General features: G+C 71.0%; 55 protein-coding genes (2 of these 55 only partly in view). 25 read left to right on the top strand and 30 right to left on the bottom strand.

Annotated features, from left to right (window positions below):
• The 3 genes from I8D64_RS11670 to I8D64_RS11660 form a co-directional block, all read right to left on the bottom strand.
• A protein-coding gene (locus I8D64_RS11670; RefSeq protein ID WP_200502932.1) for a hypothetical protein crosses the window boundary here: on the bottom strand, positions 1-357 show its 5' portion. The gene continues 156 nt to the left of window position 1, outside the view; 357 of the gene's 513 nt are visible here — the first part of the coding sequence; it begins with the start codon at positions 355-357; its stop codon lies beyond the left edge, outside the window.
• A gap of 359 nt (positions 358-716) precedes the next feature.
• The gene (locus I8D64_RS11665) at positions 717-1,196 is read right to left on the bottom strand and encodes a hypothetical protein (protein ID WP_200502931.1); all 480 of its coding nucleotides are present in this window, start codon (positions 1,194-1,196) and stop codon (positions 717-719) included.
• A gap of 138 nt (positions 1,197-1,334) precedes the next feature.
• Positions 1,335-1,943, bottom strand: a complete 609-nt coding sequence (locus I8D64_RS11660; RefSeq protein ID WP_200502930.1) for a recombinase family protein — start codon at positions 1,941-1,943, stop codon at positions 1,335-1,337.
• A 608-nt stretch (positions 1,944-2,551) separates the two neighbouring features.
• On the opposite strand from I8D64_RS11660, the gene I8D64_RS11655 reads away from it, so the two are divergent.
• Positions 2,552-3,178, top strand: a complete 627-nt coding sequence (locus tag I8D64_RS11655) for a hypothetical protein (protein WP_200502929.1) — start codon at positions 2,552-2,554, stop codon at positions 3,176-3,178.
• Here I8D64_RS11655 and I8D64_RS11650 read toward each other — a convergent pair.
• The 15 genes from I8D64_RS11650 to I8D64_RS11580 all read right to left on the bottom strand — a co-directional run bounded on the left by I8D64_RS11650 (position 3,166) and on the right by I8D64_RS11580 (position 16,619).
• Positions 3,166-3,750 (bottom strand): recombinase family protein, encoded by a 585-nt coding sequence (locus I8D64_RS11650; RefSeq protein WP_200502928.1) that lies wholly within the window; start codon positions 3,748-3,750, stop codon positions 3,166-3,168. The two genes, I8D64_RS11655 and I8D64_RS11650, sit on opposite strands and share 13 nt — an antisense overlap.
• 188 nt (positions 3,751-3,938) lie before the next feature.
• Positions 3,939-4,355 (bottom strand): hypothetical protein, encoded by a 417-nt coding sequence (locus tag I8D64_RS11645; RefSeq protein WP_200502927.1) that lies wholly within the window; start codon positions 4,353-4,355, stop codon positions 3,939-3,941.
• Between the two features lie 25 nt (positions 4,356-4,380).
• Positions 4,381-5,583, bottom strand: a complete 1,203-nt coding sequence (locus I8D64_RS11640; protein ID WP_200502926.1) for a relaxase/mobilization nuclease domain-containing protein — start codon at positions 5,581-5,583, stop codon at positions 4,381-4,383.
• Positions 5,580-5,915 (bottom strand): plasmid mobilization protein, encoded by a 336-nt coding sequence (locus tag I8D64_RS11635; RefSeq protein ID WP_425490303.1) that lies wholly within the window; start codon positions 5,913-5,915, stop codon positions 5,580-5,582. The genes I8D64_RS11640 and I8D64_RS11635 overlap by 4 nt, the downstream gene beginning before the upstream one ends.
• 322 nt (positions 5,916-6,237) lie before the next feature.
• Positions 6,238-6,564, bottom strand: coding sequence for a hypothetical protein (locus I8D64_RS11630; protein WP_200502919.1), 327 nt, complete (start codon positions 6,562-6,564; stop codon positions 6,238-6,240).
• Positions 6,564-6,875, bottom strand: a complete 312-nt coding sequence (locus I8D64_RS11625) for a DUF3223 domain-containing protein (RefSeq protein WP_200502918.1) — start codon at positions 6,873-6,875, stop codon at positions 6,564-6,566. Before I8D64_RS11625 ends, I8D64_RS11630 begins: the two co-directional genes overlap by 1 nt.
• Positions 6,872-7,174 carry a hypothetical protein gene (locus I8D64_RS11620; RefSeq protein ID WP_200502917.1) on the bottom strand — a complete coding sequence of 101 codons (303 nt, stop codon included), beginning with the start codon at positions 7,172-7,174 and terminating at the stop codon, positions 6,872-6,874. The genes I8D64_RS11625 and I8D64_RS11620 overlap by 4 nt, the downstream gene beginning before the upstream one ends.
• A gap of 2 nt (positions 7,175-7,176) precedes the next feature.
• Positions 7,177-9,807 carry a hypothetical protein gene (locus I8D64_RS11615; RefSeq protein WP_200502916.1) on the bottom strand — a complete coding sequence of 877 codons (2,631 nt, stop codon included), beginning with the start codon at positions 9,805-9,807 and terminating at the stop codon, positions 7,177-7,179.
• A 323-nt stretch (positions 9,808-10,130) separates the two neighbouring features.
• Positions 10,131-10,382 (bottom strand): hypothetical protein, encoded by a 252-nt coding sequence (locus I8D64_RS11610; RefSeq protein ID WP_200502915.1) that lies wholly within the window; start codon positions 10,380-10,382, stop codon positions 10,131-10,133.
• A 573-nt stretch (positions 10,383-10,955) separates the two neighbouring features.
• Positions 10,956-11,615: a hypothetical protein gene (locus I8D64_RS11605; protein WP_200502914.1), complete on the bottom strand. Its 660-nt coding sequence runs from the start codon at positions 11,613-11,615 to the stop codon at positions 10,956-10,958.
• On the bottom strand, positions 11,531-12,025 hold the full coding sequence (locus I8D64_RS17390) for a DUF4244 domain-containing protein (RefSeq protein WP_246482986.1): 495 nt from the start codon (positions 12,023-12,025) through the stop codon (positions 11,531-11,533). Before I8D64_RS17390 ends, I8D64_RS11605 begins: the two co-directional genes overlap by 85 nt.
• Positions 12,026-12,142: 117 nt before the next feature.
• Positions 12,143-13,258, bottom strand: coding sequence for a type II secretion system F family protein (locus tag I8D64_RS11595; RefSeq protein WP_200502912.1), 1,116 nt, complete (start codon positions 13,256-13,258; stop codon positions 12,143-12,145).
• A complete protein-coding gene (locus I8D64_RS11590) occupies positions 13,255-14,514 on the bottom strand; it encodes a TadA family conjugal transfer-associated ATPase (RefSeq protein WP_200502902.1) in 1,260 nt (419 codons plus the stop codon). The genes I8D64_RS11595 and I8D64_RS11590 overlap by 4 nt, the downstream gene beginning before the upstream one ends.
• Positions 14,511-15,710, bottom strand: a complete 1,200-nt coding sequence (locus I8D64_RS11585) for a CpaE-like family protein (protein ID WP_200502899.1) — start codon at positions 15,708-15,710, stop codon at positions 14,511-14,513. Before I8D64_RS11585 ends, I8D64_RS11590 begins: the two co-directional genes overlap by 4 nt.
• Positions 15,711-15,800: 90 nt before the next feature.
• Complete coding sequence (locus I8D64_RS11580; RefSeq protein ID WP_200502898.1) at positions 15,801-16,619, bottom strand: exodeoxyribonuclease III; 819 nt, start codon at positions 16,617-16,619, stop codon at positions 15,801-15,803.
• Positions 16,620-16,744: 125 nt separating this feature from the next.
• Between I8D64_RS11580 and I8D64_RS11575 the strand changes: the two genes are divergently transcribed.
• Genes I8D64_RS11575 through I8D64_RS11565 form a run of 3 tightly spaced genes read left to right on the top strand, consistent with a single transcriptional unit; the run spans position 16,745 to position 19,595 of the window.
• Entirely contained in the window at positions 16,745-18,052 is a 1,308-nt protein-coding gene (locus I8D64_RS11575) for an amidohydrolase (RefSeq protein WP_200502897.1), read from the top strand.
• Positions 18,053-18,061: 9 nt separating this feature from the next.
• A complete protein-coding gene (locus tag I8D64_RS11570) occupies positions 18,062-18,907 on the top strand; it encodes an SDR family NAD(P)-dependent oxidoreductase (RefSeq protein WP_200502896.1) in 846 nt (281 codons plus the stop codon).
• 43 nt (positions 18,908-18,950) lie between these two features.
• Positions 18,951-19,595, top strand: a complete 645-nt coding sequence (locus tag I8D64_RS11565; RefSeq protein ID WP_200502893.1) for an orotate phosphoribosyltransferase — start codon at positions 18,951-18,953, stop codon at positions 19,593-19,595.
• Between the two features lie 13 nt (positions 19,596-19,608).
• Here I8D64_RS11565 and ypfJ read toward each other — a convergent pair whose 3' ends face one another.
• Positions 19,609-20,514 (bottom strand): KPN_02809 family neutral zinc metallopeptidase, encoded by a 906-nt coding sequence (gene ypfJ, locus I8D64_RS11560; RefSeq protein ID WP_200502892.1) that lies wholly within the window; start codon positions 20,512-20,514, stop codon positions 19,609-19,611.
• A gap of 135 nt (positions 20,515-20,649) precedes the next feature.
• On the opposite strand from ypfJ, the gene I8D64_RS11555 reads away from it, so the two are divergent.
• The 3 genes from I8D64_RS11555 to fbaA all read left to right on the top strand — a co-directional run bounded on the left by I8D64_RS11555 (position 20,650) and on the right by fbaA (position 23,199).
• Positions 20,650-21,351 (top strand): DedA family protein, encoded by a 702-nt coding sequence (locus tag I8D64_RS11555; protein WP_200502891.1) that lies wholly within the window; start codon positions 20,650-20,652, stop codon positions 21,349-21,351.
• Positions 21,344-21,997, top strand: coding sequence for a TrmH family RNA methyltransferase (locus I8D64_RS11550; protein ID WP_200502890.1), 654 nt, complete (start codon positions 21,344-21,346; stop codon positions 21,995-21,997). Before I8D64_RS11555 ends, I8D64_RS11550 begins: the two co-directional genes overlap by 8 nt.
• A 173-nt stretch (positions 21,998-22,170) precedes the next feature.
• Entirely contained in the window at positions 22,171-23,199 is a 1,029-nt protein-coding gene (gene fbaA / locus I8D64_RS11545; RefSeq protein WP_200502889.1) for a class II fructose-bisphosphate aldolase, read from the top strand.
• 131 nt (positions 23,200-23,330) lie between these two features.
• Here the strand turns inward: fbaA and I8D64_RS11540 are convergent, their stop codons facing one another.
• From I8D64_RS11540 to I8D64_RS11515, 6 genes are all read right to left on the bottom strand, one after another.
• A complete protein-coding gene (locus I8D64_RS11540; protein ID WP_200502887.1) occupies positions 23,331-23,657 on the bottom strand; it encodes a DUF2516 family protein in 327 nt (108 codons plus the stop codon).
• A 90-nt stretch (positions 23,658-23,747) separates the two neighbouring features.
• Positions 23,748-25,070 carry an FUSC family protein gene (locus I8D64_RS11535; protein WP_200502885.1) on the bottom strand — a complete coding sequence of 441 codons (1,323 nt, stop codon included), beginning with the start codon at positions 25,068-25,070 and terminating at the stop codon, positions 23,748-23,750.
• The gene (locus tag I8D64_RS11530) at positions 25,067-25,609 is read right to left on the bottom strand and encodes a hypothetical protein (protein ID WP_246482985.1); all 543 of its coding nucleotides are present in this window, start codon (positions 25,607-25,609) and stop codon (positions 25,067-25,069) included. The genes I8D64_RS11535 and I8D64_RS11530 overlap by 4 nt, the downstream gene beginning before the upstream one ends.
• Positions 25,610-25,954: 345 nt before the next feature.
• Positions 25,955-27,187: a CAF17-like 4Fe-4S cluster assembly/insertion protein YgfZ gene (gene ygfZ, locus I8D64_RS11525; protein WP_200503000.1), complete on the bottom strand. Its 1,233-nt coding sequence runs from the start codon at positions 27,185-27,187 to the stop codon at positions 25,955-25,957.
• Positions 27,188-27,197: 10 nt separating this feature from the next.
• A complete protein-coding gene (locus I8D64_RS11520; RefSeq protein WP_200502883.1) occupies positions 27,198-27,839 on the bottom strand; it encodes a heme-binding beta-barrel domain-containing protein in 642 nt (213 codons plus the stop codon).
• Positions 27,840-28,068: 229 nt separating this feature from the next.
• A complete protein-coding gene (locus I8D64_RS11515; RefSeq protein WP_200502881.1) occupies positions 28,069-28,818 on the bottom strand; it encodes a hypothetical protein in 750 nt (249 codons plus the stop codon).
• 245 nt (positions 28,819-29,063) lie between these two features.
• On the opposite strand from I8D64_RS11515, the gene mshD reads away from it, so the two are divergent.
• The 10 genes from mshD to I8D64_RS11465 all read left to right on the top strand — a co-directional run bounded on the left by mshD (position 29,064) and on the right by I8D64_RS11465 (position 39,197).
• Entirely contained in the window at positions 29,064-30,032 is a 969-nt protein-coding gene (mshD, locus tag I8D64_RS11510) for a mycothiol synthase (protein WP_200502879.1), read from the top strand.
• On the top strand, positions 30,029-30,979 hold the full coding sequence (locus I8D64_RS11505; RefSeq protein ID WP_200502877.1) for an NUDIX hydrolase: 951 nt from the start codon (positions 30,029-30,031) through the stop codon (positions 30,977-30,979). The genes mshD and I8D64_RS11505 overlap by 4 nt, the downstream gene beginning before the upstream one ends.
• A gap of 182 nt (positions 30,980-31,161) precedes the next feature.
• Positions 31,162-31,956: a DUF4190 domain-containing protein gene (locus I8D64_RS11500; RefSeq protein WP_200502875.1), complete on the top strand. Its 795-nt coding sequence runs from the start codon at positions 31,162-31,164 to the stop codon at positions 31,954-31,956.
• A 270-nt stretch (positions 31,957-32,226) separates the two neighbouring features.
• Positions 32,227-33,342 (top strand): phosphate ABC transporter substrate-binding protein PstS, encoded by a 1,116-nt coding sequence (gene pstS / locus I8D64_RS11495; protein ID WP_200502873.1) that lies wholly within the window; start codon positions 32,227-32,229, stop codon positions 33,340-33,342.
• A gap of 124 nt (positions 33,343-33,466) precedes the next feature.
• Positions 33,467-34,471 carry a phosphate ABC transporter permease subunit PstC gene (gene pstC, locus I8D64_RS11490; RefSeq protein ID WP_200502871.1) on the top strand — a complete coding sequence of 335 codons (1,005 nt, stop codon included), beginning with the start codon at positions 33,467-33,469 and terminating at the stop codon, positions 34,469-34,471.
• Between the two features lie 19 nt (positions 34,472-34,490).
• The gene (pstA, locus tag I8D64_RS11485) at positions 34,491-35,657 is read left to right on the top strand and encodes a phosphate ABC transporter permease PstA (RefSeq protein ID WP_200502869.1); all 1,167 of its coding nucleotides are present in this window, start codon (positions 34,491-34,493) and stop codon (positions 35,655-35,657) included.
• Positions 35,658-35,692: 35 nt separating this feature from the next.
• Complete coding sequence (pstB, locus tag I8D64_RS11480) at positions 35,693-36,472, top strand: phosphate ABC transporter ATP-binding protein PstB (RefSeq protein ID WP_200502867.1); 780 nt, start codon at positions 35,693-35,695, stop codon at positions 36,470-36,472.
• Positions 36,473-36,564: 92 nt separating this feature from the next.
• A complete protein-coding gene (locus tag I8D64_RS11475; RefSeq protein ID WP_200502865.1) occupies positions 36,565-37,416 on the top strand; it encodes an ABC transporter ATP-binding protein in 852 nt (283 codons plus the stop codon).
• Entirely contained in the window at positions 37,413-38,771 is a 1,359-nt protein-coding gene (locus tag I8D64_RS11470; protein WP_200502863.1) for an FtsX-like permease family protein, read from the top strand. The genes I8D64_RS11475 and I8D64_RS11470 overlap by 4 nt, the downstream gene beginning before the upstream one ends.
• 99 nt (positions 38,772-38,870) lie before the next feature.
• Positions 38,871-39,197 (top strand): rhodanese-like domain-containing protein, encoded by a 327-nt coding sequence (locus I8D64_RS11465; RefSeq protein WP_200502862.1) that lies wholly within the window; start codon positions 38,871-38,873, stop codon positions 39,195-39,197.
• A 270-nt stretch (positions 39,198-39,467) separates the two neighbouring features.
• Here I8D64_RS11465 and I8D64_RS11460 read toward each other — a convergent pair whose 3' ends face one another.
• On the bottom strand, positions 39,468-40,697 hold the full coding sequence (locus I8D64_RS11460) for a D-arabinono-1,4-lactone oxidase (RefSeq protein WP_200502861.1): 1,230 nt from the start codon (positions 40,695-40,697) through the stop codon (positions 39,468-39,470).
• Positions 40,698-40,772: 75 nt separating this feature from the next.
• Entirely contained in the window at positions 40,773-41,540 is a 768-nt protein-coding gene (locus I8D64_RS11455; RefSeq protein WP_200502999.1) for a CPBP family intramembrane glutamic endopeptidase, read from the bottom strand.
• A 172-nt stretch (positions 41,541-41,712) separates the two neighbouring features.
• Between I8D64_RS11455 and I8D64_RS11450 the strand changes: the two genes are divergently transcribed.
• Entirely contained in the window at positions 41,713-42,447 is a 735-nt protein-coding gene (locus tag I8D64_RS11450) for a peptidyl-tRNA hydrolase (protein WP_343068552.1), read from the top strand.
• 4 nt (positions 42,448-42,451) lie between these two features.
• The gene (locus I8D64_RS11445; protein WP_200502859.1) at positions 42,452-43,177 is read left to right on the top strand and encodes an SDR family oxidoreductase; all 726 of its coding nucleotides are present in this window, start codon (positions 42,452-42,454) and stop codon (positions 43,175-43,177) included.
• Between the two features lie 30 nt (positions 43,178-43,207).
• On the opposite strand, the gene ppdK is transcribed toward I8D64_RS11445, so the two are convergent.
• Positions 43,208-45,913, bottom strand: a complete 2,706-nt coding sequence (ppdK, locus tag I8D64_RS11440; RefSeq protein ID WP_200502858.1) for a pyruvate, phosphate dikinase — start codon at positions 45,911-45,913, stop codon at positions 43,208-43,210.
• A 159-nt stretch (positions 45,914-46,072) separates the two neighbouring features.
• On the opposite strand from ppdK, the gene I8D64_RS11435 reads away from it, so the two are divergent.
• From I8D64_RS11435 to I8D64_RS11425, 3 genes are read left to right on the top strand one after another with little or no spacing between them, the layout of a single operon-like run.
• Positions 46,073-47,176, top strand: coding sequence for a glycosyltransferase (locus tag I8D64_RS11435; RefSeq protein WP_200502857.1), 1,104 nt, complete (start codon positions 46,073-46,075; stop codon positions 47,174-47,176).
• A complete protein-coding gene (locus tag I8D64_RS11430; protein WP_200502856.1) occupies positions 47,166-47,606 on the top strand; it encodes a GtrA family protein in 441 nt (146 codons plus the stop codon). Before I8D64_RS11435 ends, I8D64_RS11430 begins: the two co-directional genes overlap by 11 nt.
• 47 nt (positions 47,607-47,653) lie before the next feature.
• Positions 47,654-49,318 (top strand): DUF6020 family protein, encoded by a 1,665-nt coding sequence (locus I8D64_RS11425; protein ID WP_200502855.1) that lies wholly within the window; start codon positions 47,654-47,656, stop codon positions 49,316-49,318.
• Here I8D64_RS11425 and purB read toward each other — a convergent pair.
• On the bottom strand, positions 49,260-50,666 hold the full coding sequence (gene purB / locus I8D64_RS11420) for an adenylosuccinate lyase (RefSeq protein WP_200502853.1): 1,407 nt from the start codon (positions 50,664-50,666) through the stop codon (positions 49,260-49,262). The genes I8D64_RS11425 and purB overlap by 59 nt on opposite strands.
• 122 nt (positions 50,667-50,788) lie before the next feature.
• Here purB and I8D64_RS11415 point away from each other — a divergent pair, with 122 nt between their 5' ends.
• Both I8D64_RS11415 and I8D64_RS11410 read left to right on the top strand, forming a co-directional pair.
• Complete coding sequence (locus I8D64_RS11415) at positions 50,789-51,193, top strand: phage holin family protein (RefSeq protein ID WP_200502851.1); 405 nt, start codon at positions 50,789-50,791, stop codon at positions 51,191-51,193.
• Between the two features lie 133 nt (positions 51,194-51,326).
• Complete coding sequence (locus tag I8D64_RS11410) at positions 51,327-52,442, top strand: histidinol-phosphate transaminase (RefSeq protein ID WP_200502849.1); 1,116 nt, start codon at positions 51,327-51,329, stop codon at positions 52,440-52,442.
• A 27-nt stretch (positions 52,443-52,469) separates the two neighbouring features.
• On the opposite strand, the gene I8D64_RS11405 is transcribed toward I8D64_RS11410, so the two are convergent.
• Positions 52,470-53,369, bottom strand: coding sequence for a spermidine synthase (locus tag I8D64_RS11405; RefSeq protein ID WP_343068551.1), 900 nt, complete (start codon positions 53,367-53,369; stop codon positions 52,470-52,472).
• A gap of 62 nt (positions 53,370-53,431) precedes the next feature.
• Between I8D64_RS11405 and I8D64_RS11400 the strand changes: the two genes are divergently transcribed.
• Positions 53,432-53,944: the 5' portion of a hypothetical protein gene (locus I8D64_RS11400; RefSeq protein WP_200502847.1), read on the top strand. The gene runs 870 nt beyond the window's last position; only the first 513 of its 1,383 coding nucleotides appear in the window; the start codon lies at positions 53,432-53,434; its stop codon lies off the right edge, out of view.

The following is a 53,944-nucleotide window of genomic DNA, read 5'->3' as shown; positions in this document are numbered from 1 at the left end:
GAACGGCTTCCTGCTCGTCTCCTGCCCGTAGTACGACACCGTCGCGACCGCGTCTCGGACCCCCTGCTCGTGAGCAGGGTCCGCCTTCGGGTCCGCGGGCATGTACCAGTACGTGCGGAGGCGCTGTCCGGGCGCGAGCGTCTGCGGTGTCTCAAACAGGGCGCGGATCCCAGCCGTGACCTGGTCGCTGTCACCTCGAGACGGCCACGGGTGACCCAGACGGACCGTCACGTTCCGCGCGACGCTCCTCCCACCGTTTTCCAGGAACACGTCCCACACGTCCTCGCCATGCGCGAGCGACGGCACAACCTGCACATACACATACGGCCGGGACTGCGCCCTCGAGTCGGTACGCATCTGCCGCAGTGTTCGTACAGCGGCGACACCCGCCACGATCGCAGCGATCAGCAGCCCCACCGTGAGCAGAGACGTCAATAGTGCCGCTGCGGCGCCGACAGCAGCAGCGATCACCGACAACCAGTCAGTCGTGGAGTCCCCAGGATTCATCGTCTAGACCTCAGAGTTCAGGAGGAGAAATGGCGAGCAACAGCGAGGCGCGCGTCATCGGGAGGCACCTGCACCTCGAACAGATCCCACGCGAGCGCCACGTACTCCGACGCGAGGTCTTCCGAGGACGCAGCGAGAGCAGCATCTGCCCGCATCTGTCGAACGATCCGACGTTCCTGATCCCGTCTCAGCACCGTTCCCGCCCCTCACTAAAGGTGGAACTTGTAGCCCTGCGTGAACCCGTCCTCGTACTTCCCACGGTCGAAATCTAACGCCCCCTCATACCGGTACGCGTCACCGTCTTCCGTCTCACCCTCGAGGACGACCTGATACGAGTCGCGCACCGGAACGTCGAGGAACTTCTCGAAGATCTGGCACTCACCACCAAGGATCGGCCCGTCGCCGGCCACTTCCTGCTTCGCCAGAGCACGACCATCACCATCAAGGATCTGCACCGTCGGCAGCGTCGCCGCCGCCTGGATCCCCTCCGTGGTCTTCCCGTACGGCTTACATACCAGCTGGTCCCGCGTGAACACCGACAGCGGTTCCTTCTCGTACATGAAGACCGTCAGGTCTGTCAGCTCATCAGGCGTCGCCGAAGCCTCCGCAGCCGTCGTCGCGGCGTCCGAAGCCGACGCGTCTGCGGAACTAGCGTCACAGCCCGAAAGTGCCAGCCCGAAGCTGAGCACGACGGGAACAGCAAGGGCAATAGGGCGCGGCCGACGGGGAGACATGACCGGAAGGTAACCCGGCCGACGCACATCCCGCGTGCGAGTAATCGAAACGAGACACGCCGAGACCGAACAGAGACCACATCCCCCGCGAAATCAGGAACCGGTTGGTACGTTGACGCTCCCGCCCTCGTGGCTGTCCTTGAGGTGCCGGTAGAGCGTCTGTCGGCTCACGCCATAGTCGCGGGCGATCTTCGTCTTCGGCACGCCCGCCGCTGCGCGTTTCCGCACCTCGGCGATCTGCTGGGCGTCCAGCAGCGGCTTCCGGCCCGGGTAGGTGCCAGGTCGCGACTTGGCGACCGCGATGCCCTCGGCCTGGCGCTCCCGGATCATCTCCCGCTCGGACTGCGCGACGGCCGCGATGATGTGCAGCACGAGGCGGGTGGTGAGGTCGCCGCCGTCGGGGCGGATCGTGAGGCCCTGGGTCGCGAACTGGACGGTCACGCCCTTCGTCTCGAGCTCCTCCATGATGCCGAGCATGTCGCGCAGGGAGCGGGCGAGACGGTCGATGGATGCGACGACGAGAGTGTCGCCCTCGCGGACGTAGTCCAGGGCCTCGCGCAGCTGCGGGCGCGCGGACGCCGACGCGGCGGACTGCACCTCGCGGTAGATCTTGTCGACGGGGCCGACGGCTTCAATCTGCCGGTCGAGGTTCTGGCCGGCGGAGGAGACTCGGACGTAGGCGACGCGCTGCGTGGTTGGCATGGGGCGATTTTGTCCCATTGAGGTGGTCGGCGCTAGGACCGCTACACATGTGCCTCAGAACTGCTCGCATGGACCCCATTGGGAACTGCGGGCGCTACGGACGCCGGGTGTCTCGTTGGGGTACACCCCAAAGTTACATTACGCCGACGGGGCGGCAGTGTGCGTACAATCACGCACGGCGGCACGCACCGCCGAGCTGCGAAGGAGTCCGGGACATTGGCACTGGAAGGCACAACCGCACCGTTCGCCCCGTCGGACTACTTCCGAAGCACTGCGGACGTGATCGCCATGCTCGAGACAGCGATCGAGGACGAGAACGTTGCCCCGGGTTCCGTCCGCGACGCGATAAGCATTGTCGCCCATTCGCCATGGATGTCATCAAGCTCGACTGCGTCTGAGCCCGATGTGGATCCTGAGCGCGGCTGAGGAGCAAGGCTGTCTACCCAGCCCGCCCCGCACGACGTCTGTGATGTCTCATAGACATCACCTATACGAGACGCGGAACTGGAGCGCCGGTCAAGCACACGCTGACCACGGATCGGTGTCTCATCTGCAAGCCTCAGGGCTGAGAGGGTTTATGAGACACGCATCCGTGCGAGAGTGCCCACATGGCTCATGATTCCCTTGAAGTCTTCTCGGAGTTCTACGCGGTGGTCCTGGAGCACCCGGGGAGCGGACCTCTGCGGTGGGCACCGGTTGATCGCGCCTGGAAACGACTCACGATCGATGGGTGGAGTCCGGGTGTCGTCGCGGGCGACGCTCCCCGTGAGGACCAACTGAGCGAGGCTCTCACGGAGGCTCAGAGGTTCCGCGGTTCGACGTGGTGTGCGCGGTGTGATCGACCGGCGGACCCCGCCAAACACTTCATCTGCGTCGGAGTGCTCGGCGAGCCCGAGTCGTACTGCGTTCAGAAGCCCGCGAGCGAAGTCGTTGACAGCCGGGGAGGCACCGGACAGCTCAAGCACTGGGGAACTCACTGGGGGTGCCAGGTGGTGGAGCCTGCGCGGGAGTCCGCTTCGCTCCCGGGGTTCGAGGGGTCGCACGCGGTGACGGCAGGGTACGTCTATGGTCGGCCCCTTCTCGCTGACGAGGTAATGGAACGTGACTGGTGCTCGCGCTGCCAGAGCAGAGCGTTCCGGTTGCGAGGGAGGACGATTGACCTCGATTCGTCAATCGAGGACCAGCTCCGAGACGTGCGCGATCTTGCTCTCTATCTCAAGCACTACACCAGATGATGAGAGCCCTTGTGCCGATAGTAGGTAGCTCGTGACCAGCCGACCTCAGCCGCTGCCTTCGCAACCGTGAAGCCCTCCTCGCGGACGAGGTACTGAACGACGCGGACCTTCCGAGCGGCCTCCTCGGGATCAGGCGCCGGTCGTCCGAACTTCACACCGCGGGCGCGAGCTGCGTCGACCCCCGCGTTGACACTTTCCCTGATGAGCTCCCGCTCGTACTCGGCGAGGACTGCCATGAGCTTGAGCATCAGACGGCCCTCGGACGTGGACGGGTCGATCCCGTCGGACAGCGACCGCACGATCACTCCGCGCTCGAGGAGCTCGTCCACCGATGTGATGACGTCAATCATCGAACGTCCGATGCGGTCGATCCTCCACACGACCAGCTCGTCGCCGGCTCGGAGTTGCCCTTCGAGGGCCGACCACCCCGCCCTGCTCGCGGTCTTCCGGGCCCCTGAGATCTGGTCGCTGTAGATCTGTCCCTCGGACACCCCTGCTGTCTTCAATGCGTCGCGCTGAAGAGCTTCGTGCTGCTTGTCCCGTGTCGTTGTGCGGGTGTACCCGAAGATCATTGACGCATCTCCCATGCTGAGTACGGATCTGTCGGCTCATCGCCTTGAAAGTGGTCGTCGTGCTCTCGGACCGCGGGTCCTGTGACGAAGGAAGGGGCAGCAAGAGCGTCTAGGTCAGAGCCCGTCCCACTGCCCCTCCACTTGGAACGATGCGCACAGGGCGGTGCCGCTCGTGTAGGTACCAACCGCTACCGAGAGCGCATCAGCACTCGTCTGGCCTGAAGGGCTAGCCACCACAGCCCTGCCAGCGCACCCGCTACCGCCCCCGTGAGCGCGATGCCGGTGACGATCCGGAGCCACAGGACGTGATCCATCTCGAAGACCCACTGGTAGGCATGGATGACGGACCAGGCCGTGCAGAAGAACATCAGCAAAGTCACCGCGAAGGGCGTAACGGCGATCGCAAGCCGCCCGGCCAACGCCGCGGTGACGCGGTGCTGCAGACGCTCTGCCGTCGCGAGCACGCGATCGGCCTTCTCGACGGACTCTTCGAGATGAGAGGAGACCTCGCCGGAGGCGGCCGACCCCGCAGCGCGGATCGACTCAAGCGCGAGATCTCTGGTCGCCAGGATGGCTTGTCCCGACTGGTTCAGAGCCCGCTGCACCTTGGCGGCGTGGCCGTCGACAGCATCAGTCGCCGAACTCGCGATCCTCTTCAGCTCGATCGTGGTCGTCTGCAGCGACCTCGTGGAAGCGGCGAGCTTCTGCCCGTCGATCGAGTTCGCGAGCGCGCTGAGCGTCCGCTCGATCTCGCTCAGCCTGCTCTCGACGGAGTCGATCCTCCTCGACCCATCGGGCATGCTCTCGGAGCGCGACGTGATCGATGACAGGACCTGCTGATGCGCGCGATCGAGCTGCTTCGAGAGCTCCTGATCCGAGATTTTCTCGAACTGTCGAAGTTCCTTCACTGCCTCCGTCAGTACGGTGAGCTGCTGCTCGACGGCGGGGAGCCTCGAGGTCAAGTCCTCCAATGTCGCCGTAGTCTGCTGCTCTCGCTCGAGCTTGTCCGCGAGTCTCACTGTCCTGCCCTGCTTTCTGCGCGCGCTGCGCATGGATATCCAAGATGGTCTGGGCGCCCTCGGCCGTGAACTCGGGCGACAGGCGCGATGCCTTCTTGCGCCCGAGCTTCTGGTTGTCCTCGCGGCGCATCCTGTAGCTCCATCCGTCGCGGTCGGTCACCGCGAGGGTCACGTCGTGCTCGGCGAGCACCTTCTCGAATGCGCCGCGGTCGATTGATCGCGGGTCCTCGAGAGCGGCGTAGATCTTGTCGCCGAGGATCTGCTCGAAGCCGGCCGGCTCGAAGTCCTCCCGACGAAGCTCCCAATCGGGCTTCGGACGCACCGGGGCCGGGAGCACGCGAAGTCCTTCCTCCCTCATGAGGTCGTCGTTCAACTGATGCAAGCCGTTCTTCCAGGACGTGTATCTCTGCAACGACCCGCCGGTGAGGTTGTCGTGGTTCGTCACGAGGATGTGCGCGTGCCCGTGACCGCCGGCCGAGTCCGCGTGCACCGCGATCAGGTAGTCCGCCGAGTGCATCCGCTCGACGAGCTTCACTGCGACGTCCCGGATGCGCTCCATGTCCTGCATGTCCGTCACGTCGAACTCGTCGGGGTGGAAGGCGAGCACGTAGGACTGAAGTTGGTTCTTGCGACCCTTCGCCTGCGCGAAGCCGAGGGCACGGGTGGCGAACTCGTCGGGGCCGGCGTCGGGATCCCCGGACACCGAGATCGCGAAAGCGGAGGCGCGGTTGCCCTGCTTCCCGTCGTGCCCATGGAGGACGTAGCGGACCGACGCGACGGCGTCCTTCGACGGCCGGACGTTGATCGTGCTCATGTGGCCGTCCTGTCCCCGAGTGCAGCACGAACTCCGTCCACGGAGGTCTTCACCTCGCGGACGAGATCATCGTCGACGGCTGCTCCCCGGCGCAGGGCCTGGTTGAGGTTGACGCCGGTCCTTCGCAGCTGCTCAACAGCAGCCGCAAGATAGGGGTCCGGCGCCGAACCCGCCACAGACTCCAGCGCGGCGACGGTGTCCCGGCGCTGGTCGAGAGCATCGAGCAGCGCAGCACGCATCCACGTGCTCGGCGAGACGCGCAGGACTGCGGCGCGCGAGGTGACGGCGGTCTTCTCTTCAGCGGTCATCCTGACGGTGATCCGCTCCGACATGGGCGCGGGCCCGACGGGACCGCGGGTGCGCCGAGGAACACGTCGAATAGACGTGTTCTCGTCGGTGCCCGGGATGACACTCGTAGGGCGAGCGTCATCCCGGCGCGCAGTATCCGATCCCACCCGGCGCTGCCTGGGGGTGGTGGGATCGGAGACTCCGCGTGACCGTCCGCCCAAAGATTCAGGGGCGGCGTACGGTCGGTAGCCAGCAGGGTACTTGTCCGACATATCGCTGGCGCTCATGTCGTCCTGCATACCGGCTGGATCCGTCCTCGGCCGCTGCGCGGCCTGCGGGCGGATGGGAGATGCATCCGTTGAGTGATCAGGCTGCATCATGCTGCTCATCGAGATCACCGTCCTCGTTGGTCGTCTCGGCGCTGGGCGGCCCGGGGGCCTCAGTGCCGATGGCCCTGCGGATCCCGACGAGGGTCTGTCCGGACATCAGCACGGTGCGGAGGCGTTCGATGAGCTCCACGGTGTCCGCGCCCGTCGCGAGAGCGAGCTCCTCGCCGAGGGCGTGGCGCGCGTCCTCGACGGCCTTCTTCGCCGCCCTGTCCGCTTCACGCTTGGCGGCGCGGATCTGCCGGTCCAGTTCCCGCCGACGGGCCTCCATCTGCTCGATCCGCGTCATCGACGTCGTCTTGGTCATCAGTTCTCCTTGGTGAGGGCCGCTGCAGCTGCGACGGCTTGCTTGATGGAAAAGTCCTCGAGGGTGCCGTCCAGACGGACGGCCATCAGATTGAGAGTGGGTCCGTGCACAGAGCACGAGACGACGAAGTGCGTGACGCCGAGGCCCGCCTTCTCTCGTGCGCGCGGATGGCACCAGAAGAGGCCGGCAACGAAGTCGGCGTCGCGTCCCGTGATCGGCTCGCGCGGACAGTGGTTGCGGAGCACTTCGCTTGCTCGGGCACGTGCGATCTTCTGGGTCGCGAAGCGCTCGGAGCCGATGCAGATCGTCATGCGTCCCACACCTCGCCGCCGTAGACGAGCGCGACGGTCTCGGGCGTCATGTCCAGGGCAGCGCCGATCGCTTCCCAGGACAGTCCTTCCTCCTCGCGAGCGGACTCGACGCCTTCGCGGATCAACTGCAGGGCAGCGTGCATGATGAGTGCTTCACCGCGAAGGATTCCCTCGATCGCAGTGCGTGAGGAGCGGCGGCGCTTCCACGCTGATCCTGGGTCCTCAGGGCCCCCGGTGCCATCGATGATCAGGTTGCGCGCGGCCTCTTCATCGCACAGCAGGTCGTAAAGGTTCTCCATGATCAGTACTCCTCGGGCTCGTAGTTGGTGTCGGTCCGTGTCGTCGCCGCGGGTGCGGAGAGCATGTTGCTCAGGTGGGGCTCGAGTGCCGAGAGCGGGAGCATCTGCGCGACGCGCTCAGGACGGCGAGCGTTCTTCCAGTCGCCCTCGGTGACGGTGCCGAGCCCCCACGACTCGAGCCACTCGAGTCGTTCACTGACGGTCAACGACCCGTCAGCGAGGGCTGGGATGGTGATGACCCCCTGGCGGTGCGCCATGAGGATCGACATCAGTACGGCCCGGTGGGGCGTGACGATTCGTCGCCCCTTGCCGTGAGCGAAGCGGAGGTACCAGCCGTCCCACTGATCGACGGTGCGGAGGCAGCTGGTCTTGGCGATGTCTCTGGCGATCTCGCGTGCTCGTCGGGCGTCCTCGACCGTTTCCCAGGGCGCGGTCTCGAAACTCGCGATCTCCCACTTAGTCCCGTCCGGCAGGGCGACGCGCTCTGGGCGCATGGAATCCATCACGGGGCGGCGCTTGAGGTCGTAGTCCATGGACACGGCGCGCTTGACGACGGTCGGTACGAAGTCCTTCCGAGCGTCTCGTGAGGAAAGCTCCTGGAACGATGGGAAGACCTTGTAGGGGTTGCGCACCCGGCCTTCCCTGGTCGCGACCACGCGCATCAGGTACTCGCGGTCCTCAGCGCTGTCCTCGACGATGCCTTGCGGGACCTTGAGGCCGTTGTGCGCGCAGACCCCTCCGAGGGTGCTCGAGACGTTGCCGCGCGTGGTGAAGTTCAGCAGGTCCTGCTGAATGCCCTTGGACTCCCAGATAGACGGGTGCCCTGTCATGGCGAGGCGCGACTCCCGCACTTCCGCGGCCATCCCGTAGAGGTCGAACTGCTCGACCTCGCTCGCGGTCATATCGGTGATGAAGCCGTCGGTGGTCACGGAGAACACTTGGTGCCCGCTGTCGACGACCTGGTTCATCGTGGCGTTCAGGAGCGCCCGGACGATGCTGGTCGTCATCGCCGCGTGGTACGGACTGGTGATCGATGAGCCCCCGATCTCGTCCATCTCCTGCGCCCACGCGTTCCAGCCGCGGTGCTCGGTCACATCTTGTGCGAGCTTCCCGTAGATCGCGTTCACGGCCTCTTTGAGAGTCTGCTCCTCCAAGGAGCCCTTCCCGAACTCCGCACGGGCGCGTCGGCGGTCAGCGATCAGCAGCGCCACGCCTTCTCGAAGGGAACGGCTCGGAGTGCCGTCAGGATGAACCCGCGCTCGCCCGGTGTAACCCATCGAGCAAGTCACGGTCGCGCCGAGCTTCAGCGCCAACCAGAGCTCGGGCGCCGCCGCCCATGTACCCCCGGTCCCATCGCTCGTCCTCGCATAGATCAGCGTGTTGTCGTGCAAGATAGGGATGCACGGGAACGCGATGTCCTCAGGGAAGCTGAAGTTGACCCACCCAACGAACGGGGTCGTGGTGGAAGGGACGTCGTCGAGGGTCAGCTCCCGATCCTGCACCACAGGTGCCCCACCGAGTACCCCTGCCTCCCAGTCGAGGTCCACGACCATCCCCATGGCCGTGGGGTAGGCATTCTGCACATCGATGTCTTCGGTGCGACTCGTGTAGTAGCCAGGAGTGGGGCAGGAGTTGAGGCCGCCGTGGTATGCCTGGGCGCTGGCGTACATGAAGATCCCCGCGGGACCGTCCAGCGGAGCGAGCCCGCGCTTCTCGTAAAATGCGAGCTTGTCGGACTTCTCGATGATCTCGACCGCCTGGTTCTCCTTCACCAGGCCAGAGAATTCCTTCCTGAACGCGGCAGAATCGGGTGCTCCGAAGTACTTCTGGCCGATGCTGACCAACGCCTTCGCGGCACCACCGCCCAGGGTCGCCGGTGGGTCCATCCCTTCGCCCCAGATCGGCGCAAGGAACTCCAGGCAGATCACGGCATCGTTGATCCCGTACTCGAGAAAGCTCGTGAAGTCACTTGCGCGGTAGTCGTCCATGTTCTCGATCGCGCCTTCAGGCAGGTCGATCTTGGGGACGCCACAAGCATCGCCGAGGATCTTGAGCTTCTTCTTCCCGGCGGGAGCGAGGGCCATGCAGTCCCTGACGACGACCGCCATGGAACGCCACCAGCGACCGTTCGCATCGCTCCGCTGCAGCCGAAAAGGGCGCAGGGTCACGAGACCACCGGCCGCCGCCGTGAGATTGCTGAGAGGATCCTCGAGCGGGAGACGTCGATCGTCGCGAAAGGTCGTGAGATCGGCCTGAGCGTAGTGGCAGACCAGGGTGACCGGGACGCGGTGCTTGGCCAGCTCCTTGCGACGCTTGTCGCGGTCTGCATCCCAGAAGGCCCGCTTGTGCACCCCGCGGGCCGTCACACTGTCCTTCACGAGCGGGGATCGCCAGAGCTCGGCCGCGACGACCACTTCCCAGAGGGCAGTGACCATCGAGATGCGGTCACCATCGCATTGGGGGACGATCACTACCTCGACCATGAGCGTCGGGTCGGAGACGTCAGGCGTCACGAACTGCCAAGACATGATCGTGCGGGTGTCGCAGTCCGTCTTGAACTCTGTGTCGAAGCCGATCAGGATCGAGCTCTTGCCCGGACGCATCGCACGCACAGACTCCAGCTCGCCGAACAAGGCTGCAGAAGACGGGGTCGCGGGGTCGTGATCCGGGGACCCCATAGGTGCCAATGACCCCGCCGTGTTCACGCAGGTCAAGTGCGTCTTCCGAGCGCCCGAGGTTGGTGACGTCGCGCAGATGTCACCAGCCGGGGCCCCGCTGGTAGTGGAGGGCAGCAGCCTCAGATGCGATGCTGCCGAGCTACGGGTAGCACGATGGCGAGCTCGGGGGACTCGACGTACATAGACGTCGAAGTGGTTCGCAGTGCCGCGCGGCTTCGCTGCATCGGCGATCTCGTGTACAGCCCACTCGTCCACCTGGACGAGGTCTTCGGTCGCGCTCATCGCTGCCCTCCGGAAAGGACAACAGCGAGGCGCTCGCGCTGGGGCGCCGTCAGCGGCGGGGCGCTGTCGACGAGCCTCTGGATCGCGATCGGCGCGCGATGCGAATGCGCGTCGTCGCGCTCGAGAGGCTGGCGGTGAAGCTGCTTAGGCGGTGCGGTGAGCTGAAGAACATCAGCATTCGTCGCAGGAGCGCTCGCGCGCTCAAACGCAGTGCTGGGTGAAACGGTGGTGGCGATAAGGCCGACCATGCTGGCTCCTCAGGAGTCAGCACCCATACATCAGTGGCCGCTGGAGATCCTCTCCGCCTGCCGGCGGAGAGCGCTGTGCGGAGGCCGTGTCCTCGTCGGGGACGCACGCCCATCTCGACGAGTGCGGGTCACGTTCGACCGGCCTTATCCGAGGGAGCCCATCTGCCTCGGGGCCTCGACTCTGGTCTTACCTGCGCGGCGGGAGTCGCACCTATCCCGCGCAGTCGGGTCACATTGGCTGCCGGTGGAGCCCATCCCGTTGCTCCGGCACGCGACTCAGCCCTGTTTTCCGAGAGAGGCGGGTCGCCCGCGTGTCCCTCGAGCATCGGTGTGCCGGTCCGATGCCTTGCACTGCTCCGCCGGGTGGCACGTCCCGGTCGGGGTGACGGCCGAGCATCGGCCGCAACCCAACTTTACATCGCAGGTAACTGTCAGACAAGAGGGGTGAGGCGCGAAGCTCGCTCTCCCCTGCACTCATGTGCACAGCTACCGTCAACGCCCGCAAAGATGACGGCCAGCCTCGTGAGGTCTCCGGATCAGAGGCAACCGAAAGAATCGACTCGACCCGTCGCATCAGAGGAGCGGATTATCCAGATCCATTGATGCGACCTTGCTGGTGCCTTCCACGATGCCTTCAAGTTGACGTGCGCGCTCGACGTATGTGTGCGCCACGCCTTCCGTTGGCTCAACCTCGCCATGCGCCACTTGATTTCTAGCTTCACGCAAGCTTTCTACTGCTTCAAAGAAGGAACTCGACAATTGGTTTGTTTTTCGTGCGCGCTCAATAATCGTCGTTGGATTCGTCGCCGGACGCCCCCTTCCCGCGTTAATTCGCCCGAGGTCTGACAACTTTTCGACGAGTGACTGCCACGCTTGCAGGATGGCTCCCGATGGGTCCGAGGCAATCCTTGACTGTTCGGTCAACCTTGCGCCGTTCGGGTCCCTAGGAGTGTCTGTGGGTGCGTCTAGGTTTTCAGGTGTGGTGGCGGTGTCACTGATGGGGGGCTCGGCACCTCGACTGGCGCTCGAATCATCAATTGCCCGGTCGGTACTTGTCTCGACGTTCTTGATGGTTTCAACAAATTCCACTTCTCCGCCGAACCCCTTTGCGGTCTTTAGCCGCTCCAAGAGCCTTCGGAGTGGATCAATCAAAATGAGCGCGAGGACAAATAGCACAACTGGCCACGACAGCAGGTCCCCGATGACCGACGCAAAGAACTCTCTCCATCCCATGAGCGGATGATGCCATACGCGGTGCGGCAAGAGCGCGTGGTGGGGCAGAGTGCCGGGGCATCCTGGGCAGCTTGGCTGCTCACAAGTCGTCGGTGGTGGCGCTCCTGCCCCTGACGGGGTGCATCCGTGTCGGCGGTTGCTCCCCTGGTGAGCAAGATATGCCCTAGGCGCGCAACGGTGGCGAGCACCGTGATGGCGTATTCCGCGGTCGACGCGCCCGCGTCGTCCCGCAGGGCCGCTCCCAGGCGGTGCCGGGTGGGACCGAACACGCCGGTGCCGCCGCGCGGAGCATGCGAGCGCGCGGGCGGGCCCGACGCGGCCCGGGTGGTCGTCGGCCCCACGGGAGTGGGACGGGTGGAGGCCGAGCGCCTGCGAGGCGGGACGGGCTGGGTGAGGACGAGTGCGGACATGGGGATCTCCTTCGGATGGACCCGCGGGTGCGGGTGATGACGCACCGCCGATCGGCGGCGCGGACCGGGCCTGAGCCCGGGGGTCATGGGTGATGCGGGCCGGAGGACCCGCGGCGTTCACGCGACGGGGAGCCAGGTCTCCACGCCCAGGGATCCGCTCAGCAGCGAGGCGACGGTCGGGATGATGCCGAGCAGCACGAAAGCGGGGAGCAGGGTGGTGCCGGTGGGCAGGACCAGGCGCACGGCCAGGCGCGCGGCCGCCGCCTCCGCATCCCGTGCGCGGTCGCGACGGGCGTCCCGCGCGGCGCCGTTGAGGACCCGCGTGAGGTCCGCGCCGGAGCGCTCGGCCAGCAGTGCGGATTCCCCGAGCACGGTGAGCTCTGGAGGCAGGTGCTGCGCGGCGAGCACGGAGGGCACGCCTGCCGCGAGGGACTGCGCGAAGCGGTCCAGGTCCGCGGCGGCGGTCTGCGAGGTCGGATCCTCGGCGAGGGCCCGCGCCACCACGGATGCGGCACCGGCCAGCGGCAGCCCGGAGGTCATCGCTCCGGCGATGAGATCCAGCAGCACGGAGGGGTCCACGCCGCTGTGCGCGTGGCCTTCGGCGGTCCGCAGGAGAGAGCGCATCCACCACCAGCCCGCGAGGGTCAGGGCGCAGCCGCAGATCAGCAGCAGACGACCGGAGGCGGTGCCGAACAGGATCCGCAGGGGATCGGCGCCCAGGAGCGCGCCCAGGGTGATCCCGGCGAGGGGCAGTCCCAGCAGGATGCGGCCGGTCGCCCGCGGGCCCGCGAAGGCGCTGCGGCGTGCGGCCGCGGCGTCGTGCAGTCCGCGCAGCGCGCCCGCGAGCCCTTCGAGAAGGGAGGACATGGGGGCGCCGCTGTGCTCGCAGACCTCGAGCGCGGTGCCGAGCGCCCGGATCTCCGCGGAGCGGGAGAGACGTCCCTGGGCGGCGCGGCGAGGATCGGCGCCTGCGCTCACGCGGGCGGCCAGCTGGGAGAGCTCGCCGGGCGGCAGCGAGTCGGCGACGATCCTCCATGCGCCGCGCACGGGCGACCCGCTGCCGAGCACCACGGCGAGGCGCTCGACCATGCGGGCCACGTCCAGCGTGCTCGCGTGCTGCGGACGGCGGGGGAGGTGCAGGGCGCGCCGATCGGTCGCGGCGACGGCCGGCCCCCTGCTCCAGACCACGAGGAGGACGAGAGGGGCGGCGAGCAGCAGGGGGAGGATGCTCATCGGTCCGCCTCCTGCCGCCCCGCCCCGCCGGGGGAGAGGGCGCTGTGGCGGCCCCTGGCGCGGTCCGCACCCGTGGGTCCCGCGGCCGGGGACGCAGACAGGCCGAGGCGGCGGGTGAGACGGTCCCATCCGGGACCGGTGACGGCCACGTCCTCGCGAAGGTCCAGGGCGGGCACCGCGCGCAGCGCCCCGTCCGGTCCGCGTTCGAGCACCGCGAGCTCGACGATCCGGCGTCTGCCGTGAGGACGGCCGAGGTGCACGACCACTTCGAGGGCGCTCGCGGCCTGCGCGGCGAGCGCCTGCCGGTCCAGTCCTCCCAGAGCGCCGAGCGCCTCGAGCCGGGCGGGGACGTCCAGGGCGGTGTTGGCATGCAGGGTCCCGCAGCCGCCCTCGTGTCCCGTGTTCAGCGCCTGGAGGAGTTCACGCACCTCGGCGCCGCGGCATTCGCCCAGCACCACGCGGTCCGGGCGCATGCGCAGGCTCTGGCGGACCAGGTCGGTCAGGTCCACCGCGCCGGTGCCCTCGCTGTTGGCGTGCCGGGACTGGAGGTGCACCGCATGGGGGTGGTCGATGCGCAGCTCCTGCGCGTCCTCGATGACGACGATGCGCTCGCTCTCGGGGACGAGGGCGAGCAGCGCCCCGAGCAGGGTCGTCTTGCCCGTCCCGGTGCCGCCTGTGACGACGAACGCCGCGCGGGCGGCGACGAGCGCGCGCATCACCTCGGGAAGCGGGTCCGGCAGAGCACCCGCCGCCTCGAGATCCGCGAGGGTCATCGTGCGCTCGGAGGGCAGGCGCAGGGAGATCAGGGCGCCGGTGGGCGAGAGCGGCGAGAGCACGCCGTGGAAGCGGATGCCGCCGGGCAGGCGGGCGTCCGCGCAGGGCACGGCGTCGTCGAGGCGCCTGCCGCCCAGCGTCGCCAGGCGCACGGCGAGCGAGCGCGCCTGCTCGGGGCTGACGTGCACGGGACTGCGGTGCAGCCCCTCGGCGCCGTCCACCCACACGCTGCCGTCGCCGTTGACGAGCACGTCGGTGACGCCGGGACCCACGAGGTCCTGCAGCGGTCCGAGTCCGGAGACGTGGTCGCGCACGCGGCTCGTGATCTCGAGCATCGCGGCGGCGCCGAGCACACGGCCCTCCCGGCGCAGCGCCCGGGAGACCCGGGACACGTCGACGGGGCCCGGCTCCGCCGCGAGATCCTCGCGCACCCGGTCGATCACCGCGTCGAGGGCTCCCTCCGGGGCGCCGACGGCGCTCATCGCGCGTCCTCCCAGCTCGACGCGAGGCGACGGGCGAGGCCGTCCGCTCCTCGGCGGCGCACGTCCAGCAGCGGCACGGTCCCGCGCGAGGAGTCCGCGAAGCGCCCGGCGACGCCCAGGTGCAGCGCCTCCCGGACATCCGCGGAGGACACGGGTCCGCGACCGCGGAGCACGGCCTCGGCGCCCCCTGGCGGCAGGTGCCAGGCGGCGAGGCGCCGGGCGGTGGCGCGCAGGGCGTGGTCGGTCGCCGGCAGCACCACGTACAGGCGGTCGAGGTGCGCGATCGCCGGGCCCACCAGATCGGGGGCGAGGTCGACCACGACCTGCGCCGTGAGGGAGTCGAGCGCGGCCAGCACGTGGTCGAGCTGCATGCCGCTGGGAGCGGGATCCTCCCGTGCCACGAGCAGGTGCACGTCGTCGACCTCGGGGAGTCCGGCGACCAGGGCCTCGCCGTCGGCAGCATCGATCCCGGAGAGGTCCTCCCAGCAGGCGCCGCGCAGCTCCGGGGCCTCGACGAGGGCGTCGAGGCCGCCGCCCATCGGGTCGGCGTCGATCAGCACGCTCGAGCGGCCGGCCCGGGCGGCCGCTCCCGCGAGCCGTGCGGCGAGGCTCGAGGCGCCCGCCCCGCCGCACCCGCCGACCACCCCGATGATGCGGGCGCTCTGGCGCGGTCGCAGCGCGTCCCCCAGCAGTGAGAGCAGGCGCGTCGAGTCCTCCGGGAGGCGCAGCACGGCCGCCGCCTCGAGTTCGAGCGCGCGCCGCCACACGGGTTCGGAGACCGGACGATCGGTGACCACGAGCAGCCTGGAGCGGGCGGTGCGCGGAGGATCGGCGAGCAGCGCGGCGGGCGTGCACAGGTGCAGCGCCTCGCGTGCGTCGGCCCCTCTCCCGGTTCCGGCGCGTCCGGCGGGCCCGGAACTCCCCGGTGCGGCGGGCTCCCGGGCGTCGCGCAGCACGGCGCCGGCCGCACCGGCGTGGTCCGCGACCAGCGCCCGCAGGCTCCCCGCGGCGTCCTCCTCCACGGCGACGTCGTGCCAGAGGACGACGGCCGACGCGCCGCCCACAGCTCCGGATCCCTGTCCCCGCCCTCGCTGATCAGCGGCGTGCTCCCGCGGTCCCGCGGCGCTCGGCGGGGAGGAGGCGGCCGGGAACCGGGAGGGTGTGCGGAGTGCGGGACGGTCCAGGAGGCTGGTCATGCCCCCAGCGTCGGCGCGAGCGGGCTCCCCGTCAGCCCCGAACCCCGGATGGGGGATAAACGGGCATTGTGGAGGACCCGCGGAGCGGGCTCAGAGCTCCAGGTCCAGCACCACGGGCGCGTGGTCGGAGGCGCCCTTGCCCTTGCGCTCCTCGCGGTCGATGAACGAGGCGCGGTATGCCGACTGCACGGCGGGGGAGCCGAGTGCGAAGTCGATGCGCATGCCCTCCTTCTTCGGGAATCGCAGCTGTTGGTAGTCCCAGTACGTGTACACGCCGGGGCCCGGGTGATCGGGGCGCACCAGGTCCGCGAAGCCCTCGTCGACCACGGCCCGGAACGCCGAGCGCTCGGGCTCGGTGACGTGCGTCCTGCCCTCGAAGAACTCCATCGACCAGACGTCGTCGTCCTCGGGGGCGACGTTGAAGTCACCGGTCAGGAGCACGCGGGCGTCGGCGTCGGCGGCGAGCTCGCGGGCACCCTCGGCGCGCAGCGCCTCGAGCCAGCGCAGCTTGTAGCCGTAGTGCGGGTGGTCGATCTCGCGTCCGTTGGGCACGTACAGGGACCACAGGCGCAGGCCGCCCGAGCCGTGCTCGGCGCCGCCGACGACGGCGCCGAGCGCGCGCGCCTCGACCACGCCGTCCTCGTCGTCGGGCCAGGCGGGGACCGCCGGCAGCTCGGTGCGCACGTCGCTCAGGCCGACGCGCGAGGCGATCGCGACGCCGTTCCACTGGTTCAGGCCGTGCGCGGCGACCTCGTACCCGGCGGCCTCGAGACCGCTGAGGTCCAGCTGCTGGGGCTTCGCCTTGATCTCCTGCAGGGCGATCACGTCGATCTCCTGGCGCTCGAGCAGCGCGAGCAGCCGATCCATCCGGGCGCGCAGGGAGTTGATGTTCCAGGTGGCGATCCGCATGGGACGAGTCTATGCGGGCGGGCCGACGCGCCCGTCCCCTCGATCGGCACGCCCCCTCCGGCCCGCCGGACCCGCCGCGTCCGATCCCCCTGCACACCGGCCGACCGAGGATGCACAGTAGGGGCATGGACTTCGCGATCGAGCAGAGCCTGACATCGATGGGGGACTGGCAGGAGGACCTCTACAAGGACGTCCACCGCCACCCCGAGCTGAGCATGCAGGAGGAGCGGACGGCCGGGAGGATCGAGAGCGAGCTCGCGCAGCTGGGCCTGGAGACGCGCCGGTTCGGCGGGACGGGCGTGGTCGCCGTGATCGAGAACGGGCAGGGGCCGACGGTCCTCGCCCGCGCCGACATCGACGCCCTGCCCGTCACCGAGGACGAGATCGTCGACTACCGCTCCGAGACCGAGGGGGTCATGCACGCCTGCGGCCACGACTTCCATCTCTCCGCGCTGCTGGGCGCGGTGCGCGCCCTGGTCGAGAACCGCGAGGGCTGGAGCGGTACCTACGTCGCCGTGTTCCAGCCCGGCGAGGAGAAGGCCGACGGCGCCCTCTCGATGCTCCGCGACGGCCTCGCGGAGGCCGTGCCGCGGCCCGACGTGGCGCTCGGTCAGCACGTCATGCCGGGGATCGCCGGCCAGGTCGCGATCACCGGCGGGCCCGTCCTCTCCCAGGGCGACTCCGTGCACATCACCCTGCACGGCCGCGGCGCCCACGGCTCCATGCCGCATCTCGCCGTCGACCCCGTGGTGCTCGCCTCGAGCATCGTGCTGCGCCTGCAGCAGATCGTCTCCCGCGAGATCCCGCCGGGCTCCTTCTCCGTGGTGACCGTCGGCGCGCTGAACGCCGGGACCAAGTCCAACGTCATCCCCGCGACCGCCGAGCTGCGCCTGAACCTTCGCCACTACGACACGGACGTGCGCGACCAGGTGATCGCCGCCCTCGAGCGCATCGTGCGCGCCGAGTGCGAGGCCTCCGGCTGCCCGCAGGAGCCCGAGTTCGAGTACTACGACCAGTACCCGCTGACCAGCAACGATCCGGAGCAGGAGCAGCTCGTGCAGGCCGCCTTCGAGGAGGCCTTCGACGACGGGCAGGTGATCACGATGGCCCCGGCGACCGCGAGCGAGGACTTCTCGCACCTTCCCGACGCCTTCGGCGCGCCGTACGTGTACTGGACCGTCGGCGGCACCGATCCCGACCTCTATCGCCGCGCGCAGGCCGCCGGCACGATCGCGAGCGACGTCCCCGCGAACCACCAGAGCGCCTTCGTGCCGCAGCTGCGCCCGACGCTCGCGGTGATGACGCGCGCGCAGGTCGTCGCCGCCCTCGCATACCTGGACGGCGCCGCCTCGGACCACCCGGGCTCCGGCACCCCGGAGCAGTCCTCCTCCGACACCTCGGACAGCGCCGCCGACGCGCCCCCGCGCGACTAGCATCAGGACATGGCACGCGCACTGGTCACCGGCTCGACCGCCGGACTGGGCCTCGAATTCGCCTGGCAGCTCGCCGGGACGGGGCATGACCTGCTGCTCGTCGCCCGCGACGAAGGGCGCCTGCGGGCGGTCGCCGAGCAGATCCGCCACGTGCACAAGGTCGAGGTCGATGTGCTCGCGGCCGACCTCTCCGTGCGCCGCGAGCTGGATCGCGTGGCCACCGCCGTCACCGACCCCGTCGCCCCGGTCTCCCTGCTCGTGAACAACGCGGGATACGGGCTGCGCGGGCGCTTCCTCGAGGTCGGCGTCGAGGAGCACGAGAAGCAGATGGACACGCTGATCCGGGCCGTCCTCGTCCTCTCCCATGCGGCCGCGCGGGTGATGGTCCAGCGTCGCTGCGGCGCCATCATCAACGTCAGCTCCCTGGCTGGCTACACCGCCGCTGGTCCCTATGCGGCCTCCAAGAGCTGGGTCACCGTGTTCACCGAGTCCCTGGCGACCGAGCTCGAGGGCACGGGCGTCACGGCGACCGCGCTGCTTCCCGGTTTCGTCGCCACCGAGTTCCACGAGCGCGCCTCGATCAACGTCGAGGGCCTGCCCCGCGTGACCTGGCTGAAGGCCCCGTTCGTGGTGGAGCAGGCCCTGCGCGACGCCGCCAAGGGACAGGTCCTCTCGATCCCCTCGGTGAAGTACCGGGCCGCGGGAGAGGTCTCCCGCCTCGCGCCCCGCCGCCTCGTGCGGATGCTCGCCTCCCCTCGGTGGGAGGCCGCGGCCGGCCGACGGGCCCTCGGCCGCGCACGCCGGCGCGCGTCCCGGCGCCGGCTGAAGGCCCCGTGGCAGCGCGAGGACGGCTGAGCGCACGACGCGGAGGGATGCGCGCTGCGTCTACCCTGGTGCCATGCCCGATATCTCGACCGCCGACGCGCGCGCCCGCCTGCTCCAGCTCATCGACGACCTCGCCGTGGTGCGCGGGAAGGTGACGCTCTCCTCCGGAGCCGAGGCCGACTACTACATCGACCTGCGCCGCATCACCCTGCACCACGAGGCCGCCCCGCTCGTCGGCCGCGTCATGCTCGACCTGCTCGCCTCCGACGGGCTGCTCCACGGGGCCGACGCCGCGAGCGCCGTGGGCGGCCTGACGCTCGGCGCGGATCCGGTCGCGACCTCGATCCTCCACACCGCCGCGCACGACGGGGCCGCCGCGGGCGCCCATCCCTGGTCGAACTTCGCGGCCGAGGAGGGCGTCTCCGCCCTGCCCTCGCCGCGCCTGGACGCGTTCGTCGTGCGCAAGGCGAACAAGGCCCACGGCCTGCAGCGCCGCATCGAGGGCCCCGACATCGCGGGCCGCGACGTCATCGCCGTCGAGGACACCTCGACCACCGGGGGCAGCGTGCTCACCGCGTGCGAGGCGATCGAGGAGGCCGGCGCGCGGATCCGGGCCGTCGCGGTGATCATGGACCGCGGCACCGGTGCCCGCGAGAAGATCGAGGCGGCCGGCTACCGCTACCTCTCCGCGTTCTCGGTCGACGAGCTCAGCATCTGAGGGGACCGGCCCCTCACAGGTCCGAGGTCGAGAAGGTGTCGCAGGACTCCGGATCGCCGGACTCGTAGCCGGTGGTGAACCACTTCTGGCGCTGCGCGGAGGAGCCGTGCGTCCAGGTCTCGGGGTTCACGTCCCCGCCCGAGACCTCGCCTTGGATGTGGTCGTCGCCCACGGCGCTCGCCGCCGAGAGCGCGTCGGAGATGTCCTCGTCGGTGAGCGGCTCGAGGAACGCCTGGCCCTCCTGGTCCTTCGAGGACGAGGCATGGTCCGCCCACACGCCCGCGTAGCAGTCGGCCTGCAGCTCGAGGCGCACGCCGTCGCTCGTCGGGCCCTTCTGCGAGTGGTCGATGCGGTCCATCGTGCCCTGCAGGTTCTGGATGTGGTGGCCGTACTCGTGGGCGACCACGTACTCCTTCGCGAAGGCGCCGGCGGACGCCCCGTAGGTCGAGCTGAGCTCGTCGTAGAAGCTCGCGTCGATGTAGATGGTGCTGTCGGCGGGGCAGTAGAAGGGGCCGACGTCCCGTGAGGCGGCGCCGCAGCCCGTGTTCGTCTGACCGGAGAAGAGCCTACCGCGCGGCTCGCTGAAGGTGATGCCCGTCTGCGGGGCGAGGTCCCGCCAGGTGGCGTCGGCCGATTCGACGGTGGCCTGGACGAGGCAGACGTCCGAGGCGTTCGCGTCGGCTCCCGTCGTGCACCCGGTGTCCCCGCCCGTGCCCTGGTCCTGCGACTGCGAGCTGCCCGTGTCCGATCCCTGCAGCAGGTCCAGCGGATTCCCGCCCATGATCGCGTAGATCACCACGATCACCAGGAGCAGGCAGCCGCCGCCCCCGCCGCCGATGGCGATGCCGCGGCCGCGACCGCCGCCACCGCTGCGGGAGACGTTGTCCGAGCGGATGTCGGCGTTCGGGTTGAAGGTCATGGGGCACACAGTAGAAGGTCAGGCGCATGCCAGGAAGCTGATCGGCGCGACCACTACGATGGACCTGCCCGTCCACGAGCGAGAGGCCCCCATGACCTGCGCGCCCGCATCCGTCCCGCGAGCCGGGGCGTCCCGATGAACGTCGTCGACTGGGCCGTGGACACGATGGACGCCCTGGGCGGCCTCGGCGTCGCCCTGCTCATCTTCCTCGAGAACGTGTTCCCGCCGATCCCCTCCGAGGTGATCCTGCCGCTCGCGGGGGTGGCCGCCGCGAAGGAGGGGCACTCCTTCCTCGAGATGCTGCTGTGCTCGCTGGTGGGATCGGTCGCCGGGGCGTGGGTCCTGTACGGACTGGGCCGGGCTCTCGGTCCCGCGCGGCTGCGCTCCCTGTTCCTGCGGCTGCCGCTGCTGCACGTCGAGGACTTCGACCGGACGGTCGAGTGGATGCGCCGGCACGGCACCAAGGGCGTGTTCTTCGGCCGCATGGTCCCCGGGATCCGGTCGCTCGTGTCCATCCCCGCGGGCCTGTTCGCGATGCCGTTCTGGCGCTTCACGCTGCTCACCCTCGCGGGCAGCGCGATCTGGAACGCCCTGTTCATCACGCTGGGGTTCACGCTCGGCGCGAACTGGCACGTCATCGAGCCGTTCACCGAGGTCATCTCGAACATCGTGTACGTGGTGATCGCGCTGCTCCTCGTGATCTGGGTGGTGCGGCTCGTACGACGCGAGCGGCGCCGCCGTGCCCAGGGTTTGCCCGACCCGGACCTCAGGGTCCGCGCGCAGGAGCGCGGCGAGGGCGGGATGGACCGGGACGACAGGACGTCGAGTCATGACTGAGCCCGTCGGCCCCGAGCGGGAGGTCGGCGTCGGCCCGCATCCCGAGCCGTGGCCCGAGGATCCCCGGCTGGACCCCGAGCTGCTCGCCGGCGGGGACCGCCGCAACGTCGTGGACCGCTACCGCTACTGGCGGCGCGAGGCGATCATCGCCGACCTCGACGCCCATCGCACCGGGCTGCACGTCGCGATCGAGAACCTCGAGCACGACGCGAACATCGGCTCGATCGTGCGCACCGCGAACGCCTTCGCGGTGGGCGCCTTCCACATCGTCGGGCGCCGCCGGTGGAACCGTCGCGGCGCCATGGTCACCGATCGCTACCAGCACGAGATCCACCATCCCGACGCCGCGGACCTCGCCGCCTGGGCGCACGAGCGGGGCAGGCCGCTGATCGCGATCGACATCATCCCCGGCGCCAGGCCGCTCGAGCGGGCCCGGCTGCCCGAGCGCGCTGTCCTCGTCTTCGGGCAGGAGGGCCCCGGGATCAGTCCGGAGCTGCTCGCGGTCTGCGACGAGGTCCTCGAGATCACGCAGCTGGGCTCGACCCGCTCGCTCAACGTCGCGGCTGCGGCCGCGATCGCCATGCACACCTGGATGCGCCAGCATGCGCTCCGCGGGGAGGGCGTAGCGGGCACGGACGCGGGGTGATCGCGCGCCGGAGCTCCCGGGCGGGGCTCCGCGCCGGCGGCGTCCGCGGACCCGTGTCCACGGGCGCGGACCGGAGGTTCCGTTCAGACGCCGGCGTGAGAGAATCAACTGCACTGCGCGCCGTCGCGGCGCGCGTTCCGATGCCGTTACTCGCACTCGCGTGAGGAGCACACATGCCCATCGCATCCCCTGACAAGTACGCCGAGATGATCGACCGCGCCAAGAAGGGCGCGTTCGCCTACCCCGCGGTGAACGTCTCGAGCTCGCAGACGGCCATCGCGGCGCTGCAGGGCTTCACCGAGGCGAACACCGACGGCATCATCCAGGTGTCCTTCGGCGGTGCGGAGTACCTGTCCGGCTCGACGGTCAAGGACCGGGTGGCCGGTTCGATCGCTCTGGCGCAGTTCGTCCACGCCGTCGCGGACAACTACCCGATCAACGTCGCGCTCCACACCGACCACTGCGCCAAGGAGGTCCTGCCCACCTGGGTCGAGCCCCTCATCGAGTGGGACCTCGAGAACCGCGTGAAGAAGGGCCTCGACCCGCTGTTCCAGTCGCACATGTGGGACGGCTCCGCGGTCCCGGTCGACGAGAACCTCGAGATCGCCGAGCGTCTGCTCGCCAAGACCGCCGAGTCCAAGAAGATCCTCGAGATCGAGGTCGGAGTGGTCGGCGGCGAGGAGGACGGCGTCCAGGCGGACGTCTCCAACGACAAGCTCTTCTCCACCCCGGAGGACGGCCTGAAGACCGCCAAGAAGCTGGGCCTGGGCGAGAACGGCCGCTACCTCACCGCTCTCACCTTCGGCAACGTGCACGGCGTCTACAAGCCGGGCAACGTCAAGCTGCGCCCCTCCGTCCTCAAGGACATCCAGGACGCGGTGGGCAAGGAGTACGGCCAGGACAAGCCGTTCGACCTGGTGATGCACGGCGGCTCCGGCTCCACGCTCGAGGAGATCCAGGAGGCGGTGGACAACGGCGTCATCAAGATGAACATCGACACCGACACCCAGTACGCCTTCACGCGCCCGGCCGCCGGCCACATGTTCGACAACTACGAGGGCGTCCTCAAGGTCGACGGCGAGGTCGGCAACAAGAAGGCCTACGACCCCCGCGCCTGGGGCAAGAAGGCCGAGGCCGGCATGGCCGCCCGCATCGTCGAGGCTTCGCAGAACCTGCGCAGCGCGGGCACGCACGAGGCCTGATCCGACCGGTCCGGCCGGTCCGGCCGACGGGCCAGGCCTCACCCCGGAACGGGGCATCCACCGTCGCGGTGGATGCCCCGTTCCGCGTCCGCGGACCGGTGGTCGGCGCGGGGGCGAGGTCGGCGGGCGGGTCAGTACCGGTTGTTGCGCGAGCGCTCCATGACGGAGCGCAGGGCCGGCAGGACGTCGGCCAGGAAGACGCCGGAGATCACGATCGCGATCACCATCAGCAGCATCGAGGAGCCGCCGGTGCCCACCGGGGCGGGCAGGGCGAGGAAGCCGAGCAGCAGGGCGAGACCCGTGAGCAGGCCCCAGAACAGCTTCGTGCGCTTGCCCGCCGCCGTGTAGGCATCGGGGCGGAAGCGCAGAGCGTTGACCAGCGCCCAGATCTCGATGGCGAAGAGCACCACCGCGATCACGGCGAAGATCCAGTACTGGGCGACTGCGAGCCAGAGCATGCGGTCAGGATAACGGCACAGCTCGGGCGCGGGATGGGAGGCGCCCCGGGCCGGGAGGCCTGCGTGCCGGGCGGCCGGCGCTCCGAGCGGCTATCCCCGTCGGCGGTCGGGGTCGGAGCGGTCGGTGATCAGCAGCTCGAGCGCCTCGGTGGTGGCGGGCGGTTCGACGGCCGACATCTCGCGGGTGAGCGGACGCGGCCCGATGGTGTCGCCGTCGGCCGCGATGAGCAGGCTGGGCAGGAAGCGCTGCGCGTCCTTGTGATCCAGCCCGGTGGCCTCGAGCAGGTCGATCGCGAGCGAGCGCAGCTGGATGACGAGGGCGACGCCCTCGAAGTGGTCGACCCGGCCCAGGCGCGTGCCGTCGTCGCTGCGCAGCATCGTCTCGGGCGTGAGGTAGGAGCAGAAGATGCGCAGCGCCCGGCGCGCCTCGGTGAAGTCGCCGTCGGAGTCGACGGCCTCGCGCAGGGCGACGGCGGCATCATGGGCGGCGAGCAGGGCGTCAGCCAGGCGCGCATGGGAGCTGCGGCCCTTGACCGACTCGAGGAAGGCGACCTCGTGCCGGGCGATGACGCGCACGTTGCGCACGGCGCGATCGGAGCCGATGAGCAGATGCTGCAGACGCCCGACGTCGCCCGCCCGCCGCAGGTGGGTGGGGGAGAAGGTGGCGATCTCCTCGGCCGCGTTGTTCGCGATGCGCCACTCGTCCACGAGCTCCTGGGAGGTGGTGCGGATCTGCGAGAGCGCGGCGTTCGCGACCTTCACGTCCCCCGTGCGGGCTGCGAGCGACATCTGCGTGAGCGCGTCCTCGAGCGCCCGGTACAGCGAGTGCGCGGCCGACCGCTGCCCCCGACGGGGATCGCCCGAGGTCAGCAGGTGGACGAGGATGCCCACGACCACGCCCGTGAGCGCGTCGAGGATGCGGCCGCCCGGGCTCATCGACGGGGTGAGCGGCATGACCGTGACCAGCAGCGACTGGATCGACATCTGCATCGTGAAGACGATCCCGGAGTCGATGAGCCGGGCCAGCAGGCCGGCCGTCACCACGACGACCGCGATCTGCCACGTGCCCGAGCCGATCGTCGCGCGGGCGAGCTCGCCCAGCAGCACGCCGCACATCACGCCCGTGGACATCTCCAGCACCTTGCGGACCTTCTTCTCCGTGCTGGACACGCCGATGATCACGAAGGCGGCGATGGCCGCGAAGAAGGGGAACTGGTGGCCCCACACGAAGTGCGCGAACAGGTAGGCGACCGCGGTCGCGGTGCCCGCGCGGGCGATGCTGCCCAGGCCCTTGCGGTCGCGCTCGACGCCCTCGCCGATGCGGCTGGAGATCGCCGCGCGCACGCGGTCGCCGAGCGGCGGCTTCGGGGTGTCGATGTCCGTGGTGGTGGTCGTCGGCTCGGTCCTGCTCATGCGAACACCGGATCCGTCAGCCGCATCTCGAGAAGCTCCCTGAGGTCGAAGGTCTCGCCGTCGCGCCCGCCGCGGCCCACGACAAGGGGTGCGTCGACGGGCTCGATCTCCGCCCCGCGCAGTCGTGTGAGCAGGCCGCCGTCGGCCCGCAGGATGTAATAGCGCGCCTCGGTGTCGATGCCGATCGTGCGGTCCTGCTTGAGGTACCAGCCGTGCAGCGGGGTGCGGATCGTCCCGGACCCCTTGTAGGGGAGGGCGCGCAGCGGGCGCGGGGCGATGCCCGCGCTCTCGAACCGCTCGATGTACTCGCGCAGGATCGCGGTGGCCTTCTCGTGCTCGGTCCGACGTGCGTGCTTGAGTGCCTGCTCCTGCGCGGCGATCACGGCGGCGCGCTGCTGCGACCAGGAGGGCGGATCGCCCCGGCGGTCCTCCGGCACCTCGCCTCGCGGCATCTCGCCCTGCGGCGCCTCGCCGTGCGGCAACTCGCCCTGCGGCATCTCGCCCTGCGGCATCCCGTGCCGCTCACCCTGCGCGCTCATGCCCATGGCCCCATTGTGTCAGGCCCCGCGGCGCACGGCGCGCGGTCTGGGCCGGGGCCGCAGCACCCAGGAAGCTGCGTGGGCCGGGGGCCGCGTGGCCCGGTGGTGTCGCGGAAGGGCACATACGGGACATCTCTGCCATATATGGCAGAGATGTCCCGTATACGCCGTTCCACGACACGAAGCCGTCTCCGGAGGTGGGGGATCGGGACCACCACCCGGATCTCAGACTCGGCCGCTCCACGACTCGCCGGACGCCGGCGGCAGGGCACCGGCGGGCGGGCGACGGCGGCCGGGTGACGGCGGGCGGGTTACGGCGGGCGGGCAACGCCGGGCCGCGGCGCCTCAGAGTCGCGCCGTGCGGGGCCTCTCGCCGTGCTCGCGGGTGATCACGACGGGCTCCTGCGTCGCATCGAGCCAGGTGATCTCGACGTCCTCGGCCGATGGCCCCATTCCGTCAGCCCCGTCGACCCCGTCAGCCCCGTCGGCCTCGCCGCCGTCATCCCACGGGCCCGCGCTGATCCGGGACCCGATGACGAGGGGCGCGTCGAGCGGGGCGGCGCGCTTGAGGACGGCCAGGGCGATCGGGCCGAGGTCCGCGTGGGTGGCCGCGGAGGTCACGGTGCCCACGAGCTTGCCCTCGCTGCCACCCAGGCGCACGGGATCGCCGTGCCGGGGCATGACGTTCTGCGAGCCGTCGACCAGCAGCATCGTGAGTCGGCGCGGGGGCTGACCCAGGTTCAGCACCTTGGCAACGGTCTCCTGACCGCGGTAGCAGCCCTTGGCCGTGTGGACGGCGGTGCGCAGCAGGTCGAGCTCGTGCGGGATGCTGCGCTCGTCGACCTCGGTGGCCTGGCGCGCGCGGTGGGAGGCGATGCGCAGGGCCTCGGCCGCCTCGCTGCCGGCGAGGTGCTCGACGCGCCAGGGGAGCGCTGCGAGGGCGTCCGCGTCGAAGGCGGTGAGCACCCAGTCGGTGCCGTCCTCTGGATCGGGCCCGTAGGCGACGTGGCCGGGGGCGACCGCGGGGTGCGGATCGGTCCACACGAAGGCGGGATCGGGGAGATCGAGGCCCGTCGGCCCGAGCGCCGCCGCACCCAGGATGTTCCCGGCGGGCGCGAGGCCGCCCAGCAGGCGCAGATCGTCGCGGTCCGTGATCTCGACGCGCGCGGCGAAGCGCATCATCTCGAGGTAGCGGCGTAGGCCCGCCCGGGAGCCAGGATCGGTGACCAGCAGGATCGTGTCCTCGCCGGTGACAGCGGCGGAGGCCAGGTGCTCGACCCGGCCCTGCGGGCTCAGGACGGCGAGGGAGCGCGAGGCGCCCACGGGGGCATCGGTGAGGACCTGCGAGGTGACCGTGGTGAGCCAGCTGCGGGCGTCGGCCCCGCGGAGCTCGAGGATCTCGTGGCCGCCGAGGTCGACGACGGCGCGGCGCGAGAGGAGGCGGCGCTGCTCCCGCAGCGGGGCTCCGTAGTGGGCGGGCATGCCGCGGTCGGGGCCGTCCTCTGCGAGCACGGCGCCGGATCCCGTCAGCAGGGGCGGGTGGATCGGCTGCGGCGGGGGAGCGGGCTGCTCGGTCATGTCGGTCACGTCAGCCACGGTCGAGCTCGACCGAGAGGTAGGGGGAGAGCTCGTTCGGCGCGGCGGGATCGGTCGCGCGCTCCCACAGCCACATGAGACGGCCGCCGACGAGCCCGAACATGCGGGTCGTGGCGATCGAGCCGTCGGCGGCACGGGCCGTGGGGGAGGTGCGCAGGCCCAGCTGGATGCGCGGTCCGCGCACCTCGCCGGCCCAGGTCTCCTCGCCGTCCTCCCGGGAGATCACGAGCTCGACGCCGTACGAGACGACGCCGGCGGGATCGCCGGGCTTGGCGGCGCGGGCGGCCTCGAGGTCCTGGCCGGGCAGAGGATCGCCGACGCGCCAGAAGCCCTTCTCCCGCACCAGCAGGCTGCGCTCGCCCGTGCCGGCCTCCTGCTCCGGGACCTTCTCGGGGTCGACGAACGCGCTCGTGGGCGGCAGCGGGGCAGGGGCGTCGACCAGGTCGGTCGACATCACCCAGACCAGGGTGCCGTCCTCGTTCGCGGAGGTCACGAGCTTCTGCTCGATGCGGCGGCCGATCAGCTCGCCGTCCTCGTCGGGGAGCTGGGCGGCGCCGTCGCCGTTCCAGGAGCCGACGAGCCAGGCCAGCGGGAAGAGGCTCTCAGGAAGCGATTGATCCAGGACGATCGGCATCGGATCAGCGGCCGAACAGGCGGGTGACCACGAGGACGGCGAATCCGGCGGTGCCGAGCCCGACGACGCCGACGAGAGCGGTGAACACGAGGGACAGAACAGACATGCTCACACTGTACCGGCCACGGCGCCTCGAGCGGGCCGACGGGACGGCCGTGCAACGGACAGGATCACGCGCACCGGAGCCCGGCGCGAACCGGCGCGGGGAGCCGCGACTCCGCGGGGCCCCTCAGCCCAGAAGACGCTGGGTGAGCAGCGCCACGACGCCGATCGTGGCGACGGGACCGGCGGCGACGGCGAGGGAGGGCAGGGGCTCTCGTGCGGCGAGCACCGACCCCAGCAGCAGGTGCACGCCGCTCGCGCCCACCGCGAGCACCGCGCCCACGAGCAGCGCGATCGGCCAGGCGATCGCGGATATCTCGTGCATCATGAGTGCGGTGGTGCCCGCACCCAGCACGATCGCGAGGATCAGCCGGGGCGTGCGCGGCAGGCCGATGGCCGTGACGAGCAGCGTCACGGCGAGGCCGGCCCCGGAGGCGGCGAGCAGGCCCACCTCGGCGGGGGTCGCGGCGTCGGCCTGGGCGACCACCCAGGTCGCGGAGATCCCGGTGAGCATCACACCGCCCACGGTGCCGGTGAGCGAGGCGGAGAGCTCCTCGCGGCTATGGCGGAGCATCTGGTGGACGAAGGCACCGAAGATGCCGAGCGCGCAGGCGACCACGACGCTCCACAGCGGCTCCCCGGTCTCCGCGGTGCGCACGCTGAGCAGGGCGGCGAGCATGCCCGTGGCCACGATGACGATGCGCGAGCCGAGCGCGCTGGGGAGCTCGAGCAGGTCCGGCCAGCCGATGCCCACGAGCAGGGCGAGCACGCACAGCAGTGCCGCCATCAGCGGGACCGAGGCGCCGCCGGTGAGCGTCACCAGGCTCAGCAGGACCGCCAGGACGGCTCCCAGAGGGGCCCGTTCCGATGCGGTCATCCGCCCACCTCGCACTCGTCTCGCTGTCGTCGTCCGCGTTCGTTCTGCCCTGGTCCGGATCCGTGGTCCGGAGCCGGCTCGTCGCCGGTCGTCCGCGGGTCCGCGCGCCCTCCGGGACTCCCGGTTCGGCGCCGGTTCCCGCGCCGAGGGCGGGCGTCCCGGGACCGCTCAGGGGAACGCTACAGTGGCAGTCTACGAGCCGCCGACGGCGGAGCCCTGCCACGGACCATAAGGACACCCACCGCATGATCGTCACGGACGAGCTGCGCCCTGCGCAGCGCCCGGCGGTCGACCTCCTCCTCGAGCGGACCCGCGCCCACGACGGCGTCGCCGCGCTGGACGAGGCCGCGCTGTTCGCCCTGCACGCCGAGCGTGCCGACGGGACGCTGCACCTGCTGCTCGCCGATTCCTCGTCGGACTCACCGGGCTCAGCGGACTCGTCGGCCCCGGCGCGCGCCCTCGCCTACGCCTCCGTCCTGCCCGACGGCACCGCGCAGGGCGCCGTGGACCCCGAGGTCCGCCGCCGCGGCCTGGGATCGCGGCTGCTGGACGCGGTCCTCGAACGTCGCCCCGACGCCGGGATCTGGGCCCATGGAGCGCTCGACGCCTCCCTCGCCTTCCTGCGCGAGCGCGGTCTCGAGCCCGTGCGCGAGCTGCTCACGATGCGCCGCGTGCTCGGACAGGGTGCCGACGGCGACGCCGGGATCCCGGCGCGCGAGCCCCGCGATCCCGCGATCGCGCTGGATGCCTTCGATCCGGCGCGCGACGCCGACGCCTGGGTGCGCGTGAACGCGCGCGCCTTCGCCGGCCATCCCGAGCAGGGCCGCCTGACCCGCGCGGACCTCGACGAGCGCATGGCCCAGCCCTGGTTCCGGGCCGATGACCTCCACGTGGCCCGCCGCGACGGCGAGCTGCTGGGCTTCGTCTGGGTCAAGCGCGAGGAGGCCGAGGACCCCCGGAGCGCGCCCGACGCGGAGATCTACGCCGTGGGCACCGACCCCGACGCCGCAGGCCAGGGCGTCGCCGGAGCCCTGCTCAATCGCGCCCTGCGCGCTCTCGCCGCGGACGGCGTCGGCGCAGCGACGCTCTACGTCGAGGGGGACAACACTCCTGCGCTCGGCCTCTACGAGCACCTGGGCTTCGACGTCTCCGGCCGCGATCTCCAGTTCCGCCGGGGCCGCGGGGCCGGCTCGTCGGACGCGACGGACGCATGAGCACGCTGGCAGTCCCCGGCGCCCAGCCCGCCGTGCTCGCGGCGGGCGCGCTGATCTGGCGCGAGAAGCACGGCACGGTGCAGGTGCTGCTCGTGCACCGCCCCCGCTACGACGACTGGTCGATCCCCAAGGGGAAGCTCGAGGCCAAGGAGACGTTCCCCGCCGCGGCCGTCCGCGAGGTGGGGGAGGAGACCGGGTACCGCGTGCGGCTGCACCGTCCGCTGCCCGCCTCCGTCTACCTGCTGCCCGACGGCCGCTCGAAGATCGTCCAGTACTGGACCGCGGCCGTGCGCTCGCGCATCGGACCCGGCCCGAAGAATCCCAAGGAGATCGACGAGACCCGCTGGGTGCAGATCTCCGAGGCCGAGCAGCTGCTCACCCGGCAGACCGACCGCGTGACCCTCACCGCGCTCTCCGAGCAGCTCGCCGAGGACACCGCGCGCACCCGGCCGATCATCATCCAGCGCCATGCCGCGGCCGTCTCCCGCTCGAAGTGGCGCGACGGCGAGAAGAGCCGACCCCTGAACTCGAAGGGGAAGAAGCAGGCCAAGGCCCTGCCGCCGATGATCGACGCCTTCGCGCCGGACTCCGTGGTCTCCAGCCCCTGGAAGCGCTGCCGGGCGACGATCCAGCCGTACGCGCGGCTCTCCGGCCTGGACATCTCCACCAAGGAATCCCTCACCGAGGCCGGGCACGCCTCCGAGCCCTCGCGCACCGCTGCGGTCGTCGAGCGCGTGCTGCGCGAGGCGCGGCCCACGATCCTGTGCACCCACCGGCCCGTGCTCCCCACCGTCATCGACACCGTGCGCGAGTTCGCGAGCCGCGAGGCCGCCCTCGAGCTCCCGCGCTCGGACCCGTATCTCTCCGCCGGCGAGGCGCTCATCGTGCATGCGGTGCCCGGCGGCCGGATCGTCGCCGTCGAGCGCCACCAGCCGCGCATCGAGTGACCGTGCGGCCGGGCCCGTCCGGACGGCATGCTCCGCCGACGGGCCGACGGGCCGACGGGCCGACGGGCCGATGGGCCGATGGGCCGACGGTCCGCGGACCAGCGGGTGGAAGGCGCCGCCCGGCAGAATGAAGCATGTGGGGCGGTGGGCCCCGACACGACCCTGCAGGAGGACACGATCCGATGAGTGACAGCAGCGGCTACGGCGGCTTCAGCGCCCCCGGCCCCCAGGACCCGCAGGGCTCCGCGCCGTCGCCCTACGGCGCGGGTGATTCCAGCAGCGCCGGCGATTCCTTCGGTTCGAGCGATCCGTACGGCTCGAGCGCCCCCTACGGTTCGGGCTCTCCGTATGGACCGAGTTCCTCCTACGGACCGGATTCCTCCTATGGATCAGGTTCCTCCTATGGATCAGGTTCCTCCTACGGGTCGGGCGATCCGCACGGCTCGAGCACCGGGTACGGATCCAGCGATCCGTACGGCTCGACGGAGCCCTACGGCTCGAACGGCGGAAACGGTCCGACGGATCCCTATGCCCCGGCCTCCGGCTCGTCGGCCCCCTCGGGAGGGCCCTTCGGGTCGCCGGACCAGGCGCCCCGGCCCGACGGGACGCCGAGCCACCAGCCCTCGTACCAGCCGTCCTACCAGCCCGCCTCCCACCCGTCGTACCAGGCCTCCACGGCGTACCCCGGCGGGATGCACGGCGCCGGGTACGCGCCTCGGCCGACGTCGGGGATGGCGATCGCCGGCTTCGTCCTGGGCCTCGTGGGCCTCGTGGTGGCCTGCGGCGCCCTCTCGCCGCTCGGCGTCATCTTCTCCGTCATCGGCATGCAGGCGACGGGGGAGAACAGCACCCACGGCGGGCGAGGGTTCGCGATCGCGGGTCTGATCATCTCGATCGTCGGCACCCTCCTCCTGCTCCTCGTCGTCGGCGGGTTCGTGCTCGGCTCCCTGGCGGAGTCCACGTCCGAGACCTACTGACCCGATACCGGACCCCCGAGCCGCTGCCGCGGCCCGAGCTGTGACCGGACCGTGACCTCGGTGTGATGCACCTGTATATGCAGCCTGACCTGCGCTTCCGATGCCTGAGCGCGGGAGTGCGCCGCCCGTTCATCTGACGTTCACACGGCGGCGGGCGAGCGGACACCTCGGCTCCCTAGCGTCGCGCATGTCGCCCCCGCCGGGTATCCCGCCCGGTCACCCTGAGGCGCGCTCCTCGTACTCGTGGGCCCTGCCCCGGAAGGAATCGCAGTGATCGTTCGCAAGACCACGCTCGCCCCTCTCGCCGCGCTCGGACTCACCGCCGCACTCGCCCTGTCCGCCTGTGGCGGCTCCGACGGCGGCACACCCGCGTCGGACGGGGGCGGCGCGGCCGCATCCGGCAGCGTCTCCGGCAAGCTCGCTGGCGCCGGCGCCTCCTCCGCCGAGTCGGCCGAGAGCGCCTGGACCCAGAGCTTCCAGGCTGTGAACCCCGATGCTCAGGTGACCTACGACTCCGTCGGCTCCGGAGCGGGCCGCGAGCAGTTCCTGAACTCCGGCGTCCAGTTCGCCGGCACGGACGCCGCCCTCACGAAGGACGAGATCAAGCAGTCGGCCGACGCCTGCCAGGGCGGCAAGGCCTTCGACGTGCCGATCTACATCTCCCCGATCGCCGTCGTCTTCAACCTCAAGGGCGTCGACGACCTGCAGCTCTCCCCGGAGACCATCGCCGGGATCTTCGCCGGCGACATCACCACCTGGGACGACGCGGCGATCAAGAAGGACAACCCGGACGCCGACCTGCCGTCGACCAAGATCACCCCGGTGCACCGCTCGGACTCCTCCGGCACCACCGAGAACTTCACGCAGTACCTCGAGAAGACCGCCCCCAAGGCGTGGAAGCACGGCGAGGTCGAGGACTGGCCCGTCAAGGGCGGCCAGTCCGGTGACGGCACCTCCGGTCTGATCTCCGTGGTCGAGGGCGGCGACGGCACCATCGGCTACGCCGACGCCTCGAAGGCCGGCAACCTGGGCATCGCCAAGATCAAGGTGGGCGACGAGTACGTCGAGTACTCGCCCGAGGCAGCCGCCAAGGCCGTCGAGGACTCCCCGCGCGAGAAGGACCGCGAGGACGGCGACATCGTCGTCCAGCTGGATCGCACCCTGGACGATCCCTCGACCTACCCGCTGGTCCTCGTGTCCTACATGGCCCTCTGCGACACCTACAAGGACCAGGAGACCGCTGACCTCGTGAAGTCCTACGCTTCCTACGTGGTCTCCTCGGAGGGCCAGAAGGCCTCCGGCGAGGTCGCCGGCAACGCGCCGCTGTCCGACACCCTCTCCAAGGACGCCACCGCCTCGATCGAGAAGATCAAGGCCAAGGGCTGAGTCCCGACCGATCGATGAGCGCACGGCCGACGGGCGCTCGGGTGCGCCGCACGGGGAACGACTCCCGCGTGCGGCGCACCCGGCCGTCGGCCCTCTCACCGGCCCGCCCACAGGAAGGCGCCACATGAGCACCCCCGCCGCCGCAGACCCCGCGTCCACGGCACCGGAGCAGGACCCCGCGCAGAGCCCCGAGCCCGGCGGATCCAAGGCCGTGGCCGGCCGCCGCTCCAAGCGGCGACCCGGCGACATGATCTTCACCGGGCTGAGCGTCGGCTCCGGACTGCTCATCTTCGTCACCCTCGCGCTGGTCGCGATCTTCCTGACCGTCCGCTCGATCCCCGCGATCCGCGACAGCAAGGAGCTGGGCGGCGGGCCCGACGCCATCTCGCTCTGGTCCTTCGCCGCGCCGCTCGTGTTCGGCACGGTCTTCGCCGCGCTGCTCGCGCTCATCATGGCCGTGCCCGTCTCGATCGGGATCGCGCTGTTCATCTCCCACTTCGCGCCGCGGCGACTGGCCACCCCGCTCGGCTTCATGATCGATCTGCTGGCGGCCGTGCCCTCGGTCGTCTTCGGCCTCTGGGGCGGCGTGTGGCTGGTGCCGAAGATGCAGCCGCTCTACGAGCTCCTCAACACGTACGTGGGATGGTTCCCGCTGTTCGGCGGCGACCCCTCCACGCCGATGCGCAACCTCGCGACCGCCTCGATCGTGCTCGCGGTGATGATCCTGCCGATCATCACCGCGGTTTCGCGCGAGGTCTTCCTGCAGACCCCGCGGCTGCAGGAGGAGGCGGCCCTCGCGCTCGGCGCGACCCGGTGGGAGATGATCCGCGCCGTGGTGCTGCCCTTCGGGCGCTCGGGCGTCGTCTCCGCCTCGATGCTCGGTCTCGGACGCGCGCTCGGAGAGACCATGGCCGTGCTCATGGTGCTCTCCCCGGGGGCAACGTTCTCCCTGCACATCCTCGAGGTCGGGCAGCACAACACGATCGCCGCGAACATCGCCTCCCAGAGCGCCGAGGCCACGCCCGACGTCATGGCCCGACTGATCTTCACCGGCCTGGTCCTTTTCGTCATCACCTTCGTCATCAACGCACTCGCCCGCGCGATCGTCTCGCGCTCGGCGAAGTCGTGAGGGGCCAGGAGGGAACACCATGAGCGCCACCCCCGCACGCACCGCCTCCTCCGGGCTGGTCACCGGCTCGGGAGCATCCGAGCGCCGCCTGCCCTGGTACCACCTGCTGCTCACCGCGGCGATCGCGATCGCGCTCGCCGCGATCGTGCTGGTCCTGTTCGACAGCTTCTCGATCGGCGGGCTCGTGGTGCTCGGCTACGTCCTGCACCTGGTCATCGGGTACGGCTACTCGCGGATCCGCGAGGGCCGCCGCTGGGCGAACGACCGCTTCGCGACACTGCTCGTCTTCGGCGCCTTCGCCGTCGCCATGATCCCGCTGATCTCCTTGCTGTGGGAGGTCCTGCACCGCGGCCTCGGCAAGCTCATCAGCCCGTACCCCGGGTACTTCTGGACCGCCGACATGGCGGGGGTGGTCGGCGGCATGGTGTCCGGCGGCATCGCCCACGCGATCGTCGGCACCCTGCTGATCACCCTCGGCGCGAGCATCATCTCGGTCCCGATCGGCCTGCTCACCGCGATCTTCCTCGTCGAGTACGCCCGCTACGGCGCGCTTCGCGTGCTGGGGCGCGGCATCACCTTCCTGGTCGACGTGATGACGGGCATCCCCTCGATCGTCGCGGGCCTGTTCGGCCTGGCCCTGTTCATCACCATCACGAACGACCCCGGCATCCGCATCGGCCTCATGGGCTCGGTCGCGCTGAGCGTGCTCATGGTCCCGACCGTGGTGCGCTCGAGCGAGGAGATGCTGCGGCTGGTGCCGCTCGAGCTGCGCGAGGCCGCCTACGGGCTGGGCGTCCCCAAGTGGCTCACGATCGTGAAGGTCGTGCTGCGCACCTCGATCGCGGGCCTCACCACGGGCGTCACTCTCGCCATCGCGCGCGTGATCGGCGAGACCGCGCCGCTGCTGCTGACCGTCGGCGCCCTGCCGATGATGAACGGCAACCTGTTCAGCGGACGCATGCAGACCCTGCCGACCTTCATCAACAGCCAGTACCGTTCGGGCAACGCCGTGTGCAACTCGGACGCCATCACCAACCCGATCACGCACATGCAGTACGCATGCTCGACGACGATCAACTACGACCGCGCCTGGGCCGCCGCCCTCACGCTCATCCTCATGGTGATGATCCTGAACATCGTCGCCCGCCTCGTCAGCCGCCTCTTCGCCCCCAAGCTCGGCCGCTGAGCCGGCGGCGCGGCCCCGCACCGAAAGGACACCCCATGGCCCAGGCCATCAACGTGGAGGACCTCAACATCTACTACGGCGACTTCCTCGCCGTGGAGGACGTGACCGTCACTCTCCAGCCCCGCTCGGTCACGGCCCTCATCGGCCCGTCGGGCTGCGGGAAGTCGACGTTCCTGCGCACCCTGAACCGGATGCACGAGGTCATCCCCGGCGCCTACGCGAAGGGCAGCGTCGAGATCGAGGGCTCGGACATCTACGGCCCGGGCGTCGATCCCGTCAACGTCCGCCGCCGCGTGGGCATGGTCTTCCAGAAGCCCAACCCGTTCCCCACCATGTCCATCAAGGACAACGTGCTGGCCGGGGTCAAGCTCAACAACAAGCGCATCTCGCGCTCCGCGTCCGAGGAGCTGGTGGAGACCTCGCTGAAGGGTGCGAACCTCTGGGAGGAGGTCAAGGACCGCCTCGACAAGCCCGGCCTGGGTCTCTCGGGCGGCCAGCAGCAGCGCCTGTGCATCGCGCGCGCGATCGCCGTGAAGCCCGAGGTGATCCTCATGGACGAGCCCTGCTCGGCGCTCGACCCGATCTCCACACTCGCGATCGAGGACCTCATCCACGAGATGAAGCAGGACTTCACGATTGTGATCGTCACGCACAACATGCAGCAGGCCTCGCGCGTCTCCGACCGCACGGGCTTCTTCAACATCGCGGGGACCGGCAAGCCCGGGCACCTCATCGAGATCGACGAGACCGAGAAGATGTTCACCAACCCCTCGAACTCGCAGACGGAGGACTACATCTCCGGTCGCTTCGGCTGAGCCCTCGCCTCAGACCACGGTCCGACGTCGGCCCCGGGAATCCGTTCCCGGGGCCGATGCGCGTGACGGGGCGGTGGGCGGAGGGTGGTGCCATGACCTCGACACCTCTGCCCTCGCAGCCCGCATCCCGGCCCGCCTCCCAGCCCGTCGGCCAGGACCCCGCCGCATACCCCGGGGCCCGGCCCGCCGCCGCCCCCGCATACCCCGGGGCCCAGCCCGCCGTCGCCCAGGGCCCCGTCGGCCCCGCACCGGTGCTCCAGGCCCGCGCCCTGCGCCACTCCTACGGGGAGAAGGCCGGCGCGACCCTCGCGCTGGACGGCGTGGACCTCGACATCCGCGCCGCCGAGTCGGTCGCGGTGATGGGCCCCTCCGGCTGCGGGAAGACGACCCTGCTGCACGTTCTCGCCGGCATCCTTCCCCCCACCTCCGGGAGCGTCGTCCATGCGGGCGCCTCGCTGGACTCCCTCTCCGACGCCGCCCGCACGCGCCTGCGCCGCACGAGCTTCGGCTTCGTCTTCCAGGACGGCCAGCTCCTTCCCGAGCTGACCGCCCTGGAGAACGTGGTGCTCCCGCGCATGCTCGGCGGCACCTCCCGGCGCGCCGCGAGCGCCGAGGCGTCGGCCTGGCTCGATCGCCTGGGCCTCGCGGGCATGCACGAGCGCCGGCCCGGCCAGCTCTCGGGCGGCCAGGCCCAGCGCGTCGCGATCGCCCGCGCCCTCGCCGGCCGGCCCTCGGTGGTCTTCGCCGACGAGCCCACCGGCGCGCTCGACCAGACCACCGGCCACAGCGTCCTCCAGGTGCTCGCCGAGGCCTGCCAGGACGCGGGCGCGGCCCTCGTCATGGTCACCCACGACCCGTCGGTCGCCGCGACCTGCGAGCGGACCATCGCCATGCGCGACGGCCGCATCGCCCAGCAGTTCCACCGCGAGGGAGGTGCACGATGAGTCTCCTCAGCACGGCCCCACTGATCCTCCGGCGCCGCGGCGGGATCGCCACTGCGCTGCCGATCATCGGCTTCGCGGCCTCGACCGGCATCCTCGCGACCGTCCTCGGCGGCCTCGGCGCCTTCGCCTCCCGCGCAGCCGCCTCGCCCGTCGGCGACGGGCCGCCCACGGCGGAGGCCTCCAACCTGTCCTTCCTCATGTCCTGCGCGATCGTCGCGACCGTGCTGCTCGTGCCCAGCGCCATGAGCCTGGGCAGCGCCGCCGCGAAGCTCAGCCTGTCCCGCCGCGAGCGGGACCTCGCCGCGGTGCGTCTGGTGGGCGGCACCACCGCCCAGGTCGGCGCGCTCGCCGTGGCCGACGTCCTCGCGCAGGCGCTCATCGGCTCGCTGATCGGGCTGCTCGCGCACCTCGCCGTCTCCCCGGCGCTCACGGCGCTCGACTTCGGGATGGCCCCCTTCAGCGTCGGCGAGCTGCTGATGCCGCTCTGGGCCTATCCGGTGCTGGTGATCGCGGCGACGCTGCTCGCGGGCGCCTCCGCCGGGATCGGCCTCGCGGGCGTCGCGATCTCACCGCTCGGGGTCGCCCGGGACTCGCGGATCGTGCGCATGTCCGTGGTGCGGCTGATCGTGTGGGCGGCGCTGATCGTGCTGTTCATCGCCGCGTTCCAGATCCTTCCCCGGATCGTGGGCGGGATCCCGAACGGGATCGGCGTGCTGATCGCCGTGCTCGCGATCCTCATGGCCCTCGTGATCGGCAGCGTGAACATCGTCGGCCCGTTCGTGGTGTGGGTGGTCGCACGGATCATCGCCGCCGTCGCACCCGGCCCCGCCCTGCTCGTGGGCGCCCGACGCCTCGCCGCCGACCCCCGCGCCGGATGGCGCGCCGTCTCCGGCATCACCTTCGGTCTCGTCATCGCCGGGTTCCTGACGCTGACCAGCATGTTCGGGAACATGGACGAGACCGCCTCCGAGCGGGCGCTGAGCACCGCCCTGCACACCGGCGGACTGCTCACCCTGGGCATCGCCGCCGTGCTCGCCGCCGTCTCGACCGGGGTCACGCAGACCGCCCGCGTGCTCGACCAGGCGCGCGTCTACCGCTCGCAGCATGTCGCGGGAGCGACCGTCAGCGCCCTCCAGCGCGCCCGCATCGCCGAGATCGCGATCCCCCTCGCACTGGCCGCGATCGTGGCGGGCCTGAGCGCCGCGGGGCTCCTCGCCCCCGTGATGAGCGGCGGCTTCGCCGTGGGCGCGGTCGCGCAGTACATCGCCTCGGCGCTCGGCGCGCTCGGCCTGGTGGCCCTCAGCGTCGCGGTGAGCGCGCCGCTCGTGGGACGGGTCGCGCGGTCCGACGCGTGAGGAGGACGGGTCGGACCGGTCCGACGCATGAGCGGCACGGATCGGCCGGGTCGACGCGCGGGCAGCACGCGCCGCCCGTCGGCTCGTAGGCTGGGGGCCATGGACATCGAATCCGTGGCCCCCACCGAGATCCCCGAGGGTGCGCACCTCATCGACGTGCGCGAGGACGACGAATGGACCGCCGGCCACGCCCCGCGCGCGCAGCACGTGCCGGCGAGCTCCTTCATGGAGCACCTGGGCGAGCTCCCCGAGGACGACGACCCGCTCTTCATCGTGTGCCGCTCCGGCGGGCGCAGCTTCCAGGTCACCCAGTGGCTGAACCAGAACGGCTTCGAGGCGATCAACGTCGCCGGGGGCATGGACATCTGGTTCGAGTCCTCACTGCCGATGGTCAGCGAGACGGACGCCGAGCCCTACGTGCTCTGAGGCGCGGCCGATCTCGACCCGCCGCTCGCGCTCGTGCTGGCGCATAACGCCCGCGAGAGGTGAGTTGATGCGGCATCACCCCCGCGAGAAGTGAGTTGATGTCGTCATTCGTGCGTTTTGGGGACCACAACTCACTTCTCGGTGAGGAGCCGCCGAACGCGTCACCGTCTCCGGGGCAGGCCAGCCGCGCCCCGTCTCCGGGGCAGGCCAGCCGCGCCCCGTCTCCGGGGCAGGCCAGCCGCGCCCAGCCCCGCCCAGTCCCAGCCCCGCTCAGCCCAGCAGCGCGCGCAGGTGGTCGTTGAGGAAGAGGCCGTGCGGGTCGAGCTCCGCGCGCACCTCGTCGAAGACGCCCAGCTGCGGGTAGAGCTCCTCCGCCCGGGCGCGGTCGAGCAGGTGCAGCTTGCCCCAGTGGGGGCGCGCGCCGCGCTCCTCGCCGATCGCGTCGGCCGCGGTGAGCAGCGGCCAGTAGTCCGAGCTGGTCTTCGCGGTCAGCGCGATCGTCACCCGCGGCCCGCCCTGCGCGATCGAGAGGGGAGTGTCGTCCCCGGCGACCCAGCGCAGCTCGATGGGGTACTGGTGCTCCGGGAAGTCCTCCACGTTCAGCGAGGTCAGATGTGAGAACGCCTCGTCGGCCCGATCCGCGGGGAACGCGAGCTCCATCTCGTGGAACGGCTTCGTGGAGCGGCCCGTGAACACCTGGTAGGCGGGTGCGGCGTCCTCCTCGCCCTCCTGGGCGACGTCGAGGCGCCGCACGAGAGCCTTCCCCGCGGCGCTCGCGTCCTCCTCGACGTCCAGCTGCAGCAGCGCGGGCGAGGCATCGGCGGGGAACCAGTGGACCTGCACGTGGCGGGCGCTCTCCCCGAGCGCGGCCAGATCCGCCGACGAGGGGGCGAGGTCCACGAGCTCGCGGCGATCTCGCAGGTGGAAGGCAGGGACCGTCTGCAGCTCGACCTCGAGGATCACGCCGAGCGCGCCCAGAGACACGCGGGCCGAGCGCAGGCGATCCACGTCGTCCTCGCCGATCTCCACGATCTCGCAGCGCCCGTCGACGAGTCGCAGGCCCGTGATCGCCTCGCTCATGATCTGCGAGTCCGTGCCGGAGCCGTGGGTGCCGGTGGCCAGCGCGCCCGCGATCGACTGGGCGTCGTGGTCGCCCTGCACGGGCAGCGAGAGGCCCTGCGCCCACAGCTCCTCGAACAGCTGGGACAGGGGAGTGCCCGCATGCGCGCGCACGCGCCCGCTCCCGGCGTCAACGCCGGTCAGGCCGCTCATCGCGCCGAGCTTCACGAGCACGCCGCCGGTGGGGATCAACGGGGAGAACGAGTGCCCGGCGCCCATCGTGCGCACGGGCAGGCGGCGTCCGATCGCCCAGCGCACGGCCTCGACGACCTCGGCCTCGGTCTCCGGTTGGACCACGGCCTGCGGGGTGAAGCGGTGGTTGCCGCCCCAGTTGTTGGAGCGCTGCTCGATCGTGGCGTGCGGAGGCAGGGAGAAGACCATGCGCCCAGGCTATCGGCAGGAGGTGGCGAAGGGCATGGGGCTGGGGGCGTTCCGGCCCGAGCCCGCGTCCACGCCCTACAGACCCAGCACGCCCTTCAGCAGCGCGTACCCCACGAACGCCACCACATCGAGCAGTGTGTGGGCGACGACCAGAGGGCCCACGCGGCGGGTGCGTCGGAAGTACTCGGTGAAGACCAGGCCCATCGCGAGGTTCGCGATGCCGGGGCCGATGCCCTGGTAGAGGTGGTAGCTGCCGCGCAGCACCGCCGTGATCACGAGGATCCCCGCCGTGCCCACGCCCAGGCGCTCGAGCCTCTGCACGAGGTACCCGGAGACGATCACCTCTTCGAGCACGGCGTTCTTCGCGGCCTGCAGGATCAGCACGGGGACCGTCCACCAGTGCGTGTCCAGCGCTGCGGGGATCACCTCGAGGGTCGCGCCGATCGCCCGGCCCGCGTAGTAGACGGCGAGCCCCGGGATGCCGATGCAGGCCGCGATCACGAGGCCGCGCACGCTGTCGCCGAGCGGCCTCGTGGGTGCGAGGCCGAGGCCCGCGAGGGCGGCTCGCAGACTGCCCGCGCTCACGCTGAGCAGCAGAATCACCAGTGCCACGGGTGCGAGGGTGAAGGTGATCCCGAGCAGTTGCTGCAGCAGGTCGAACCAGGGATTCGTGTCCTGCGAGCTGTTCAGCGTCGCCTGCTGGCCGCTCAGCGGCCCCGCGGCGAGCGACCGCGCGAGGGAGACGACCGAGTACACCCCCGAGCGCCCCAAGGACAGCGCCAGCACGATCACGATCTCGGCCACCAGGAACGCCGACGGCGGGTCGACGTCCCGGCGGCTCATCGGTGCCGCGCCGCTCCGGCGCGTCCGCGGGTCAGGGCTGATCTCGTCCACGGACACATGGTGCCACCGAGGGGTGCACTGGCCCCGGGACGCCGCCGACGCCGACACCGAGGCCCGTGCCGATGCCGACGCTGCGGGAATGCCGAGTCGCCCGGACCCGTTGCTCCCTGTCGTGAGCGAGAACGTGCAGCGACCCGACCGACCCGACCATGAGAACCCCTGGGCGATGCAGCTCGTGGTGCACCGCGTGAAGGCGGACCCCGCGCACCACGAGGACGTCGTCGAGGCCGCGGCTCAGGCCGTCGTGCAGCTCCTGGACGACGAGCGCTCCCGCACGGGCGAGTGGGCCGAGCAGGTCGAGCACTGGCGCGCGGGCTGGATCCGCAAGGTCGTGCGACGGGCCGATGGCGCCCGCTGGGACGCGGTGCAGTCCCTGCCCGGCGTCACCGTCGCCCACGGCACCGCGCAGGTGCGCGCCTTCGTCCCGGGGCCGCTGCAGCCGCTGCCCAAGGATCTCGCGAAGCTGCAGGTGGGCGGCACCGAGTTCCCCCGCGGCGGCCGCGAGGATGCCCCCGCCGCTCCCGCCGCTCCCGCCGTCGTCGCTCCCACGACCCCCGCAGCACCCGCGGCCTTCGTCGAGGTCGAGATCACCCCGCTCGAGGAGATCTCCACCGGCAAGACGGCCGCGCAGGCGGGCCATGCCGCGCAGCTCCTGTACGAGCAGATGGGGGAGGGGGAGCGCGCGACCTGGCGCGCCGACGGCTTCCGCGTCCGGCTGCTCCCGTCCGACGAGGCCGCCTGGGAGGAGCCGGGTGATGCGGTCCGCGTGATCGACGCGGGGCTCACCGAGGTCGACGGGCCGACGGAGACCGCCCGGGCGCACCGTCACCGCGCCCTGGGAGAATGACCGCATGAGCATCTCCGAGACCTCTCCCGCATCCGCCCGTCGGCCCGCCGTCCTCATCACCGGCGCCTCCCGCGGCATCGGCCGCGCCGTCGCCGACGAGCTCGCCGGTGACCACCGGCTGATCCTCGGCGGCCGCGACGCCGCGGCGCTCGCCGAGCTCGCCGCGTCCTATCCCGAGGCCGAGCCCTTCGCTGTGGACGTCACCGACTACGCGGCCGTGGGCGGAGCGGTCGCGGCGCTCGACCTGCCGGACGGTCTCGCCGGCGTCGTGCACAGCGCCGGCGTGCTGGTGGGCGGCACCACCGAGGAGATGGCGGTCTCCGAGTGGAACCGCTCGATGGAGGTCAACGTGACCGCTGTCGTCGAGCTCACGCGACTGCTGCTGCCCGCGCTGCGGAAGGCGCGCGGCACCGTCGTCGCCCTGAACTCCGGCAGCGGCTTCAACTCCATCGGCGGACGCGGCGCCTACTGCGCCTCGAAGTTCGCCCTGCGGGCCTTCACCGACGCCCTGCGCCTCGAGGAGCGCAAGCACGGGGTGCGGGTCAGCTCCGTGCATGCGGGCCGCGTCGACACCGACATGCAGCACGAGCTGCGGAGCATGGAGGACGGCCCCTACGAGATCGAGAAGTACCTCGAGCCGACGTCGGTCGCCTCCGCGGTCGCCCTCGCGATCCGCGCGACCGACGAGGCGAGCATGGACGTCATCTCCGTGCGCCCGCGGATGGGGTGAGGCCGCGCCCGGGCCCCTCCCCGGTCGCCCTCACGGCTGCGGTGTGAACCCCTCCTCGAGCAGTGTCGCGCGCCCGCACTCGAGGCGCGCGACGGGCACGCGGAACGGGGAGCACGAGACGTAGTCCAGGCCCAGCGAATGGAAGAAGTGGATGGAGGCGGGGTCCCCGCCGTGCTCCCCGCACACGCCAAGGGTGAGGTCCGGATTGGTGGCCCGACCGCGCTCGGCGGCGATCCGCAGCAGCTCGCCCACCCCGTACTGGTCGAGGGACTCAAAGGGGCTGTCGGAGAGGATGCCGCGCTCCTTGTAGGTGAAGAAGAACCCGGCCTCGACGTCGTCGCGGGAGAAGCCCCAGGTTGTCTGCGTGAGGTCGTTCGTGCCGAAGCTGAAGAACTCGGCGGCCTCGGCGATCTCCCCGGCGCGCAGGGCGGCGCGCGGCAGCTCGATCATGGTGCCGATGCGGGTGGTGAGCTCCGCGCCGTCCCCGGCCCCGGCCGTGACCTCCTCGGTGACGTCGTCGATCTCGTGGCGGATCGCCCGCAGCTCGCGCACGGACCCCACCAGCGGGATCATGATCTCGACGTGCGGGTCCCCGCCGTCGGCCCTGACCTCGAGCTCGGCCTCGAGGATCGCGCGCACCTGCATGCCGAACAGCCCGGGGATCGTCAGGCCCAGTCGCACGCCGCGCAGCCCCAGCATCGGGTTCTGCTCGTGCAGCCGTTCCACGGCGGCGAGGACCTTGCGCTCGTGCGGCTCGATCCGCCGCCCGGCTTCCTCGGCGCGGGCGATGCGCACCGAGAGGTCGGTGAGGTCCGGCAGGAACTCGTGCAGCGGCGGGTCCAGCAGACGGATCGTCACCGGCAGGTCGCCCATCGCCCGCAGCAGGCCCGCGAAGTCCGCCCGCTGTGCGGGCAGCAGCTCGGCGAGGGCCTCCTCGCGCTCCGCGGGGTCGCCCGCCAGGATCAGCTTCTCGACCTGCGCGCGGCGCTCGCCGAGGAAGATGTGCTCGGTCCGCGCGAGGCCGATGCCCTGCGCACCCATCTGCCGGGCCCGCTGGGCGTCGGCCGCGGTGTCCGCGTTCGCGCGCACCTGCATGCGCCGCACCTCGTCGGCCACGCCCATGAGCCGGTCGACGGAGCGGACCAGGGCCGACGCACGGGGATCGTCGGCGGCCAGATCCCCCTCGAGGTACTGGGCGACCTCGCTGGGCTCGACGGGGATGCGCCCGGCGAAGACCTCGCCGGTCGCCCCGTCGATCGAGAGCACGTCCCCCTCCCGGGCGACGACCTCCCCGTTCATGCGGATCTCCCGCGCCTTCGGGTCGACGTCGAGGGACTCGGCCCCGCACACGCAAGTCTTCCCGAGCCCGCGGGCGACCACGGCCGCGTGGGAGGTCTTGCCGCCGCGGGAGGTCAGCACGCCCTCGGCGGCGAGCATGCCGCCGAGGTCGTCGGGGTTGGTCTCGCGCCGCACCAGCAGGCACTCGTGCCCCTCCTGGGCGCGGGCGATCACGGTCTCCGAGTCGAAGACGACCTCGCCGACGGCGGCGCCGGGGGAGGCGCCCATCCCGCGGGCGAGCACCTCGCGCTCGCCGCTCGCGAACCTCGGGAACATGAGCCGGGTGAGCTGCGCGCCGCTCACGCGGGTGAGGGCCTCGCGCTCGTCGATCGCGCCCTCGTCCACGAGGGTCGTGGCGATGAGGAAGGCCGCGGCGGCGGTGCGCTTGCCCACGCGGGTCTGCAGCATCCACAGCTTCCCCGACTCGATCGTGAACTCGATGTCGCACAGGTCCCGGTAGTGCTCCTCGAGCACGTCCATGGTGCGCAGCAGCTCCTGATACGCATCGGGCAGCACCTCGCCGAGCTCCTCGAGGGACCGGGTGTTGCGGATGCCCGCGACGACGTCCTCGCCCTGCGCGCCCACCAGGAAGTCGCCGTAGATGCCGTGCTCGCCGGTCGAGGGGTCGCGGGTGAAGGCGACGCCGGTCGCGGAGCGTTCGTCGAGGTTCCCGAAGACCATCGCGACCACGTTCACGGCGGTGCCCAGCTCGTGGTCGATGTGCTCGGCGTTGCGGTAGATGACGGCGCGCGGGGCGTTCCACGACTCGAAGACAGCGCTGATCGAGCCGCGCAGCTGCTCCCGCGGGTCCTGCGGGAAGGGGCTCCCGTTCTCGCGCTCGATGATCTGCTTGTATCGGCCGACGATCTCCTCCAGGGCGCCTGCGTCCAGTCCCGCGTCGTCGGCGGCTCCGCGCTCCTCGCGGACCGCCTCGAGCGACTCCTCGAACGTGCTCGCCTCGATGCCGAGCACGGTCGCCCCGTACATCTGCAGCAGACGCCGGTAGGAGTCCTGGGCGAAGCGCTCGGAGCCCGACTGCGCGGCGAGCCCCTGCACGGTCTCGTCGTTCAGGCCCACGTTCAGCACCGTCTCCATCATCCCGGGCATGGAGATCGCGGCGCCCGAGCGCACGGAGACCAGCAGCGGGTCCTCGCGGTCCCCGAAGCGTCGGCCGATCTGCTGCGCGACGTCCTCGAGCGCGGCGGTCACCTGATCGGCGAGCTCGGGCGGGTTCTGGCCGTGATGCATGACGTACCGGCAGGCGTCGGTCGTGATCGTGAAGCCGGGCGGGACGGGCAGGCCCAGCCGGGTCATCTCGGCGAGGTTCGCTCCCTTGCCGCCCAGCAGATCCTTCTGGTCCTTGGAGCCCTCGCGGAACGGGTGGACGAACGTGCTCATCCCCATCACCTCTCGCCCTCTCCCCGCGGCGGGGAGTGAGGCGACGGCCCGGGACGGCCGGACCGTCCGGTGCGTCCTTGCACCTGTGTTCACTGTAGATTCACCAGCGGTTCAGGGGAAGAGGCGGGGCCGCCCTCCCGTTGCTACTCTCGCGCAGTGATGACCACTCCGCCCCCGCCGCAGCAGCTCGACATCGCGGCCATCGTCCCCTGCTACAACGAGGAGGCGACCGTCGCGAAGGTCGTGTCGGACCTGCGCAGGACGTTCGACGGCATCACGGTGTACGTCTACGACAACAACTCGAAGGACGCGACCCGGGAGCGGGCTCGTGAGGCCGGGGCGATCGTGCGCACCGAGACCCTCCAGGGCAAGGGCAACGTGGTGCGCCGCGCCTTCGCCGACGTCGACGCGGACGTGTACCTGCTCATCGACGGCGACGACACCTACGACGTCGCCTCCGCGCCCGCCATGGTCGAGGCGCTGCTCGAGGGCCCCTACGACCACGTGCTGGGCTGCCGCGTCGACGACCCAGACAACTCGGCGTACCGCAAGGGCCACGCCTGGGGGAACCGCTTCTTCAACAGCGTGGTCTCGAGGCTCTTCGGCGAGCCCGTCACCGACATGCTCTCCGGATTCCGCGTCTTCTCCCGACGCTTCGTGAAGTCCTTCCCCGCGCTCTCGCAGCGCTTCGAGATCGAGACGGAGCTGACGGTCCACTCGCTGGCCACGCGCGTGCCCCAGATCGAGAAGCCGGTCGGCTTCGGCGAGCGGCCCGACGGCAGCGAGTCCAAGCTCAGCACCTTCTCCGACGGCCGACGCATCATCCTCACGATCGCCAAGCTCTTCGCCTTCGAGAAGCCGTTCGTGTTCTGGGGAGCCGCGAGCATCGTCGCCTTCGTGGCCGGCCTGATCAGCGGCATCCCCGTCATCTCGGAGTACGCGCGCACGGGCCTCGTGGAGCGCTTCCCGACCGCGTTCCTCGCCGCGATCTTCATGGTGATCGCCTGCCTGATGGTGACGGCCGGCGTGATCCTCACCGGCACCACGAGGAACCGGCACGAGGCGGCGCGGCTCGCCTACCTGGGACTCGCCCCGGTGGCCACTCCCGGGCTCGCGCCGCGGCGCGAGGTGTCGCCGGAGGAGCTGCGCGCGCCGCGGAACCAGCGCGCGCCCGAGCCGATCGTGCCCGAGCGCGCGCCGGTGGTGCGAGGCGAGGCCGACCGCCTTCAGCGTCGTGAGGGGCAGGGCCTCGGTGGCCGCTGAGCGCGCGACGTCCCTGCGCGCCCTCATCGGGCGCTTCCTCGTCTCCGGCGGCGCCATGGCGCTGCTGGACCTGTGCCTGTACTCGGGCGGAACGCTGCTGATGCACTGGCCCCCGATCGCCGCGCATGTCGTGTCCACGCTGATCACGATCTGCGTGAGCTTCGCGGTGAACCGCGCCTTCGTCTTCCGGGCGCACGGCACCGGCGTCCGGGCGTTCGTGCCGTTCCTGGCCGTCACCCTGGTGACCGCGCTCGTGATCCAGACGCTGATCATCACCGGGGTGGTGCACGCCTGCGGCGCGCTCTTCCCGCGGGCCCCCGAGGGCGTCGTGGCGATCGCCGCGAAGATCATCGCCGTCGGCGTCGCCGCGGTGTGCAACTTCGTCTGCTATCGCGTGATCTTCTCCCGCAGCGGGAGCGCCCGGGCCTGACGGCGGGTCGTGCTCGGGCCTGACCTCGAGTGTGATGGGATGCCTCGGTGGCACTCGAGGTCCTGCGCGGCGGCGCACGCAAAGCGGTGTTCGCGCTCGCGCCCGCTCTCCTCCTCGCTCTGGTCGACGTCCTCGCCGTCCCCGCAGCACAGATGCCGTGGAGCGGCGGGAGGATCGTGCGGCACCTCGTGGTCGCGGCGGTGATCGCCGCGGGGATGTGGATCCTGCTCAGCGCCGTGGACGCGCGCACCGCGAGGGATCCGCGCGGGGCGGGCGGCCCCGCCTCGTGGCGGTCGTGCCTGGGCATGGCGGGGATCGGCGCGGTGCTCTGGCTGCTCATGTGGGCGGCGGTGGGTCCGCTGGACGCGATGAACGACACCTATTGGAGCATCCGCAACCCTCTCGGCGTCGCGCCGCAGCAGCCGCTCGTCTACTCGATGGTCATCAGCGGCGTCGTGCACGGGCTGCGACTGGTCACCGGCAGCATGCTCCCGGGGATCATCGCCCTGGTGCTGCTCCAGGTGATCCTGTACGGCCTCGGCCTGGCCTGGACGCTGCGCGTGCTCTCGAGGATGGGGGTCCCGCGTGCGGTGCTCCTCGCCCTCGCGGTGGTGCTCGGGCTCCTGCCGATCACGGCGAACTTCACGTTCGCCCTGGTCAAGGATGCCGCGTTCACGGGCTTCACGCTGCTGCTGGTGCCCGTGCTGCTGAGCATCCAGCAGACGGACGGGCGGTGCCTCCGCCGTCGGGGCTTCGTCTGCGTGATGGTGCTGTCGATGCTCGGCTTCGCCCTGACCCGGAACAACGCGCTCGTGATCCTCGCGGTGATCGGTGTGCTCCTCGTCGTGCTGGCGCGGAGGGCACGGCGCGCGGCGTTCCTGTGGGTCGCGGGCATCGTGGTGGTCGCGCTGCTCCCGCAGCAGATCCTGACCCTCGCCGCGGGCCCGCAGAAGAGCGTCGAGAGCCTGGGCGTGCCCCTGCAGATGGTGGGCAGCACCCTCGTCCACGAGCCGCAGTGCATCGCGCCCGAGGACGCCCGCACCCTGGACCGGATCATGCCGCTGCAGACGTGGCGCGGCGTGTTCCGCCCGCAGAGCGTGGACCCCGTGAAGTACGACCCCGTGTTCTCCGAGGACGCCCTCCAGGACTCCGGGGGCGAGTTCCTGTCCGTCGTCGCCCGCACGCTGGTCCGCTGCCCGGGGCCGATGCTCGCGGGATACCGCGATCAGACCTCGCAGCTGTGGCGATGGGACGCCGTCGGAGTCGGTGCCACCTCGCAGTCGTTCTTCCTCGAGCCGATCTCGAACGCGCCCGGGGACCGCGACGAGATCCTGGCGGATCTCGCGAGCCATGGCGTCGTGAAGCGGCCACTGCTGGGGGAGGCCGTCGGGACGCGGATGGAGTCCGTGTACCGCGCTGGTCTGGATCTCACTCCGGGAGCAGGGACCTGGGTGTGGGCGCTCGCGCTGGTCGTGGCGGCCGCCTGGTACGGACGACGAGGGGAGGTCCTCGTCGTCGCCTTCCCGGCCCTTCTGCTGTGGGCGACGCTGATGGCGGCCGCGCCCATCGCCCAGCCGTTCCGCTACGTGGCGTACCTGCCGTGGATCCTGGCGATCGCGGCGGTCGTCCTGATCTGGGGGCGGGGGAGGGCGGTCAGTCGTCCAGATGCCCCACGAGCCGCGGCGCGCGGCCGACGTACGTCGCCGGGGTGAGGGCGAGCAGACGATCCCGCTCGGCATCGGGCAGGCCCAGATCACCGATGAAGGCCCGCATGTCCTCGCCGGTCACGCGATGGCCGCGGGTGAGCTCCTTGAGCCGCTCGTAGGGGTTGTCCAGGCCCTCGTGGCCCTGGACGCCCAGGGTGCGCATGACGGACTGGACGGCCTCGCCGAGCACCTCCCAGTTGCCCTCGAGGTCGGCGGCCATCGCCTCGGCGTCCACGTCCAGGCCCGCGAGGCCCTTGGAGATGTTCTGGATCGCCAGCAGCGAGTGGCCGATCGCGGGGGCCACGTTGCGCTGCGTCGTGGAGTCGGTGAGGTCCCGCTGCATGCGCGAGGTGACGAGGGTCTGGCTGAGCACGTCGAGCAGCGCGCCGGAGATCTCGAGGTTCGCCTCGGCGTTCTCGAAGCGGATCGGGTTCACCTTGTGCGGCATCGTCGAGGAGCCCGTGCCGCCCTGCGCGGACAGGCGCTGGCGGAAGTAGCCCAGCGAGATGTACGTCCACACGTCGGTCGCGACGTTGTGGAGGATGCGGCCCGCGCGGGCCATGTCCGCGTACAGCTCGGCCTGCCAGTCGTGGGACTCGATCTGGGTGGTCAGCGGGTTCCAGGTGAGGTCGAGGTGCTCGACGAAGCTGCGGGAGACCTGCTCCCAGTCGGTGTCCGGCACGGAGATCGTGTGCGCCGCGTACGTGCCGGTCGCGCCGTTGATCTTCCCGAGGGTCTGGTTGGCGGGGATCCGCCGCGCCTGCCGCTGCAGGCGGTGCGCGAACACGGCGAGCTCCTTGCCCAGCGTGGTGGGCGTCGCCGGCTGGCCGTGCGTGCGCGAGAGCATCGGGACGTCGGCCGTCTCGCGGGCGAGCTCGGCGATCTGGGCGATCACGCCCTCGAAGGCGGGCAGCCACACCTCGTGGACGGCGCCCTTGATCATGAGCGAGTAGGCGAGGTTGTTGACGTCCTCGCTCGTGCAGTAGATATGCACGATCTCGGCGAGCGGCTCGAGGGACGTGCCCTGCAGGCGGCGCTTGATGTAGTACTCGACGGCCTTGACGTCGTGCACGGTCTCGCGCTCGATCTCCTTGTGCTCGGCGATGCCCTCGGCGCCGAAGTCCTCGGGGATCGCGCGCAGCAGCGCGCGCTCGTCCTCCGTGAGGGTGCGCAGGCCCGGGATCGCCTCGTTGTCCAGGAGGTGGATGACCCACTCCGTCTCCACGATCAGCCGGGAACGGTTCAGGGCGGCCTCGGAGAGGTGGTCGACCAGCGGCGCGACCTGGTCGCGGTAGCGGCCGTCCAGCGGCGTGAGGGCGATCGGGGGCGTCAGGTCGGCGAAGCTCTGCGGCATGGGGCCATTGTTCCAGAGCGGCGCACGAGCACGCACCGCCGGCCGGATGGCGAGGCGGGCGACTGGCCGACGCGCGGGATATCCCCCTGGTCGCTCACGGGCGGCTCTGGGAGACTTCCCTCATGTTCAGGTTCATCGGACACCTCATCATCGTGGGCGTCGCACTCTGGCTCACCTCCCTCCTGCTGCCGGGCATGCACCTGGGGGAGGGCGACGGCACGATCCTCGGCCAGGTCCTCACCGTCGCCGGCATCGCGCTGATCTTCGCGATCGTCGACGCGATCGTGAAGCCGATCCTCTCGTTCTTCGCCCTGCCGCTGACCTGCCTCACGCTGGGCCTGTTCATGCTGGTCATCAACGCCCTCATGCTGCTGCTCACGGCGTGGGTCGCGGGTCTGTTCGGCCTGCCGCTGGAGTTCGACAGCTTCTGGTGGGCCCTGCTCGCCGGCGTGATCGTGGGCATCCTGTCCTCGATCTTCGAGGCGATCCTCGGCGTGGACGGGGACCGCGACCGCGAGCGCGCCTGAGGACGAGCCGGTTCGGGCGACGAACCGGTGCGGGCGACGAGCCGCTGCGGACGACGATCTGGGCGGGTCTCGTGCCGGTCTCGCGCGCGCCGGTGGTCCGGCGCGCTCAGCCCCGTCGGCCTAGCCTGGGGGCATGCCCGAGACTCCCGCCGAGAACATCCGCCTGCGCTCCGCCCTCGATGCGCTGCCCGCCTACGTGCCCGGGAAGCCCGCGGCCGACGACGGCGTGCGCCGCTTCAAGGTCTCCTCGAACGAGTCGCCGTTCGAGCCGCTGCCGCAGGTGATCGAGGCCGTCAACCGGGCCACCCTGCACGCCAACCTCTACCCGGACATGGGGGCCCTCGACCTTCGCGAGGCGATCGCCGCCCACCACAGCACGCCGCGCTCCGCCGTCGGCCCGGAGAACATCGCCCTGTCCACCGGGTCCGTCGCCGTCTCCGGAGATCTGGTGCGGGCGCTCGTAGATCCGGGCGACGAGGTCGTCTTCGCCTGGCGGTCCTTCGAGGCGTACCCGATCCTGGTGCGCAGCCACGGCGGCGTCGACGTCCAGGTCCCGCTCACCCCCGCCTTCGAGCACGATCTGCCGGCGATGGCGGAGGCGATCACCGAGCGCACCCGCCTGGTCATCCTGTGCACCCCGAACAACCCCACCGGGCCCGCGCTGACCACCGCGCAGATCGAGGACTTCCTCGCGCGCGTGCCCGATCACGTGGTCGTGGCCCTCGACGAGGCCTACCGGGAGTTCGTCGACCCCGTGCGCCTCGCCGACACCGCCCGCCTCTTCGCGGAGCACGGCAACGTGGTGCTGCTGCGCACCTTCTCCAAGATGCAGGGCATCGCCGGGCTGCGCGTGGGGTACGCGGTCGCGCACCCGCGCCTCGCCGCGGCGCTCGGCCAGGTCACGGTGCCCTTCGGGGCGAGCTCGATCGCGCAGGCCGCGGCGCTGGCGACCTTCGATCCCGACGCCGCGGCCGAGCTCGAGCACCGTGCCGCCTGGATCCGCGAGCAGCGCGGACGCCTCGAGCAGGTCCTCGCCGCCCAGGGCTGGGAGCTGCCCGCCTCGCAGGGGAACTTCGTGTACTTCCCGCTCGGGGAGCGCAGCGCCGAGTTCGCCGCCTTCGCCGACGCCCGCGGCCTCGTGGTCCGCGCCTACGGGACCGACGGCGTGCGCGTCACCGTGGGGGAGCGCGAGGCGAACGATCTGCTCCTCGCAATCGCCCAGGAGTGGCGCGAGGCGCAGGAGGGCTGACCGCGCTCCATCGTCCGCGATCGGCGCTCAGCGAGGACGGGGTGCGGGCCGCGACCCGTGCGCGTCCTCTTCGATCGCGCTGATCAGGCGGCTCGTCTCGGCAGGATCCAGCACGGCGGCCGGATGCGGGCCGCCCGCGAGCCAGCGCTCGCGCAGGCCCTCGGGGTCCGCACCTCGCGATCGCTCCAGCCCGGGCCCGGCGGCGAGCACCAGGTTGCCCTCGTCGAGCGAGCGCAGCAGGTGCTCGTCGGCCAGGGTCCATGCGCCCGCGAGGCCGGCGGCCTCGGTCGCGGCGTCGAGCGCCCGCGCCTGCGCCGCGAAGAAACGCAGGCCTGCGTCGTCGCCCACGTTCACGGCCATCACCCCGCGCTCGGACAGGCGTCCCAGGACGTCGGCGAAGAATCCCTCGCGGGTGAGGTGCGCGGGCGTGCTCTGACCGCTGAACACGTCGACGACGATCACGTCGAACCGGCCCCTGCCGCCCGACCGGGCCGATCCGTCGGCCCCCGTCGCCGCGAGCTCCTGGGCCGCATCGCCGATCCGCACCTCGAGGTCCGTGCCGCGCGGCAGGGGCAGCGCGGAGGTCACGAGGCCCGGAAGCTCCCGCTCGATCTCGACCACCGCCTGCGGGGAGCCGGGGCGCGTGGCCTGCACGTACCGGGCAAGGGTGAGTGCGCCCGCGCCCAGGTGCAGCACGTGCATCGGCGCCCCGGGCTCCGCGGCGGTGTCGACGACGTGGGCGATGCGCCGCAGGTACTCGTGGCGGATCACGGTCGGGTCCTCGAGGTCCACGTGCGACTGCTCGACGCCTCCGACGTCGAGCGCGAAGCCGTGCTCGCTGTAGCCGTCGGGCCGGATCCGGGCGAGGAGGTCAGAGTGCGCCAGACGCGCGCTCATGGCGGCTGGACGCGGCGCGCGGTGGGTCACGCTTTCAGCCTAGACTCAGGGGACGAGTGCCGCGGATCACGAAAGCGGCGGAGGGGAAGACCATGACCGGACCGATGCCCGAGGGCCCGCAGAACGGCCAGCCGCACCAGGGCGGACAGGAGGAGGCCTCGCCCTGGCGGCAGCAGTACCCTTCTGCCGCGGGGCAGGGGAGTGCGCAGAGCCAGGACTTCGTGCAGAACCAGGGCGGCTCGCCGCAGTCCTCCGCCTCGTGGCCGTCGGGCCCGAGCTCCCCGGCGCCCCAGTACCCGGGCGCGCAGGGCGCCGCCGGGGCGAGCGGCGCGGGCGCCCCGTACGGCGGGTCGGGCCCCGGAGGACCAGGGCAGCCCGGCGGGCCGGGAGGATTCGGCGGATCGGGCGGTCCCGGCGACCCGAACCAGCCGCCCCGGAAGAGCCGTACGGGACTGATCATCGGGCTGGTCATCGCCGCCGTCGCCTTCCTGCTCGTGATCGTGCTCGTGGTGGTGATCGCGGTCGTCATCGGCCTGGGCAAGCGCGACGACGCGGGAGGCGGCGGGGGAGCCGCGAAGACCGCATCGCCCGAGGAGCAGGTGAGC

It is taken from the genome of Brachybacterium halotolerans (assembly GCF_016623465.1).
In the GTDB taxonomy this organism is placed as follows: Bacteria; Actinomycetota; Actinomycetes; order Actinomycetales; family Dermabacteraceae; genus Brachybacterium; species Brachybacterium halotolerans.
Note: the sequence above shows the minus strand (reverse complement) of the source record. Positions and strands in the feature narration are given on the sequence as shown.

What these genes read in the sequence shown, in the direction of transcription:
- I8D64_RS11660 (WP_200502930.1), bottom strand. Translation starts at nt 1,943, where the DNA reads ATGCCAACCACGCAGCGCGTCGCCTACGTCCGAGTCTCCTCCGCCGGC.
- I8D64_RS11655 (WP_200502929.1), top strand. Translation starts at nt 2,552, where the DNA reads ATGGCTCATGATTCCCTTGAAGTCTTCTCGGAGTTCTACGCGGTGGTC.
- I8D64_RS11650 (WP_200502928.1), bottom strand. Translation starts at nt 3,750, where the DNA reads ATGATCTTCGGGTACACCCGCACAACGACACGGGACAAGCAGCACGAA.
- I8D64_RS11640 (WP_200502926.1), bottom strand. Translation starts at nt 5,583, where the DNA reads ATGAGCACGATCAACGTCCGGCCGTCGAAGGACGCCGTCGCGTCGGTC.
- I8D64_RS11635 (WP_425490303.1), bottom strand. Translation starts at nt 5,915, where the DNA reads ATGTCGGAGCGGATCACCGTCAGGATGACCGCTGAAGAGAAGACCGCC.
- I8D64_RS11630 (WP_200502919.1), bottom strand. Translation starts at nt 6,564, where the DNA reads ATGACCAAGACGACGTCGATGACGCGGATCGAGCAGATGGAGGCCCGT.
- I8D64_RS11625 (WP_200502918.1), bottom strand. Translation starts at nt 6,875, where the DNA reads ATGACGATCTGCATCGGCTCCGAGCGCTTCGCGACCCAGAAGATCGCA.
- I8D64_RS11620 (WP_200502917.1), bottom strand. Translation starts at nt 7,174, where the DNA reads ATGGAGAACCTTTACGACCTGCTGTGCGATGAAGAGGCCGCGCGCAAC.
- I8D64_RS11610 (WP_200502915.1), bottom strand. Translation starts at nt 10,382, where the DNA reads ATGGTCGGCCTTATCGCCACCACCGTTTCACCCAGCACTGCGTTTGAG.
- I8D64_RS11605 (WP_200502914.1), bottom strand. Translation starts at nt 11,615, where the DNA reads ATGGGATGGAGAGAGTTCTTTGCGTCGGTCATCGGGGACCTGCTGTCG.
- I8D64_RS17390 (WP_246482986.1), bottom strand. Translation starts at nt 12,025, where the DNA reads ATGTCCGCACTCGTCCTCACCCAGCCCGTCCCGCCTCGCAGGCGCTCG.
- I8D64_RS11595 (WP_200502912.1), bottom strand. Translation starts at nt 13,258, where the DNA reads ATGAGCATCCTCCCCCTGCTGCTCGCCGCCCCTCTCGTCCTCCTCGTG.
- I8D64_RS11590 (WP_200502902.1), bottom strand. Translation starts at nt 14,514, where the DNA reads ATGAGCGCCGTCGGCGCCCCGGAGGGAGCCCTCGACGCGGTGATCGAC.
- I8D64_RS11585 (WP_200502899.1), bottom strand. Translation starts at nt 15,710, where the DNA reads ATGACCAGCCTCCTGGACCGTCCCGCACTCCGCACACCCTCCCGGTTC.
- I8D64_RS11580 (WP_200502898.1), bottom strand. Translation starts at nt 16,619, where the DNA reads ATGCGGATCGCCACCTGGAACATCAACTCCCTGCGCGCCCGGATGGAT.
- I8D64_RS11575 (WP_200502897.1), top strand. Translation starts at nt 16,745, where the DNA reads ATGGACTTCGCGATCGAGCAGAGCCTGACATCGATGGGGGACTGGCAG.
- I8D64_RS11570 (WP_200502896.1), top strand. Translation starts at nt 18,062, where the DNA reads ATGGCACGCGCACTGGTCACCGGCTCGACCGCCGGACTGGGCCTCGAA.
- I8D64_RS11565 (WP_200502893.1), top strand. Translation starts at nt 18,951, where the DNA reads ATGCCCGATATCTCGACCGCCGACGCGCGCGCCCGCCTGCTCCAGCTC.
- ypfJ (WP_200502892.1), bottom strand. Translation starts at nt 20,514, where the DNA reads ATGACCTTCAACCCGAACGCCGACATCCGCTCGGACAACGTCTCCCGC.
- I8D64_RS11555 (WP_200502891.1), top strand. Translation starts at nt 20,650, where the DNA reads ATGAACGTCGTCGACTGGGCCGTGGACACGATGGACGCCCTGGGCGGC.
- I8D64_RS11550 (WP_200502890.1), top strand. Translation starts at nt 21,344, where the DNA reads ATGACTGAGCCCGTCGGCCCCGAGCGGGAGGTCGGCGTCGGCCCGCAT.
- fbaA (WP_200502889.1), top strand. Translation starts at nt 22,171, where the DNA reads ATGCCCATCGCATCCCCTGACAAGTACGCCGAGATGATCGACCGCGCC.
- I8D64_RS11540 (WP_200502887.1), bottom strand. Translation starts at nt 23,657, where the DNA reads ATGCTCTGGCTCGCAGTCGCCCAGTACTGGATCTTCGCCGTGATCGCG.
- I8D64_RS11535 (WP_200502885.1), bottom strand. Translation starts at nt 25,070, where the DNA reads ATGAGCAGGACCGAGCCGACGACCACCACCACGGACATCGACACCCCG.
- I8D64_RS11530 (WP_246482985.1), bottom strand. Translation starts at nt 25,609, where the DNA reads ATGAGCGCGCAGGGTGAGCGGCACGGGATGCCGCAGGGCGAGATGCCG.
- ygfZ (WP_200503000.1), bottom strand. Translation starts at nt 27,187, where the DNA reads ATGACCGAGCAGCCCGCTCCCCCGCCGCAGCCGATCCACCCGCCCCTG.
- I8D64_RS11520 (WP_200502883.1), bottom strand. Translation starts at nt 27,839, where the DNA reads ATGCCGATCGTCCTGGATCAATCGCTTCCTGAGAGCCTCTTCCCGCTG.
- I8D64_RS11515 (WP_200502881.1), bottom strand. Translation starts at nt 28,818, where the DNA reads ATGACCGCATCGGAACGGGCCCCTCTGGGAGCCGTCCTGGCGGTCCTG.
- mshD (WP_200502879.1), top strand. Translation starts at nt 29,064, where the DNA reads ATGATCGTCACGGACGAGCTGCGCCCTGCGCAGCGCCCGGCGGTCGAC.
- I8D64_RS11505 (WP_200502877.1), top strand. Translation starts at nt 30,029, where the DNA reads ATGAGCACGCTGGCAGTCCCCGGCGCCCAGCCCGCCGTGCTCGCGGCG.
- I8D64_RS11500 (WP_200502875.1), top strand. Translation starts at nt 31,162, where the DNA reads ATGAGTGACAGCAGCGGCTACGGCGGCTTCAGCGCCCCCGGCCCCCAG.
- pstC (WP_200502871.1), top strand. Translation starts at nt 33,467, where the DNA reads ATGAGCACCCCCGCCGCCGCAGACCCCGCGTCCACGGCACCGGAGCAG.
- pstA (WP_200502869.1), top strand. Translation starts at nt 34,491, where the DNA reads ATGAGCGCCACCCCCGCACGCACCGCCTCCTCCGGGCTGGTCACCGGC.
- pstB (WP_200502867.1), top strand. Translation starts at nt 35,693, where the DNA reads ATGGCCCAGGCCATCAACGTGGAGGACCTCAACATCTACTACGGCGAC.
- I8D64_RS11475 (WP_200502865.1), top strand. Translation starts at nt 36,565, where the DNA reads ATGACCTCGACACCTCTGCCCTCGCAGCCCGCATCCCGGCCCGCCTCC.
- I8D64_RS11470 (WP_200502863.1), top strand. Translation starts at nt 37,413, where the DNA reads ATGAGTCTCCTCAGCACGGCCCCACTGATCCTCCGGCGCCGCGGCGGG.
- I8D64_RS11465 (WP_200502862.1), top strand. Translation starts at nt 38,871, where the DNA reads ATGGACATCGAATCCGTGGCCCCCACCGAGATCCCCGAGGGTGCGCAC.
- I8D64_RS11460 (WP_200502861.1), bottom strand. Translation starts at nt 40,697, where the DNA reads ATGGTCTTCTCCCTGCCTCCGCACGCCACGATCGAGCAGCGCTCCAAC.
- I8D64_RS11455 (WP_200502999.1), bottom strand. Translation starts at nt 41,540, where the DNA reads ATGAGCCGCCGGGACGTCGACCCGCCGTCGGCGTTCCTGGTGGCCGAG.
- I8D64_RS11445 (WP_200502859.1), top strand. Translation starts at nt 42,452, where the DNA reads ATGAGCATCTCCGAGACCTCTCCCGCATCCGCCCGTCGGCCCGCCGTC.
- ppdK (WP_200502858.1), bottom strand. Translation starts at nt 45,913, where the DNA reads ATGAGCACGTTCGTCCACCCGTTCCGCGAGGGCTCCAAGGACCAGAAG.
- I8D64_RS11435 (WP_200502857.1), top strand. Translation starts at nt 46,073, where the DNA reads ATGACCACTCCGCCCCCGCCGCAGCAGCTCGACATCGCGGCCATCGTC.
- purB (WP_200502853.1), bottom strand. Translation starts at nt 50,666, where the DNA reads ATGCCGCAGAGCTTCGCCGACCTGACGCCCCCGATCGCCCTCACGCCG.
- I8D64_RS11415 (WP_200502851.1), top strand. Translation starts at nt 50,789, where the DNA reads ATGTTCAGGTTCATCGGACACCTCATCATCGTGGGCGTCGCACTCTGG.
- I8D64_RS11410 (WP_200502849.1), top strand. Translation starts at nt 51,327, where the DNA reads ATGCCCGAGACTCCCGCCGAGAACATCCGCCTGCGCTCCGCCCTCGAT.